47 protein-coding genes and 1 tRNA gene (2 of these 48 running past the window's edge) are annotated in these 57,671 nt (G+C 65.8%); 25 read left to right on the top strand and 23 right to left on the bottom strand.

Annotated elements, in window-relative coordinates; genetic code table 11:
- The 3 genes in view from dapD to QEG70_RS06940 are tightly spaced (at most 36 nt apart) and all read left to right on the top strand, a layout consistent with a single transcriptional unit that may run on beyond the window.
- Positions 1-793: the 3' portion of a 2,3,4,5-tetrahydropyridine-2,6-dicarboxylate N-succinyltransferase gene (gene dapD, locus QEG70_RS06950; protein ID WP_308720002.1), read on the top strand. 56 nt of this gene lie to the left of the window's left edge; only the last 793 of its 849 coding nucleotides appear in the window; the start codon falls outside the window, past its left edge; it ends in the stop codon at positions 791-793.
- Between the two features lie 36 nt (positions 794-829).
- Entirely contained in the window at positions 830-1,984 is a 1,155-nt protein-coding gene (dapE, locus tag QEG70_RS06945) for a succinyl-diaminopimelate desuccinylase (protein WP_308720218.1), read from the top strand.
- Positions 1,984-2,625, top strand: a complete 642-nt coding sequence (locus tag QEG70_RS06940; RefSeq protein ID WP_308720001.1) for a hypothetical protein — start codon at positions 1,984-1,986, stop codon at positions 2,623-2,625. Before dapE ends, QEG70_RS06940 begins: the two co-directional genes overlap by 1 nt.
- A gap of 182 nt (positions 2,626-2,807) precedes the next feature.
- Here the strand turns inward: QEG70_RS06940 and truA are convergent, their stop codons facing one another.
- The 3 genes from truA to def form a co-directional block, all read right to left on the bottom strand.
- The gene (gene truA / locus QEG70_RS06935) at positions 2,808-3,650 is read right to left on the bottom strand and encodes a tRNA pseudouridine(38-40) synthase TruA (protein WP_308720000.1); all 843 of its coding nucleotides are present in this window, start codon (positions 3,648-3,650) and stop codon (positions 2,808-2,810) included.
- A gap of 7 nt (positions 3,651-3,657) precedes the next feature.
- Positions 3,658-4,581 (bottom strand): methionyl-tRNA formyltransferase, encoded by a 924-nt coding sequence (gene fmt / locus QEG70_RS06930; protein WP_308719999.1) that lies wholly within the window; start codon positions 4,579-4,581, stop codon positions 3,658-3,660.
- An 82-nt stretch (positions 4,582-4,663) separates the two neighbouring features.
- Positions 4,664-5,206: a peptide deformylase gene (gene def / locus QEG70_RS06925; protein ID WP_308720217.1), complete on the bottom strand. Its 543-nt coding sequence runs from the start codon at positions 5,204-5,206 to the stop codon at positions 4,664-4,666.
- 216 nt (positions 5,207-5,422) lie between these two features.
- Here def and QEG70_RS06920 point away from each other — a divergent pair, with 216 nt between their 5' ends.
- Both QEG70_RS06920 and QEG70_RS06915 read left to right on the top strand, forming a co-directional pair.
- Entirely contained in the window at positions 5,423-5,905 is a 483-nt protein-coding gene (locus QEG70_RS06920; protein ID WP_308720216.1) for an Hsp20 family protein, read from the top strand.
- A 77-nt stretch (positions 5,906-5,982) separates the two neighbouring features.
- A complete protein-coding gene (locus tag QEG70_RS06915) occupies positions 5,983-6,246 on the top strand; it encodes a DUF1150 family protein (protein ID WP_308719998.1) in 264 nt (87 codons plus the stop codon).
- Positions 6,247-6,352: 106 nt separating this feature from the next.
- Here QEG70_RS06915 and hpf read toward each other — a convergent pair whose 3' ends face one another.
- On the bottom strand, positions 6,353-6,973 hold the full coding sequence (gene hpf / locus QEG70_RS06910) for a ribosome hibernation-promoting factor, HPF/YfiA family (protein WP_308719997.1): 621 nt from the start codon (positions 6,971-6,973) through the stop codon (positions 6,353-6,355).
- Positions 6,974-7,145: 172 nt separating this feature from the next.
- Between hpf and QEG70_RS06905 the strand changes: the two genes are divergently transcribed.
- A complete protein-coding gene (locus tag QEG70_RS06905; protein WP_308719996.1) occupies positions 7,146-7,355 on the top strand; it encodes a hypothetical protein in 210 nt (69 codons plus the stop codon).
- 18 nt (positions 7,356-7,373) lie between these two features.
- Here QEG70_RS06905 and lptB read toward each other — a convergent pair whose 3' ends face one another.
- The 6 genes from lptB to QEG70_RS06875 all read right to left on the bottom strand — a co-directional run bounded on the left by lptB (position 7,374) and on the right by QEG70_RS06875 (position 12,311).
- On the bottom strand, positions 7,374-8,156 hold the full coding sequence (lptB, locus tag QEG70_RS06900; protein WP_374762561.1) for an LPS export ABC transporter ATP-binding protein: 783 nt from the start codon (positions 8,154-8,156) through the stop codon (positions 7,374-7,376).
- On the bottom strand, positions 8,153-9,505 hold the full coding sequence (locus QEG70_RS06895; protein ID WP_308719995.1) for a hypothetical protein: 1,353 nt from the start codon (positions 9,503-9,505) through the stop codon (positions 8,153-8,155). Before QEG70_RS06895 ends, lptB begins: the two co-directional genes overlap by 4 nt.
- Positions 9,505-10,242: an LPS export ABC transporter periplasmic protein LptC gene (gene lptC / locus QEG70_RS06890; protein ID WP_308719994.1), complete on the bottom strand. Its 738-nt coding sequence runs from the start codon at positions 10,240-10,242 to the stop codon at positions 9,505-9,507. The genes QEG70_RS06895 and lptC overlap by 1 nt, the downstream gene beginning before the upstream one ends.
- Complete coding sequence (locus QEG70_RS06885) at positions 10,239-11,285, bottom strand: KpsF/GutQ family sugar-phosphate isomerase (protein WP_374762560.1); 1,047 nt, start codon at positions 11,283-11,285, stop codon at positions 10,239-10,241. Before QEG70_RS06885 ends, lptC begins: the two co-directional genes overlap by 4 nt.
- A gap of 52 nt (positions 11,286-11,337) precedes the next feature.
- A complete protein-coding gene (locus tag QEG70_RS06880; RefSeq protein WP_308719993.1) occupies positions 11,338-11,985 on the bottom strand; it encodes a ribonuclease D in 648 nt (215 codons plus the stop codon).
- A gap of 239 nt (positions 11,986-12,224) precedes the next feature.
- Positions 12,225-12,311: transfer RNA gene (locus QEG70_RS06875), tRNA-Leu, on the bottom strand.
- 236 nt (positions 12,312-12,547) lie between these two features.
- Here QEG70_RS06875 and QEG70_RS06870 point away from each other — a divergent pair.
- The 13 genes from QEG70_RS06870 to QEG70_RS06810 all read left to right on the top strand — a co-directional run bounded on the left by QEG70_RS06870 (position 12,548) and on the right by QEG70_RS06810 (position 31,479).
- On the top strand, positions 12,548-13,441 hold the full coding sequence (locus tag QEG70_RS06870) for a complex I NDUFA9 subunit family protein (RefSeq protein WP_308720213.1): 894 nt from the start codon (positions 12,548-12,550) through the stop codon (positions 13,439-13,441).
- A 169-nt stretch (positions 13,442-13,610) separates the two neighbouring features.
- Positions 13,611-15,065: an NAD(P)-dependent oxidoreductase gene (locus QEG70_RS06865; RefSeq protein WP_308719992.1), complete on the top strand. Its 1,455-nt coding sequence runs from the start codon at positions 13,611-13,613 to the stop codon at positions 15,063-15,065.
- A gap of 2 nt (positions 15,066-15,067) precedes the next feature.
- Positions 15,068-19,600 (top strand): glutamate synthase large subunit, encoded by a 4,533-nt coding sequence (gene gltB / locus QEG70_RS06860; protein WP_308719991.1) that lies wholly within the window; start codon positions 15,068-15,070, stop codon positions 19,598-19,600.
- A 164-nt stretch (positions 19,601-19,764) separates the two neighbouring features.
- Positions 19,765-21,618, top strand: coding sequence for a M3 family oligoendopeptidase (locus tag QEG70_RS06855; RefSeq protein ID WP_374762559.1), 1,854 nt, complete (start codon positions 19,765-19,767; stop codon positions 21,616-21,618).
- A complete protein-coding gene (locus QEG70_RS06850; protein ID WP_308719989.1) occupies positions 21,599-22,990 on the top strand; it encodes an ABC1 kinase family protein in 1,392 nt (463 codons plus the stop codon). The genes QEG70_RS06855 and QEG70_RS06850 overlap by 20 nt, the downstream gene beginning before the upstream one ends.
- A 69-nt stretch (positions 22,991-23,059) precedes the next feature.
- A complete protein-coding gene (gene uvrB / locus QEG70_RS06845; protein ID WP_308719988.1) occupies positions 23,060-25,303 on the top strand; it encodes an excinuclease ABC subunit UvrB in 2,244 nt (747 codons plus the stop codon).
- Positions 25,304-25,340: 37 nt separating this feature from the next.
- On the top strand, positions 25,341-26,234 hold the full coding sequence (locus QEG70_RS06840; RefSeq protein ID WP_308719987.1) for an aldose 1-epimerase: 894 nt from the start codon (positions 25,341-25,343) through the stop codon (positions 26,232-26,234).
- On the top strand, positions 26,228-26,758 hold the full coding sequence (gene greB / locus QEG70_RS06835; RefSeq protein ID WP_308719986.1) for a transcription elongation factor GreB: 531 nt from the start codon (positions 26,228-26,230) through the stop codon (positions 26,756-26,758). The genes QEG70_RS06840 and greB overlap by 7 nt, the downstream gene beginning before the upstream one ends.
- A 112-nt stretch (positions 26,759-26,870) precedes the next feature.
- Positions 26,871-27,878 carry a glutathione synthase gene (gshB, locus tag QEG70_RS06830; RefSeq protein ID WP_308719985.1) on the top strand — a complete coding sequence of 336 codons (1,008 nt, stop codon included), beginning with the start codon at positions 26,871-26,873 and terminating at the stop codon, positions 27,876-27,878.
- A gap of 222 nt (positions 27,879-28,100) precedes the next feature.
- Positions 28,101-28,814 (top strand): class I SAM-dependent methyltransferase, encoded by a 714-nt coding sequence (locus QEG70_RS06825; protein WP_308719984.1) that lies wholly within the window; start codon positions 28,101-28,103, stop codon positions 28,812-28,814.
- A gap of 166 nt (positions 28,815-28,980) precedes the next feature.
- The gene (locus QEG70_RS06820; protein WP_308719983.1) at positions 28,981-30,342 is read left to right on the top strand and encodes a cbb3-type cytochrome c oxidase subunit I; all 1,362 of its coding nucleotides are present in this window, start codon (positions 28,981-28,983) and stop codon (positions 30,340-30,342) included.
- A 2-nt stretch (positions 30,343-30,344) separates the two neighbouring features.
- Positions 30,345-31,298: a heme o synthase gene (locus tag QEG70_RS06815; protein ID WP_308719982.1), complete on the top strand. Its 954-nt coding sequence runs from the start codon at positions 30,345-30,347 to the stop codon at positions 31,296-31,298.
- Between the two features lie 34 nt (positions 31,299-31,332).
- Positions 31,333-31,479: a hypothetical protein gene (locus QEG70_RS06810; protein WP_308719981.1), complete on the top strand. Its 147-nt coding sequence runs from the start codon at positions 31,333-31,335 to the stop codon at positions 31,477-31,479.
- A gap of 106 nt (positions 31,480-31,585) precedes the next feature.
- Here QEG70_RS06810 and QEG70_RS06805 read toward each other — a convergent pair whose 3' ends face one another.
- The 6 genes from QEG70_RS06805 to QEG70_RS06780 form a co-directional block, all read right to left on the bottom strand.
- Positions 31,586-32,557 (bottom strand): Tim44 domain-containing protein, encoded by a 972-nt coding sequence (locus tag QEG70_RS06805; RefSeq protein ID WP_308719980.1) that lies wholly within the window; start codon positions 32,555-32,557, stop codon positions 31,586-31,588.
- 154 nt (positions 32,558-32,711) lie between these two features.
- Positions 32,712-34,052, bottom strand: a complete 1,341-nt coding sequence (locus QEG70_RS06800; RefSeq protein ID WP_308719979.1) for a TldD/PmbA family protein — start codon at positions 34,050-34,052, stop codon at positions 32,712-32,714.
- A complete protein-coding gene (locus QEG70_RS06795; protein ID WP_308719978.1) occupies positions 34,049-35,314 on the bottom strand; it encodes a M16 family metallopeptidase in 1,266 nt (421 codons plus the stop codon). Before QEG70_RS06795 ends, QEG70_RS06800 begins: the two co-directional genes overlap by 4 nt.
- Before the next feature lie 74 nt (positions 35,315-35,388).
- Positions 35,389-36,789 (bottom strand): threonine synthase, encoded by a 1,401-nt coding sequence (gene thrC / locus QEG70_RS06790; RefSeq protein WP_308720212.1) that lies wholly within the window; start codon positions 36,787-36,789, stop codon positions 35,389-35,391.
- Positions 36,790-36,865: 76 nt separating this feature from the next.
- Positions 36,866-38,008 (bottom strand): L-dopachrome tautomerase-related protein, encoded by a 1,143-nt coding sequence (locus tag QEG70_RS06785; RefSeq protein WP_308719977.1) that lies wholly within the window; start codon positions 38,006-38,008, stop codon positions 36,866-36,868.
- A gap of 190 nt (positions 38,009-38,198) precedes the next feature.
- A complete protein-coding gene (locus QEG70_RS06780) occupies positions 38,199-39,719 on the bottom strand; it encodes a carboxypeptidase M32 (RefSeq protein WP_308719976.1) in 1,521 nt (506 codons plus the stop codon).
- A 184-nt stretch (positions 39,720-39,903) separates the two neighbouring features.
- Here QEG70_RS06780 and QEG70_RS06775 point away from each other — a divergent pair, with 184 nt between their 5' ends.
- Entirely contained in the window at positions 39,904-41,889 is a 1,986-nt protein-coding gene (locus QEG70_RS06775) for a tetratricopeptide repeat protein (protein ID WP_308719975.1), read from the top strand.
- On the opposite strand, the gene QEG70_RS06770 is transcribed toward QEG70_RS06775, so the two are convergent.
- From QEG70_RS06770 to tsaD, 6 genes are all read right to left on the bottom strand, one after another.
- A complete protein-coding gene (locus QEG70_RS06770; protein WP_308719974.1) occupies positions 41,860-44,754 on the bottom strand; it encodes a [protein-PII] uridylyltransferase in 2,895 nt (964 codons plus the stop codon). The genes QEG70_RS06775 and QEG70_RS06770 overlap by 30 nt on opposite strands.
- An 85-nt stretch (positions 44,755-44,839) precedes the next feature.
- Positions 44,840-47,449, bottom strand: a complete 2,610-nt coding sequence (gene mutS / locus QEG70_RS06765) for a DNA mismatch repair protein MutS (RefSeq protein ID WP_308719973.1) — start codon at positions 47,447-47,449, stop codon at positions 44,840-44,842.
- 92 nt (positions 47,450-47,541) lie between these two features.
- Complete coding sequence (gene murJ / locus QEG70_RS06760; RefSeq protein ID WP_308719972.1) at positions 47,542-49,104, bottom strand: murein biosynthesis integral membrane protein MurJ; 1,563 nt, start codon at positions 49,102-49,104, stop codon at positions 47,542-47,544.
- Positions 49,105-49,129: 25 nt separating this feature from the next.
- A complete protein-coding gene (locus QEG70_RS06755) occupies positions 49,130-49,615 on the bottom strand; it encodes a glutathione peroxidase (protein ID WP_308719971.1) in 486 nt (161 codons plus the stop codon).
- Between the two features lie 104 nt (positions 49,616-49,719).
- Positions 49,720-50,691: an NAD(P)H-dependent glycerol-3-phosphate dehydrogenase gene (locus tag QEG70_RS06750; protein WP_308719970.1), complete on the bottom strand. Its 972-nt coding sequence runs from the start codon at positions 50,689-50,691 to the stop codon at positions 49,720-49,722.
- Between the two features lie 196 nt (positions 50,692-50,887).
- Positions 50,888-52,003 (bottom strand): tRNA (adenosine(37)-N6)-threonylcarbamoyltransferase complex transferase subunit TsaD, encoded by a 1,116-nt coding sequence (gene tsaD, locus QEG70_RS06745; protein WP_308719969.1) that lies wholly within the window; start codon positions 52,001-52,003, stop codon positions 50,888-50,890.
- Positions 52,004-52,074: 71 nt separating this feature from the next.
- Between tsaD and hemC the strand changes: the two genes are divergently transcribed.
- Both hemC and QEG70_RS06735 read left to right on the top strand, forming a co-directional pair.
- Entirely contained in the window at positions 52,075-53,157 is a 1,083-nt protein-coding gene (gene hemC / locus QEG70_RS06740; RefSeq protein WP_172158413.1) for a hydroxymethylbilane synthase, read from the top strand.
- Entirely contained in the window at positions 53,141-53,884 is a 744-nt protein-coding gene (locus tag QEG70_RS06735; RefSeq protein ID WP_308719967.1) for a uroporphyrinogen-III synthase, read from the top strand. Before hemC ends, QEG70_RS06735 begins: the two co-directional genes overlap by 17 nt.
- Before the next feature lie 245 nt (positions 53,885-54,129).
- Here the strand turns inward: QEG70_RS06735 and secB are convergent, their stop codons facing one another.
- Complete coding sequence (gene secB, locus QEG70_RS06730) at positions 54,130-54,651, bottom strand: protein-export chaperone SecB (RefSeq protein ID WP_308719966.1); 522 nt, start codon at positions 54,649-54,651, stop codon at positions 54,130-54,132.
- A gap of 206 nt (positions 54,652-54,857) precedes the next feature.
- On the opposite strand from secB, the gene QEG70_RS06725 reads away from it, so the two are divergent.
- From QEG70_RS06725 to QEG70_RS06715, 3 genes are all read left to right on the top strand, one after another.
- Positions 54,858-55,538 carry a Tim44/TimA family putative adaptor protein gene (locus QEG70_RS06725; protein ID WP_308719965.1) on the top strand — a complete coding sequence of 227 codons (681 nt, stop codon included), beginning with the start codon at positions 54,858-54,860 and terminating at the stop codon, positions 55,536-55,538.
- Positions 55,539-55,650: 112 nt separating this feature from the next.
- Positions 55,651-56,808 (top strand): murein transglycosylase A, encoded by a 1,158-nt coding sequence (gene mltA / locus QEG70_RS06720; RefSeq protein ID WP_308719964.1) that lies wholly within the window; start codon positions 55,651-55,653, stop codon positions 56,806-56,808.
- A gap of 36 nt (positions 56,809-56,844) precedes the next feature.
- Positions 56,845-57,671, top strand: partial view of a DNA-methyltransferase gene (locus tag QEG70_RS06715; protein WP_308719963.1) — the 5' portion only. The gene runs 64 nt beyond the window's last position; the window shows 827 of its 891 coding nt (coding positions 1-827); the start codon lies at positions 56,845-56,847; its stop codon lies off the right edge, out of view.

The raw sequence follows: 57,671 nt of genomic DNA, 5'->3' as shown, positions 1-57,671 counted from the left end.
GTTGTCCACCGCCACGACCGGCACCGATCGTGATGCCGTTGAAGCCGCGCTTCTGGCGCTGGATTCGGGCAAATTGCGCGTGGCCACGCCGGGCGCTGGCGGCTGGGTGGTGAATGAATGGCTCAAAAAGGCAGTGCTGCTGTCCTTCCGCCTCAACGATAACCGCCTTGTCGAAGGCGGCGGCGCAGGCGCGCCGAGCTATGACAAGGTGCCGCTGAAGTTTGCGGGCTGGGACCAGGCCGCCTTTGCCGCTGCCGGTTTCCGTGCGGTTCCCGGCTCGATCGTGCGTCGCTCCGCCTTTATCGCGCCGGGCGTGGTGCTGATGCCGAGCTTCGTCAACGCCGGTGCGTATGTCGATAGCGGCACGATGGTCGATACCTGGGTTACGATCGGTAGCTGCGCGCAGATTGGCAAGAACTGCCACATCAGCGGTGGCGTGGGCATTGGTGGCGTGCTCGAGCCGCTGCAGGCCGCCCCCGTCATCATCGAGGATGGCTGCTTCATCGGCGCGCGTTCGGAAGTGGCCGAAGGCGTTGTGGTCGAGCGTGGCAGCGTGCTGTCCATGGGCGTGTTCCTTGGTGCGTCCACCAAGATTGTTGACCGCACCACGGGCGAGGTCTTCATGGGCCGCGTCCCGGCTTACTCGGTGGTGGTGCCCGGCACCCTGCCGCCGCGCCAGGCCACATCCACCGATGGCAAGCCGCTGCCGTCGCTTGACTGTGCCGTGATCGTCAAGCGGGTGGACGAGCGCACCCGCTCCAAGACCTCGATCAACGACCTGCTGCGCGGCTGACCGGTAACGGAGATACACCTGATGGCGGATGATGGAATGGCTGGTCCGGAACAGGACCCCGGGGGCGTTGTCGCACTGGCGCGTGCGCTGATCCGCTGCCCTTCCGTCACGCCTGATGATGGTTGTGGCATCAACGCGCTGGCCGCCGTGCTCGAGGGCATCGGCTTCAGCGTGACCCTGCTGCCCTTTGGCGAGGGGGCCGCCCGCACGCCCAACCTGTTTGCCAGCCTTGGCACGGGCCAGCCGCATCTGTGCTTTGCGGGCCATACGGATGTGGTGCCGGTGGGTGATGCCGCCTGGACCCATGACCCCTTTGGCGGCGAAATACACGACGGCATCCTGTTCGGTCGTGGCGCGTGCGACATGAAGGGGGGCATTGCCGCCTTTGTCGCCGCCGTGCGCCTGTACCTGCAAAAGACGCCCCGGCTCCGGGGCACGATCAGCCTGCTGATCACCGGCGATGAGGAAGGCCCTGCCACCAACGGCACCGTGCGCGTGCTGGAATGGATGCAGGCCAATGGGCAGATCCCTGATTTCTGCCTGGTGGGCGAGCCCACCAATCCGGGCGAGATGGGCGAGGTCGTCAAGATCGGCCGGCGGGGCAGCCTCAATGCCCGCATTACCGTGCAGGGCATGCAGGGGCATGTGGCCTATCCGCACCGGGCGGATAACCCCATCCACCGGCTGCTTGCACTGCTGGGTGAACTGACGGCGGCCCCGCTGGATGCGGGTAGCGAATGGTTCGAGCCTTCAAGCCTGCAGGTGACCAGTCTTGACGTGGGCAATACGGCCAACAATGTCATACCGGCACGCGCACAGGCGCGGCTCAACATCCGCTTCAATGACCTGCATACCGGCGCGGACCTTGCGGGCTGGATCCGCACGGTGGTGGCCCGCCACGCGCCCAAGGCGGATGTGAGCATTGCCATCAGCGGGGAATCCTTCCTGACCACGCCCGATGCCCCGGTCGAGGCCCTGCGCCGGGCCGTGCATGCGGTGACGGGCCATGTGCCGAAGCTGGATACGGGGGGCGGCACGTCTGATGCCCGCTTCATCAGCCGCTACTGCCCCGTGGCCGAATTCGGCCTTGTCGGGGCCAGCATGCACAAGGCGGATGAGCATGTGGTGCTGGCCGACCTGAAGCAGCTTACGGCGATCTATTCCGGTTTTCTTGAAAAGGTAATGGGCTAATGTCCGATCGCGGCCCCTCTCCAACCCCGAACGCATCGGGGTTTGGCGTTATCCTCAAAGGCATGATGCTGCTGGGGCGGGGCCGTGCGGAAGGGATCGCCTGCTTTGGCAACACGCGCGATTCCGTGCTGGCTGCGCTGGCGCCCCGACTGGCGATGTGGCTGGTGCTGGGCGGGCTGACGCTGGGGGCGGCCCCGCAGGCCATCAGTGGCGTCAAGGTGCTGTTTGCGCTGTGCCTGATCCTGCTGCCTGCGGTCGTGACCAATGCGCTGGCCCGCCACTGGAAGCGCGAAGGGCTGTGGATGCGCTACATCACCGCGACATGGTGGACCGACTGGATCACCCTGTTTGTCGGCCTCGTGGTGGCGCTGCTCATGGCGCTGGCTTCGCCTAAGCTGCTGCAATCGGCAACGGGGGCGGGCATTCTCAACGGCGTGGAGTTTGGCTACAGCCTGTGGCTGACCTGGTACGTCGCCCGCGTGGGGCTGCTGCTGCGGCGCGGGCAGGCGGTGTTGCTGGTGCTGGCCATTCTGGGCAGCCTCGGGCTGCTCGTGGCGGCGACGGGGCTGCTTTCTCCCCACCAGCGGGCATGGCATGATTTTCTCTACCCGCTCATGGTCCAGCAGGCCCAGCCGCATTGAGGGACTGTCTGAAAATTCAGGCCCGGTCCTATCCTGGAAAGTAGAAAACACTCCTAGTGCCGCCTTTTTGCAAAAAGGCGGCGTTTTTTTGACGCTTCTTGAAAAAGCTTCACCAAAAACTTTCTTATGATTGACGGATGTTTTCTGGGCGGACTGTTCAGGCCGTCTCCTGAAACCGGGCTTTACCGGCTGAAGGGATTATCCTCATACCCCACCGCCGTCAGGCACAGCCCGTCTGGCGGGGCGGTGGGGCCTGCGGCGCGGCGGTCGCGGGCGGCAAGGGCCTCGGCCACCCGTTCCGGCTCCCAGCGGCCTTCTCCCACCATTTTCAGGGTGCCGACCATGTTGCGCACCTGATGGTGCAGGAAGGAACGGGCCGCGGTTTCAATCACCACGTATTCGCCTTCGCGGCGCACATCGAGCTTTTCGAGCGAGCGCACGGGGCTGCGCGCCTGGCAGGCGGAGGCGCGGAAAGACGTGAAATCATGCCGTCCGAGCAGGCAGCGTCCGGCGCGCTGCATGATGTCCACATCCAGCGGGGCCTTGATGTGCCACACCCGTCCTTCATCAAGGGCAGGGCGTGCTGCGCGGTTGAGAATGCGGTAGCGATAGGCGCGCGCGCAGGCGGAAAAGCGGGCATTCCAGTGCGGCAGCACCGGGCGTGCCATGAGCACGACCACCGGGTGGGGCTTCATGTAGAAATTCAGCCCGTCGCGTACCGTGGCACTCGACAGCGTGACATCGGCAGGAAAATCCAGATGCGCGACCTGTCCCGCCGCATGCACGCCCGCATCGGTGCGGCCTGCCGTGATGCTGCGCACCGTGCGGCCACCGGTCAGGTTGCGCGCGGCGCCTTCCAGCAGTCCCTGTACGGAGACGAGATCCTCCGGCGACTGGCGCTGCCAGCCCACAAGGCCCCGCCCGTCATATTCGAGCAGCACGGCCCAGCGGCAGACGGAAGGCGGGGCAATGTCATCAGGGCGGATGGTGGGAATGGCGGGGAGCGGGGGCGTGGTCTCGGTCATCGGTGGGTCACGCCACGCCCAGCCGCGTGCCAGCTTCCACGGCCTGCCCGCGCAGGAAGTCGGCGGCTTCCATCATGCCCCGGCCGGGGCGTTGCAGGCGCGTAATGCGCAGGGTCGTGCCCCCGCCACAGGCCACGCGCAGCCCGTCATCCACCACCGTGCCGGGGGTTGCCTGCGCGTTACCCTGCGCAACGCTTGCAGCCCCGATCTTGATCACCTGCCCGTCCAGCGTGGTGAACGTGCCGGGCCAGGGGGTTAGTGCGCGCACCTGCCGGTCGATTTCAGCGGCGGGACGGGTCCAGTCAATGCGCCCGTCCTCGCGGCTCAGGCGCTGCACGTAGGTGACCCCGCTTTCAGGCTGGGGGGTGCCGGGGTGGGGAGGCTGCGCCAGTACGTCCACGATCAGGCGACCGCCCATGGCGGCAAGGTCATCATGGAGCGTGGTGGCCGTGGTGTGGTCGGTCAGCGCCACATGGTCGCGCAGCAGCATGGCCCCGGTATCCAGGCCTGCATCCATCTGCATGATGGTCACGCCACTTTCACTGTCACCGGCCAGGATGGCGGCCTGGATGGGTGCCGCCCCGCGCCAGCGCGGCAGCAGGCTGGCATGGATGTTCAGGCAGCCGCGCGCGGGCGCATCGAGCATCTCGACAGGCAGGATCAGCCCATAGGCGGCCACGACGGCCGCATCGAGTTCGAGCGCGCGGAAAAACGCGTGTTCTTCCCCATTGCGGCGCAGCGACAGGGGCGTGCGCACGGGAATGCCGAGGTCTTCGGCTGCAAGATGCACCGGCGAGGGGCGCAGCTTTTTGCCACGGCCCGCAGGCCGGGGGGGCTGGCTATAGACGGTAACGATGTCATGCCCGGCCTGATGCAGGGCGCGCAGGGCGGGCACTGCAAAATCGGGCGTGCCCATGAAGGCCAGTCGCATGTCGTGTGGGTCCGTTCTGTCTGGGCCGGAACCCTTGGCGGGACAGGTCGGGTTCCGGCGGCGGCGGGTCCGCGCTCAGCACTCAGTGCTTGAGGCGCTGTTCCTTGGCCAGGCGGCGCATGATCATGTTGCGCTTGAGGGTGGAGAGATGATCGACGAACAGGATGCCCTCGAGATGGTCGATCTCGTGCTGCAGGCAGGTGGCCAGCAGGCCATTGGCCTCAAGCTCGTGCTTCTTGCCCTCCATGTCCTGGTAGCGCACGCGCACGGCCTCGGGGCGGACGACCTCGGCATACTGGTTGGGCAGCGACAGGCAGCCTTCCTCACGCACGGCCATGTCCTCGGTCTCGGCAATCACCTCGGGGTTGATCAGCACGAGCGGGTTGCGGGCCTCGCCTTTGTCGGACACGTCCACAATGGCGAAGCGCATGCCAAGCCCCACCTGGGGTGCGGCCAGCCCGATGCCGGGGGCTGCGTACATGGCGGCGAACATGCGAGGGATGGTGGTGCGCAGGTCGCCCATGTCCTCGGGGCGGACAAGACGGGTTTTTTGGCGCAGGACCGCCTGGGGCGCGACCAGGATCGGCATGGGGGTCGCCTGAGCGATGACATCATGATCAATCATAGTATCGCCATTTAGCGTTTCCGCCCGCGTGATGCCAGTAGGGATGCACGCAAAATGCACCCGCGCGGTGCGGTCTGCTCCCTTGTGCATTTCTATTATTCTCCCATATCGTAAGGGAACGGAGGGCGGATGCCGTTTCGGGTCCGTTTTTTTCCGTTTCCTGTCTCGCTCACAGCAGAGGAGGCCGATTTGTCGGGAAGAGTTTTCGGGTCGCCCATGTTCCTTGGGTTCGACCATCTGGAGCAGATGCTTGAACGGGCATCAAAGAATGCATCGGACGGGTATCCGCCCTACAACATAGAGCAGGTCAGCCCCAGCACGCTGCGCATTACGCTCGCGGTGGCGGGGTTCGTGATGGAAGACCTGCACATAACGCAGGAAGACAACCAGCTTGTCATCCGCGGCCGCCAGAGCGACGACGGGCAGGGGCGTATTTTCCTGCATCGTGGCATTGCGGCGCGGCAGTTCCAGAAGGCGTTCGTGCTCGCTGAGGGAATCGAGGTCGGCGGCGCATGGATGGATAACGGGCTGCTGCATATCGAACTCGCCCGCCCGCAGCCTGAAGTGCGCGTGCGCAAGATCGAGATTGCCCGCGCCCCGCAGGCCAGTCCGCCGTCGTCGCGTGATCGTGTTGCGCCGGTGGTTGATGTGCCCGCCGGGCGCAAGCAACGTGTTGTCAGGGTAATTGACGAAGACTGACCCCGTATGGTCAGTCCGCCCTGTTGCGATGCGGAGACGAAGGGCACGAGGCCCTTCATGATGCAGGAGATGACGCCATGAGAGTCACGACAAGCAATGGCCGGGTGCTGCTGCAAGGCGAACCGGCACAGCCCACAACCAGCCCCCACATGATCAGCACGGGCGAACTGCGCGGGCTGGGCATGGAGGCGGTAGCCTATATCCGCGCGGTGCAGGTCGAGGGCGAGGACGCCTTCGCCATCCATGCCGCCGATGGCACGCCGCTTGCGGTTGCCGAGGACCGCGATGATGCGGTCAATGCCATCGTCCAGCACGACATGATGCTGGTGCCGCTGCACTAGCACTTGGTGCATGCCCCATAAACAGATGGCCCTGCTCCCGTATCCGGGGGCAGGGCCATTTTCGTTGGAGGAGGCAGGCCCCGTAAGGGGCGCTGCCGGTCAGGGGTCAGTTGGGGCGCAGCGAGGGGTCGAGCCAGCCGATATTGCCGTCAGGGCGGCGATAGAGCACGTTGATCGCCTCGGTCGTGCTGTTGCGGAAGAGTTGGATCTGGCAGTCGGCCAGGTCCAGCCGCATGACCGCCTCGCTCACGCTCAGGGTCGGGATCTCGGTCGGGTGCTCGGCAATGATGGTGGCGTAGGGGCCGGTTGCGGGCAGCGCGCTGTCCTCATCCTCGAGCGTGGCATCGTCTTCCGTGGCGGAAAGGGTGGGCATGCCGGGGCGCAGGACATAGCCGCGCCCCACCTCGGGCACCTGCTGGCGGGCTTTCTGGTGGCCATGCTTTGTGGCCTTGCGGTGGTAGCGGCGCAGGCGGCTTGCAATATGCTCGGCGGCATCATCAAAGGCCGAATGGGCATCGGCGGCCTCGCCTTCGCCGCGCAGGGTCAGCCCGCGCGAGGCATGGAGGTTGATGTCGCATGTAAAGAACGAGCGCGCGCGGCTGAAGGTGACGCGGGCTTCCATGGCCTGTCCGAAATATTTTTCCGATATGCGGTCCAGATGGGCGCTTACCCTGTGTTTCAGGGCATCGGACAGGGCGATCTGCTTTCCGGCGACACTGATGTGCATAAGGGGCAACTCCTTACATGATCGTAACGCGGTGGCTTACGGGCAGAAGGAAGACGTGCTTTGAGCAAATGGCTATGGATTAAAAGAAACGATCCTTCCCGCAAGGCCTGCGTGACAGTGGCTGTTGCGTCGTGCCCGTGGGGCACATGACAGCGAACGGATGTATTTGGGCATGGTTGCCCCCTCGCTGTCCATGCTTTCCTTGCATGGGGGAACGGTGCTTTTTTTTGCGCCAGCCCCTTGCGCAAATCGTAACGAATACAGGGGTTGGTTTCTGGTAGGGAAGTCAGGACCAGAAGACGTTTTTGGTGAAGCTTTTTTCAAAAAGCTTCGAGAGAACACCGCCTTTTTGAAAACAGGCGGCACCCCGAAACTTTTATGATTTTATGCAAGTAGTGGGTCAGAGAGTGAATTTTTCACCCAGATAGACGCGGCGCACGTCCTCGTTGGCCACGATTTCCTCTGGCCGCCCCTCGGTCAGCACCTGCCCGCTATGCATGATGTAGGCGCGGTCGATCACTTCCAGCGTCTCGCGCACGTTATGGTCGGTAATCAGCACGCCAATGCCCCGGTCCTTGAGGTGGGCCACGAGGTCGCGGATCTCGCCCACCGCAATGGGGTCGATGCCCGCCAGCGGCTCGTCAAGCAGGATGTAATGCGGCTGGCTGGCCAGCGCGCGGGCGATTTCAAGCCGTCGCCGCTCACCACCCGAAAGGGCGAGCGAGGAGGAATGCCGCAGCCGGGTTATGCCGAATTCGCCCAGCAGCCCGTCAAGCATGGTCTGGCGGCGGTCGGGGTCGGGTTCCACGATCTCGAGGGCGGCCATGATGTTCTGTTCGACATTGAGCCCGCGAAAGATGCTCGACTCCTGCGGCAGGTAGCCAATGCCCATGCGCGCGCGGCGATACATGGGCAGTTGGGTGATGTCCGCGCCATCGAGCGTGATGGTGCCCATGTCGGGGCGCACCAGCCCCACGATCATGTAGAAGCTGGTGGTCTTGCCCGCGCCATTGGGGCCAAGCAGGGCCACGGCCTCGCCGCGCTGCACCTGCAGCGATACGTCACGCACCACCTGCCGCTTCTTGTAGCTCTTGCCGATTCCACTGGCGATCAACCCGGCCGAGGGCGCGGGAATGGGCAGTTCCGTGGTGTCGGGGCCATCGGTCGGGGGGGTCATGTTCATTTGTCTTGTACCTTGCCACCTTTGCCAGCCTGGTTGGGAATGACCAGGCCACTCACGCGCGAGCCGGGGTTGTCGGTTAGGGTCGAGATATCGGTATGCAGGTTCACGATGGCCGATGTGCCGCTGACCTGATTTTCCCCACGGGTGATATGCACGTTGCCCACCAGTCGGGCAATGCCCGTATCGGGCACGTACACGCCGCGATCCCCGGTTATGGTCTCGGTGCGCGTGCGGATGATGATGTGGCCGAAGGCATCGACATGGTCCATCGTGCCCGCGCCGGGGGAGGGCTTGTCATCCGCTGCCGCGTCCTCCGGCGAGGTGGCGTCATCAGGCAGGGGGTTCTTGCCGTTGGGGTGGGTCTGGCGCCATTCCTTGCGCTTGTTGCTGCGCTGCGTCTTGGGCTTGTCGTAGCCCACCAGCACGTCGGCGCGGATCTGGCGGCCGTCATTTGTGGTCATGGTGGCGTTGCCGCGCGCAACCGACATGTGCTCGTGCGAATGGTATTCCAGCACGTCGCGCGCGGTCAGGATATCCTGCGGGGCAGTCATCTTCAGGTGTTCGCCGGTCATGACCAGAATGGCCTGATCGACGTCATAGACCGCATGGTCGCCCCAGGCCTGGTCATTGAGGTTGAAGGCATGCACGTGGCCGATGGCTTCAAGGCGGTAAACCTCGCTCGACCCGCCGCCATCGCTTGCGCCGCCGCCTGCCGCATCACCCTGTGCCGCCCCCGGTGCTGTCCCTTGCGCCGTGCCCGCAGGCCCGCTGGCGGGGCCATTGCCGGGCGCGCCGATGGGGTCGGGCCGGTCAGGAATGGGCAGGTCCTGAGGCAGTGTGTCAGACGGGGTGGCGAGGCTCGTATCCACGTCCGGGTCGCTGGCGGAGGCCGTGGCGTCGGGCGTGCCGGCCGGTGCCGGCGTGCTCGTGGCGCCGGCGGGCGTGTCATCGACGATATGGGGCCTGCGTGTCTCGGGCGGGGGGGCGACGCCAAGATGGGCGGCAAGCGGCGCGTCGGGGCCGGGCGGCTTGCCCGCGGCCTGCGTGCCCGGCGTGGCGGGCGTGGTTGCGCCGGGGGTGGCCTGCCCTGGCGCGGGTGTCGTGGCAGCCTTCTTGCGGTAGAAGGCGATGAGTTTGTCGCCACGCACGGTCACGTCGCCCCGGATGGCCTGGGCGCGGTCATAGGCGGTGACGGTCTGCGCGTTCTGGTCCCAATCGAAGCCGCCTGCTGCGGTGACATTGATCTGCTGGCCGTGCGACATGTCGAGCCCCTGCGCCATGGCGGGGCCAGCCGCCACCAGCCCGAGCAGGACGCCGCCAAGCGGCAGGTGAGGGAAGAGGCGCGCCATCAGTTCGATCTTTCCGCTGCATTGAGGATCATGCGGCCCGGACCGCGAAACAGCATGATGCCGCCGCGTGTATCCACCATGCCGCCACGCGCGTCGAGCACGCCCACCGGGCCTTCGGCATGGACCCAGCTATCGGTTACGATGATGTTGTGGCGCATGTCGACATCGGCGGTGGGGCTGAGCATGAGGGTTCCGTCATTGCGATAGAGGGTGACGTCACGCGTCAGGTCCAGCAGTTGGGTATGCTGCATATACACGCCGTCGCGCGCGGTCACATACAGCCAGTTGCCGTTATCGGTCAGGGTATCGGCTGCGGGATTGCTCAGGTCGATGCGCTCGGGGTCGACCTGGCGGGCCTCGTCGGCGGTGATCATGTAGGGGCGGCCATGCTCGTCGAGGCCACGATAGGTGGGGTTGAGCATGCTGCCGCTTTTCACGCGCACGCGGCTCATCTGCGCCATGGTGCCGGTATGCATGATCACGGCGCGCTCGACGGCGGGCCATGCGGCAATCGAGCCGAGCAGCACGAGGGCGAACAGCGGCAGCATCCACTTGGCCGAGCGCATGATGGCCTGCCTGCGCGCCTGGTCGGCGGCGTTGGGCAGCAGGCGAATGCGCGCGCCCTGGTCGAATATGCTGCGCTGGCGCTCGATATCGGCGGCGCTGCGGGCATAATCCTCGCGCTGGATGGTGTCGGGATCGGTGTTGTCGTCCCTGTCTTCGGGGCGGTCGGTCATGCAATGCCCGCGCGCAGCAGGTCGTGAAGGTGAAGGATGCCCACCGCATGCCCTCCTTCATCAAGGGCGAAAATGCTCGAGATCGGGCGCGGGCGGTCGTTCATGACCCGCAGCGCCTCGGCGGCCAGCAGGTCGGGGCCGATGGTCTGGGGCGTGGGGTTCATGATGTCCGCGGCAAGGGTGTGGTCAAGGTCGCGGCCCAGGGCCAGGCGCAGGTCGTGGTCGGTAATCAGGCCGAGCAGGCGGCCCTGCGCATCCACCACGCCCATGCAGCCAAAGGCCTTGCGGGTCATTTCCACGATCACGCGGCGCAGTTCCATGTCAGGCGGGCCGAGCGGCATGCTCTCGCCCACATGCATCAGCTCGCGCACCCGGCGCAGCCTTGTGCCCAGCCGCCCGCCGGGGTGAAAGATGCCAAAGTCACTGGCGCTGAAGCCACGGCGCTGGAGCAGCACGATGGCCAGCGCATCGCCCAGCGCAAGCTGCATGGTGGAGCTGGTGGTCGGCGCGAGGCCGATGGGGCAGGCCTCGGGGGCATCGGGCAGCAGCAGCACGATATCGGCCGCCTGCGCCAGCGTGGAGCCCGCGCGCGCGGTCATGGCGATGAGCAGCAGCCCGAAGCGGCGGGCATGCGAGATGATGTCGGCCATTTCCGCCGTTTCGCCGGAATTGGATATGGCCAGCACCGCATCGCCCTTCTGCAGCATGCCCAGATCCCCGTGCGAGGCCTCGGCCGGATGCACGAAAATGGCGGGCGTGCCGGTCGAGGCAAGGGTGGCCTGGATCTTGCGCCCGATATGGCCCGACTTGCCCATGCCGGTCACCACCACGCGCCGGTTGTCCGACCAGATGCCCTCGACCGCCGCGATGAAGGCCGCCCCGAGCCCGCCATCGCCCGCATTGCCGTCTTCCATCGCGGCGATCATGGCCTGCAGCCCGGCGGATTCGGCGTGCAGCACGGCACGGGCCTCGCGCAGCATGCGCGCGGGCTGGCCTGCGTCATCGCCCGTGGCGGAGGGTGGGGGAAGGGGGCTGCTATTCATGCACGATCTGTATCGGTCTGAATGGGTTCCCGGTCAAACCGGGCATGGGGCATCAGGCGGCCCGATGCGCGAAAATATCAGGATCCTCGTAGCCCAGTATATCAAGCCGCGCGCGCGTGGGCAGAAAATCGTAGCAGGCCTGCGCCAGTTCACGCCGCCCCTCGCGGTGCAGCAGGGCTTCGAGCTTCGCCCACAGGGCATGCAGGTACAGCACGTCGGAGGCGGCATAGGCCAGTTGCTCGGGCCTGAGTTCTGGTGCCCCCCAGTCCGATGACTGCTGCTGCTTGCTCAGTTCCACGCCCAGCAGTTCGCGGCACAGATGGGCCAAGCCGTGGCGGTCGGTATAGGTGCGCACCAGTTTTGAGGCGATCTTGGTGCAGATGGCGGGGGCCACCGTAATGCCCAGCGTGTGCTGCAGGATGGCCACGTCAAAACGGGCGAAATGCATGAGCTTGGGCAGAGCAGGGTCAGCCAGCACGCGCACGAGGTTGGGGCAGTCGGCGGCCCTGGCGCCTTTTGGCATCTGCACCAGGTGGGCATGGCCATCCCCGCCCGAAAGCTGCACGAGGCACAGCCGGTCACGGTGCGGGTTGAGGCCCATCGTTTCCGTATCCACCGCAACACTGCCACTGAAGGTGACATGCGCGGGCAGGTCGCCACGATAGAAGTGAATGGCGTCGGGTGATGGGCTTGTGGCCATATGTAAAATGCTCCGTCACGCAATTGAATTCACGGTGGCAGGTCTGCAACGCAACCGCAAGCAGGGCAATCCGTTGTGTCGTAACGCCTGCCTGTGCCCGGGGGCCAGGGCCGTGAAGGGTGTGTTCGGGGCGGTTTACACCAATTCCGGCTGCGGAACAGGCAAAAAGATAACGGGACAGGCCCGTAATGGGCTGTCCTGATCGCCCCCGGAGGGGAATGCTATTCAGTTTTGAGAGATGGTGCCCAGAAGAAGACTCGAACTTCCACGACCTTGCGGCCACAGGTACCTGAAACCTGCGCGTCTACCAATTCCGCCATCTGGGCTCAGAGGCTCCCCAGCGGAGGCCGCCGGGGTGGTGTGAGCGCTGTTTAGTCCGGCCTGCGGGGGCGGTCAACAGGGGAAATCCATTTTTTTGAAATCAGGCGCATTTTTTTTCGTTCCGTGGTCCGGCGCGGGCTGCCCGGCATGGCTGCGCAAACGAAATGGCTGGGAAGCCGTTTGCAAAAGATGCGAGAACAAGGAGCCGGAGAACGATATGGATCACGGGCAGGAGCAGGACATGGCGCGCAAGGTGGCAACGGTGTTTGGCGGGAGCGGATTCGTGGGCCGCTCCGTGGTGGGGCGACTGGCGCGGGCCGGCTACGTGGTGCGCGTGGCAGGCCGCACGGCGGCGCATGCCACGACCCTGCGCATGCTCGGTGATGTGGGGCAGGTGGTGCCCGTTGTCGCCTCCGTTACCGATGAGGCGGCCTGCGTCGCCGCCATCGAGGGCAGCACGCTGGTCATCAACCTTGTGGGAATCCTTTCCCCGCACGGGGCGGCAACGTTCGAGGCGATCCATGTGGCGGGCGCGGCAAGGGTGGCGCGGATCAGTGCTGCCGCCGGTGTCGGGCGGCTGATCCATGTCTCGGCCATTGGCGCGGACGTGAACAGCCCATCGGCCTATGCCCGCAGCAAGGGCGAGGGGGAGGCCGCCGTCAGCCGCCACATGCCACAGGCGGTCATTGTCCGGCCCTCGCTCATTTTTGGTGTGGAAGGGGCCATTCCCGCCATGTTCGCCCGCATGGCGCGTTTCATGCCGGTGGTGCCGGTGTTTGGCCCGGCCACCCGCTTCCAGCCCGTATGGGTGGGCGATGTGGCCGAGGGCATGCTGCGCATCGCTGCGGGCGAGGGTATGGAGGGCGCCATCTTCGAGTTCGGCGGCCCCGTGGTCATGACCATGCGCCAGCTCGTGGCCTGGGCCGCGCGGTGGGGCGGTCATCCGCGCCCGCTCATCGAGGTGCCGCGCTGGCTCGCCACCCTTCAGGCCAGCGTGTTCGAGCGCCTGCCGGGCAAGCTGCTCACGCGCGATCAGGTCAGGCTGCTTTATGTCGATAACGTCGTGGCGCCCGGCGCCCGCACGCTCGAGATGCTGGGCATAACCCCCTCGCCCATGGATCTGGTGCTGGACTGATTTCGGCGCGGAAGCGGGGAATTCCGCGTATTTCTAGTCTTTTTGTACATTAAGGTCAGTACTGCTGTCTTTTCTTTGGGCCAGGTGTTGCGTAGGTCATGTGCGAACCACCGGGCGCGTACGCCGCGCCTGACGCCTTCCTTCCATTATGCAGACCAGGGGCAGACCGATGGCCGAGCGCATGCTGAAATTCGTCTCCGTGGCGCAGGAGCAGCCCGACAAACGGCCTGCCGAGGCGCGCCGCCAGGACTTCAACGAAATTTACGATGAGTTCGTGCCCGCCAAGGCCGAGGCACAGGCCTCGCGCTGCTCGCAGTGTGGCGTGCCGTTCTGCTCGGTGCACTGCCCGCTGGGCAACAACATCCCCGACTGGCTGATGATGACCGCGGCAGGGCGGATGGAGGAGGCATATGAACTGTCCTCCGCCACCAACACCTTCCCCGAAATATGTGGCCGCATCTGCCCGCAGGACCGCCTGTGCGAAGGCAACTGCGTGATCGAGGAAGGGTTCGAGAGCGTCACCATCGGCGCGGTCGAGCGCTACATTACCGATACCGCCTTCGATAATGGCTGGGTCAAGCCGGTCAGGCCGGTGGCCGAGCGCGATGAGAGCGTTGCCATCATCGGTGCTGGTCCCGGTGGCCTTGCCGCAGCCGTGCAACTGCGCGAGCAGGGCTATCAGGTCCATGTCTATGACCGCTATGACCGCATCGGCGGTCTGCTGATGTATGGCATCCCCGGCTTCAAGCTGGAGAAGGACATCGTGCTGCGCCGGCATAAGCTGCTGGTGGAATCGGGCATCCAGTTCCACCTCGGCAAGGGCATTGGCGATACGGACGGCGCGGACAGCATCGCGTTCTCCACCCTGCGCGCGCGGCATGATGGCGTGCTGATCGCAACCGGCGTGTACAAGTCGCGTGACATTGGCGGCCCCGGCGCGGGTCTGGGCGGCATCGTGCGCGCGCTTGATTACCTGACCGCCTCGAACCGCGTCTCGCTGGGCGACAGCGTGGCCGAATATGACAATGGCGCGCTGAATGCGGCAGGCAAGTCGGTCGTGGTCATTGGCGGTGGCGATACGGCCATGGACTGCGTGCGCACCGCCATCCGGCAGGGGGCAAAGTCGGTGAAGTGCCTCTACCGCCGCGACCGCGCCAACATGCCCGGTTCCGTGCGCGAGGTGAAGAACGCCGAGGAAGAGGGCGTCGAGTTCGTCTGGCTCGCAGCCCCGCAGGCGTTCGAGGGCGAGGGCAATGTGAGCGGCGTGCGCGCCAGCCGCATGAAGCTGGGCCTGCCCGATGCCTCGGGCCGCCAGTCGGTCGAGCCGGTGGAGGACAGCGCGTTCACGCTCGAGGCCGACCTCGTGGTCAAGGCGCTCGGCTTTGACCCCGAGCCGCTGCCCACGCTGTGGGGCCAGCCGGAACTTGAGGTCTCGCGCTGGGGCACGCTCATGGTGGATCGCAAGAGCTTCATGACCAGCCTGCCCGGCGTGTTTGCCGCAGGCGATATCGTGCGCGGGGCCAGCCTTGTGGTGTGGGCCATCCGCGATGGGCGCGATGCGGCAGCGCAGATGCACGCATGGCTGGAAGAAATGACGGCCGCACAGGCCGAGGTGGCGGAGTAAGCATGATGGACCAGTTCGAAAACCAGCCCACCGATTTCGTGCAGGAATGGCGCGACAATGCGCAGGCCATCTCCGGCCTGTACACCCCGGCTGACGAGCATGATGCCTGCGGCGTGGGCATGGTGGCCGCCCTTGATGGCAAGCCGCGCCGCGACGTGGTGGAAGCGGGCATCGCAGCGCTCAAGGCCGTGTGGCACCGTGGTGCGGTTGATGCCGATGGCAAGACCGGCGATGGCGCGGGCATCCATGTCGAGATCCCGCAGGATTTCTTTGCCGACGCCATTCATGCAGGCGGCGCCGAAAGTGGCGTGGACAGCCAGATCGCGGTGGGCATGATTTTCCTGCCCAAGACCGATATCGCAGCACAGGAGCGGTGCCGCCAGATCATCGAGAGCGAGATCCTGGCGTTCGGCTACAGCATCTATGGCTGGCGGCAGGTGCCCATCAACACCGACTGCATTGGCGAGAAGGCCAACGCCACCCGCCCCGAGATCGAGCAGATCCTGATCCGCAACCTGCCCGGCAGCGGGGAGGAGGAGTTCGAGCGTGACCTGTACGTGATCCGCCGCAAGATCGAAAAAAGTGCGATCGCCAATCAGGTCGACCTGTATGTGTGTTCGCTGTCATGCCGCTCGCTCATCTACAAGGGCATGTTCCTTGCCGAGCACCTGACCGAATTCTACCCCGACCTGCTCGATCCGCGCTTTGTCAGCCGTTTCGCCATCTATCACCAGCGCTACTCGACCAACACCTTCCCCACATGGAAGCTGGCCCAGCCTTTCCGCCGGCTGGCCCATAATGGCGAGATCAACACCATCTCGGGCAACGTCAACTGGATGAAAAGCCACGAGACGCGGCTGGCCGACCCCATCCTTGACCCCTACATGGATGACCTCAAGCCTGTGGTGCAGGCGCAGGGGTCGGATACCGCGTGCTTTGACAACGTGTTCGAACTGCTGACCTTCGCAGGCCGTGACGCGCCCATGGCGCGCTGCCTGATGATTCCGGCAAGCGTTGGCGGCAATTCCGCCATGCCGCAGCGCCACAAGGATATGTATTCCTACTGCAACGCGGTGATGGAACCGTGGGATGGCCCCGCCGCCCTGTGCGCAACTGACGGCCGCTGGATGGTCGCGGGCCTCGACCGCAGCGGCCTGCGCCCGCTGCGCTACACCATTACCGCAGGCGGGCTGCTGATCGTGGGCTCCGAGACCGGCATGGTGAAGGTGCCCGAGGCCGAGATCGTCAGCCGTGGCCGCCTCGGGCCGGGGCAGTCGCTGGCACTCGACCTGAAAACCGCGAAGCTCTACAGCAATGAAGAGCTGCTCGATGCGCTTTCGCAGCGGCAGGACTTCTCGGCGTGGGCCAAGCGCACGCAGGAAATCTCGAGCATTGTCCGCCCCGATGGCAGCGAGCCGGTGCTGTACGGGGCCGAGATGCTGCGCCGCCGCCAGCTTGCCGTGGGCCTGACGCTCGAGGACCTCGAGACCATCCTGCAGCCCATGGTGGAAAACGCCGCCGAGGCCATCGGCTCGATGGGCGATGACACGCCGCTTGCCGTGCTTTCCACCCGCTACCGGGGGCTTGCGCATTACTTCCGCCAGGCCTTCAGCCAGGTCACCAACCCGCCCATCGACAGCCTGCGCGAGACGCGGGTGATGAGCCTCGTGACCCGCCTTGGCAACCTTGGCAACATCCTGGAGGAAAACGAGAGCCAGTGCGACCTGCTCCAGCTTCCCTCCCCGGTGCTGACCACGGGTGAGTTCCAGGCGCTGGTCGAATTCTGTGGCAAGAATGCCTGCATCATCGACTGCACCTTCCCCGCCGCCGAGGGCGAGAGCGGGCTGCGTGCCGCCATCGCGCGCATCCGAGCCGAGGCCGAGGACCGCGTGCGGCAGGGCTGCACCCATGTGTTCCTGACCGATGAGCACCAGTCCAGCGAGCGGGCGTATATCCCCATGATCCTCGCCACGGCGGCGGTGCATACGCATCTGGTGCGCCAGTCGCTGCGCACGTTCACCTCGCTCAACGTGCGCTCGGCCGGGGCGCTTGACGTGCATGCCATTGCGGTGACCATTGGCGTGGGTGCGACGACCGTGAACCCGTACCTGGCCCAGGAAAGCATTGCCGACCGCCACCGTCGCGGCCTGTTCGGCCAGCTTTCGCTCAGCGAGTCGGTTGAGCGCTACCGCAAGGCGGTCAACAAGGGCCTGCTCAAGATCATGTCCAAGATGGGGATTTCCATCGTGGCGTCGTATCGGGGTGGCTACAATTTCGAGGCCATCGGGCTTTCACGCGCGCTGACGGCGGAGTTCTTCCCCGGCATGCCCTCGCGCATTTCCGGCATCGGCCTGACCGGCATCGCGCGCAATGTGCTCAGCTTCCACCACAAGGCGTGGAACAAACAGGTGGAAACGCTTTCCGTCGGCGGGCGCTACAAGATGCGCCGCAGCGGGGAAGTGCATGCCTTTGATGGCAACCTGATCCACATGCTGCAAACGGCGGTGGGCACCGGCAGCTTCTCCATCTACCAGCGTTATGCCGATGCGGTGCGCCGCCAGCCGCCGGTGGCGCTGCGCGACCTGCTCGACTTCCGTGGCGGGCGCACGCCCATCCCCGTGGAATCGGTCGAGAGCATCACCGAACTGCGCAAGCGCCTGATCGCGCCGGGCATTTCGCTTGGCGCACTCAGCCCCGAAGCGCACGAGACGCTGTCGATCGCCATGAACCGCATCGGCGCCAAGTCCGATTCGGGCGAGGGTGGTGAAGACCCGGCCCGCGCGAAGCCGCGCCCCAATGGGGATAACGCATCCTCCGCCATCAAGCAGATCGCCTCGGGCCGCTTTGGCGTGACCGCGCAGTACCTCAATGACTGCCGCGAGATCGAGATCAAGATGGCGCAGGGTGCGAAGCCCGGCGAGGGCGGGCAGTTGCCCGGCTTCAAGGTGACCAGCCTGATCGCGCAGCTGCGCCATGCAACCGAGGGCGTGACCCTGATCTCGCCGCCGCCGCATCACGATATCTACTCGATCGAGGATCTGGCCCAGCTCATCTACGACCTCAAGCAGATCAACCCCGAGGCCACCGTGACCGTGAAGCTGGTCGCACGTTCAGGCATCGGCACGATTGCGGCGGGCGTGGCCAAGGCCAAGGCGGATGCCATCCTGATCTCGGGCCATTCCGGTGGCACGGGGGCCAGCCCGCAGTCCTCGGTCAAATACGCGGGCATGCCGTGGGAGCTGGGGCTGGCGGAGGCGCATCAGGTGCTGATGCTCAACCGCCTGCGCCACCGCGTGAAGCTGCGCACCGATGGCGGGCTGAAAACCGGCCGCGACGTGGTGATCGCCGCCATGCTGGGTGCGGAAGAGTTCGGCATCGGCACGGCCAGCCTCGTGGCCATGGGCTGCATCATGGTGCGGCAGTGCCACTCCAACACCTGCCCCGTGGGCGTGTGCGTGCAGGATGAGGAACTGCGCAAGAAGTTCGAAGGCACGCCGGAGAAGGTGATCAACCTGTTCTCCTTCATTGCCGAGGACGTGCGCAACATCCTCGCATCGCTGGGCTTCTCCACGCTTAACGAGATCATCGGCCGCACCGACCTGCTGCACCAGGTGCTGCGCGGTGCGGACTACCTTGATGACCTCGACCTCAACTCGCTGCTGGCGCAGGCCGATCCCGGCCCCTATGGCCGCTACTGCACCCGTGAGGGGCGCAACGAGGTGCCCGAGACGCTGGATGCGCAGATGATTGCCGATGCGCGCCCGCTATTCGACCATGGCGAGAAGATGCAGTTGCAGTACAACGTGCAGAACACGCATCGCGCCATCGGCACGCGCATCTCCTCGCTCATCGTGCGCCAGTTCGGCATGACCAAGCTGGCACCGGGCCACCTGACGGCGCGGCTGCGCGGCTCGGCGGGGCAGTCGCTCGGCGCATTCGCGGTGCAGGGCCTCAAGCTCGAGGTGCTGGGCGATGCGAATGACTACGTGGGCAAGGGGCTCTCCGGGGCGACCATCGTGGTGCGGCCTTCGCCTTCCTCCAGCCTTGTGTCGAACGAGAACGCGATCGTGGGCAACACGGTGCTGTATGGCGCAACGGCGGGTGCGCTGTATGCCGCAGGGCAGGCGGGCGAGCGCTTTGCGGTGCGCAACTCGGGCGCCATTGGCGTGGTCGAGGGCTGCGGGTCGAACGGGTGCGAATACATGACCGGCGGCACGGTGGTGATCCTGGGTGAGACGGGCGACAATTTCGGCGCGGGTTTCACCGGCGGCATGGCCTTCGTGTATGACGCGAGCGGCACGTTTGCCGAGCGCGTGAACCCCGATACCGTGATGTGGTGCCGCGTGCATGACCCCAAGTGGGAGGCCGTGCTGCGCGAGCAGGTCGAGACCCATGCGCGTGAGACCGGCAGCCGCTACGCCGAACTGCTGCTGCATGACTGGGACAAGACGCTGCCGCGCTTCTGGCATGTCGTGCCCAAGGAATATGCGAAAGTGATCGGCTTCGAGGCCCCTGCGCTGGCAGTTGGCGCGTAAAGGCAACGCACGTCACATAATGGCGGGGCCGGGCAGCAATGTCCGGCCCCGCCTGCGTTGGGGCATAATATCGGGCAGTGGGGTCGCCTCACGGGGCGTGACGCACTAGATTCACACCATGGAATCGCGGGGCCTGCGCTGGTGCGCAGGCTTCGCCCGATCTGATGGTTGGTGCCCGATCTATGTTCAAAGCGAATTTTCCTGCCTTCCCCTCTGCCCCGCGCAGCGCTGATGCGCCCGCCGCCGCGACCGCGCCCGGCCTGGCCGGCCTGCCGCGATGGGACCTGTCGGACCTGTATGCCGGGCCGGATGCCCCGGAACTTGCCACCGACCTCGATCAGGCCGAGGCCGATGCGCAGGCCTTCAGCAATGCATGGCAGGGCAGGCTTGCCAGCCTGCCGGGGGCGGAACTGGCGCAGGCCATTGCCGAATACCAGCGCATTGACGAGGTGCTGGGCCGCGCAGGCTCATACGCCCAGCTCCTGTTCGCGGCCAATACGTCGGATTCCGGCGTGGCGCGGTTCGCGCAGTCGATCAATGAGCGGCTGACGACCATCTCCACGCATCTGCTGTTCTTCACGCTCGAGATCAACCGCATTGATGATGCGACGCTTTCCGCCCAGATGAGTGATGCGGCGCTGGCGCACTGGGCGCCTTTCCTGCGCGACTTGCGGGTGTTCCGGCCCTATCAGCTTTCCGATGAGGTCGAGGCGGTCCTGCACGAGAAGTCGGTCACGGGTGCTGCCGCATGGAACCGCCTGTTTGACGAGACGATGGCCGGCCTGCGCGTGCGCCTGGGTGGCGAGCAGGTCACGCTGGGCAATGCGCTTGATTCAATGTCCAGCCCCGACCGCAGGCAGCGGGCTACAGCGGCAAGTGCCATTGGCGATGAGCTGAGCCGCAACGTGAAGCTGTTCTCGCTCATTACCAACACGCTGGCCAAGGACAAGGCCATCATGGACGGGCTGCGCCACTACCCGCGCCCCACCTCGGCACGCAACTGTGCCAACATGGTGGAAGACGAGGTGGTGGACGCGCTGGTGCAGGCCGTGACCGAGGCCTATCCCCGCCTGTCGCACCGCTACTATGCGCTCAAGGCCAAGTGGCTCGGCCTTGGAAAGCTGGAATACTGGGACCGCAACGCCCCCCTGACCACGCAGGATGAACCGCTGATCCCGTGGGCGGATGCAACAAGGCAGGTGCTCGGCGCCTATGAAGGCTTCGACCCGCGCATGGGGGAAGTGGCCAAACAGTTCTTCGACCATGCATGGATCGATGCGCCGCCCGTGCCCGGCAAGGCCTCAGGCGCGTTTGCCCACCCCACGGTGCCCTCGGTTCACCCCTACCTGCTGCTCAACTATCGTGGCCGCACGCGCGATGTGATGACGCTGGCGCATGAACTCGGCCACGGCGTGCATCAGGTGCTGGCGGGCAGGCAGGGCTACCTCATGTCCAGCACGCCGCTCACCCTGGCCGAGACCGCCAGCGTGTTTGGCGAGATGCTGACCTTCCGCGCCCTGCTCGATGCCCAGACCGACCCCGCCCGGCGCAGGCTGATGCTGGCCGCCAAGGTGGAGGACATGCTCAACACCGTGGTGCGCCAGATCGCGTTCTACCGTTTCGAGACACTGGTGCATGAGGAACGCAGGCGTGGCGAACTGCTGCCCGCGCGCATTGGCGAGATCTGGCGCCAGACCCAGGCCGAGAGCCTTGGCCCGGCTTTCAACTTCACGCCAGATTATGATGTGTACTGGACATATGTTCCGCATTTCATCCATTCACCATTCTATGTGTACGCCTATGCCTTTGGCGATTGCCTGGTAAACGCGCTATACGGGGTGTTCCGGTCCGGGCACCCTGGTTTTCAGGACAAGTATCTCGACATGCTCAAGGCTGGTGGAACCCTGCGGCATCGCGAACTCCTGGCCCCCTTCGGGCTGGATGCGGCCGATCCGGGGTTCTGGCAGAAGGGGCTGGATGTGATCGCCGGATTTATAGATGAACTGGAGCGTGTCTGACGTGGCGGATGAACGGAACCTCGATAATACCGGCCTGTTTGGTGAATTCCGCCGCATGGTGCGCACCTCGGGCACGGTGGGCGGCATTGCCGCGCGCATTGCGGGGCACAAGATGGGCTTCCGCTCCAATCAGAACGTACATGCCGAGGACCTGAAAAGCGTGCTCGGCGGGCTGAAGGGCCCGTTGATGAAGGGCGCGCAGCTTCTCTCCACCATTCCCGGCGCCCTGCCCGAGGAATATGCCAAGGAACTGGCCCAGCTCCAGGCCAATGCGCCGCCAATGGGCTGGACCTTCGTGCGCCGCCGCATGGCCGCCGAACTCGGCCCGAACTGGGAGCGCAACTTCCGCTCGTTCGACCGCACGGCCGCGGCGGCAGCAAGCCTTGGGCAGGTGCATCGCGCAGTACTGCCCGACGGGCGGCAGGTGGCCTGCAAGCTGCAATACCCGGACATGAAATCGACCGTCGAGTCCGACCTGCGCCAGTTCCGCATGGCCGTGGGCCTGTTTTACCGCCTCGACAGCACCATCTGCCAAGATGACGTGCTCGAGGAACTGCAGGACCGCCTGTACGAGGAACTCGACTACCAGCGCGAGGCCGCGAACATGCGGCTGTACCGCATCATGATGGCGGACTGGCCCGACGTGACCATTCCCGAACCGATCGACAGCCTGTGCACGGGCCGCCTGCTGACCATGGAATGGGTCAATGGCCAGGGCATGCAGAAGGTGCTCGACGCCAACCCCACGCAGGAGCAGCGCAACAGCATGGCGCGCGCCCTGTTCCGCGCATGGTACGCGCCGCTGTACCGCTATGGCGTGATCCATGGCGACCCGCACATGGGCAACTTCACCATACGCGATGATTACGGCATCAACCTGCTCGACTTTGGCGCCATCCGCATTTTCCGCCCGCGTTTCGTCCAGGGCATCATCGACCTGCACAAGGCGATCGAGACGGATGACGAGGATCTGGCCATGCACGCCTACGAGGCATGGGGCTTTGCCAACCTGTCGCGCGATACGGTGCGGGTGCTCAATGACTGGGCGCGCTTCATCTACGGTCCGCTGCTCGATGACCGTGAGCGCTTCATTCAGGAAGATAACGACCCGCAATATGGCCGCGCCGTGGCCGAGAAGGTCTATAACGGCCTCAAGCGCACCGGCGGCGTGCAGCCGCCACGTGAATTCGTGCTGGTTGACCGCTCTGCCGTGGGGCTGGGCAGCGTGTTCCTGCGGCTGAAGGCCAAGGTGAACTGGCATGCGCTGTTTCAGGAGCTTGCGGGCGACTTCAGCGAGGCGGCCCTCGCCACCCGCCAGGCCGAGGCCCTGCGCGCCGCCCGCGTGCCGCCGCCGCTTGGCGCGCAGCATTAAGGGGGGCGGCGGGACGCAACCGGCCATGGCCCTTGCGGCAGGGCCGGTGACGCCCCACTTGGTGTAGCCATGGCAACAGCATCACGCAAAAAGAAGAAAACGACCGACATCGACCCCGCCGACATGCCGGTCACCTTCCAGCCCGAGCGGCAGGCGGCCAAGCCCAAGGTCAACAAATTCAGGGTCCATTCGCCCTATGAGCCTGCGGGCGACCAGCCCACGGCCATCGCCGAACTCGTGGCAGGCGTGGAGGCGGGCGAGCGCGACCAGGTTCTGCTTGGCGTGACGGGGTCGGGCAAGACCTTCACCATGGCCAAGATCATCGAGGCCACGCAGAAGCCCACCCTCGTGCTGGCGCCCAACAAGACGCTCGCCGCCCAGCTCTATGCCGAGATGAAGCAGTTCTTCCCGGACAACGCGGTCGAGTATTTCGTCAGCTACTACGATTACTACCAGCCCGAGGCCTATGTGCCCCGCTCGGACACGTATATCGAAAAAGACAGCCAGATCAACGAGCAGATCGACCGCATGCGCCATGCCGCAACCCAGGCGCTGCTCGAGCGCAACGATGTCATCATCGTGGCCTCGGTCTCGTGCATCTACGGTATCGGCTCGGTCGAGACCTATTCGCGCATGGTGGTCAAGCTCGAGGTTGGCGGCGAGATCGCGCGTGACAAGCTGATCAAGGCGCTCGTTGAACTGCAGTACCGCCGCAACGATGCCGCCTTCCAGCGCGGCACCTTCCGCGTGCGGGGCGAGACGATCGATGTCTTTCCCGTGCAGAACGAGGACCGCGCCTGGCGCATCAGCCTGTTTGGCGACGAGATTGACGAGATCAGCGAATTCGACCCGCTGACCGGCGAGAAGACCAGCGACCTCGAATCCATCAGCATCTACGCCAACAGCCATTACGTCACCCCGCGCCCCACGCTCACGCAGGCCATGACCGGCATAAAGCAGGAACTGCGCGACACGCTGGCCACCTTCACGGCGGAGGGTAAACTGCTCGAGGCCGAGCGCCTGCAGCAGCGCACCACGTTCGACCTCGAGATGATCGAGACCACCGGCGTGTGCAAGGGCATCGAGAACTATTCACGCTACCTGTCGGGCCGCGCACCGGGCGAGCCGCCGCCCACCCTGTTTGAATACCTGCCCGAGGATGCGCTGCTGATCGTGGATGAAAGCCACGTGACCGTGCCGCAGATTGGCGGCATGGAGCGCGGTGACCATGCACGCAAGTCCGTGCTGGCCGAATTCGGCTTCCGCCTGCCCTCCTGCCTCGACAACCGCCCGCTCACCTTTGCGGAATGGGACAAATTCCGCCCGCAGAGCCTGTTTGTCAGCGCCACTCCCGGCCCGTGGGAGATGCGCCGCACAGAGGGCGTGTTTGCCGAGCAGGTCATCCGCCCCACCGGGCTGATCGACCCCATCACCATTGTCCGCCCGGTCGAACACCAGGTGGATGACCTGCTGGCCGAATGCCGTGAGACCATTGCCAATGGCGGGCGCGTGCTGGTCACCACCCTGACCAAGCGCATGGCCGAGGACCTGACCGAATACATGAACGAGGCGGGCATCCGCGTGCGCTACCTGCATTCGGATGTGGATACGCTCGAGCGCATCGAGATCATCCGCGACCTGCGGCTGGGCGCGTTTGACGTGCTGATCGGCATCAACCTTCTGCGTGAGGGACTGGACATTCCCGAGTGCTCGCTCGTCGCCATCCTCGATGCCGACAAGGAAGGCTTCCTGCGCTCGCGCACCTCGCTCATCCAGACCATTGGCCGCGCCGCGCGCAACGTCGATGGCCGCGTGCTGCTCTATGCCGACAAGATGACCGACAGCCTGGCCTACGCCATCGAGGAGACCGCGCGGCGGCGCGAAAAGCAGAGCCTGTGGAACGAGGAGCACGGCATCACCCCGCAATCGGTGCGCAAGCATATCGGCGAGGCCATCTCCTCCGTGTTCGAGCAGGATTATGTCACGGTGGCCCCCACGGCGGATGGCAGCGTGCAGGAAATGGTGGGCAAGGACTACAAGGCCGCCATTGCTGACCTGGAAAAGAAGATGCGCGACGCCTCGGCGGAGCTGGAATTCGAGACCGCCGCCCGCCTGCGTGATGAAATCCGCAGGCTTGAGGCGCTCGAACTCGGCATGGAGCCACCACCGCTGCCGCAGTCGAGCGCAGGCATGCCGGGCACCAGCCCCAAGGCCATTGCCCGGCGCAACCGTGGCCCCGTGCCGCTCGGGCCGGGCGGCGGGGGGTATGACCCCGATCAGGCGAAGGGAAGGGGAAAGCGCCGTGGGCGATAGGGCCATGCCCCCATGCGCGGGGCAGCATGAACGCGAGATGTCCGCAACCCTGGAACTCCAGGCCGGCGCCGCCCGCCTTGGCCTGCTGCCCGACATGGGCGGCAGCATCGCCTTCTGGCGCAGCGGCACGATGGATTTCCTGCGCCCGGTGGCTGACCCCCACCTTGTGGCCCAGCATGGCCGGGCTGTTGCGGGGTATCCGCTCGTGCCGTTTTCCAACCGGGTGGCGGGCGACCAGTTCCGTTTTGAGGGGGGGGATTATCACCTCACCCCCAATTTTGGCGGCGAGAACTGCGCCATTCATGGCAATGGCTGGCAGCATCGCTGGCGGATCGCCATGCTGTCGGACAGTAGCGCCACGCTCTCGCTCGACTACGCCCCCCTTGGCCCACGCGGAGGGGAATGGCCGTTCAGCTACCGCGCCCAGCTGCGTTATGACCTGCGCGAGGCCGGGCTTTCGATCGGCATCCTGATCGAGAACACCGATACCCGCAGCCAGCCCGTGGGCATGGGGTTCCACCCCTATTTTCCCCGCCATGCCGGGCTCCGGGTGGGGTTTGCGGCCAGCAGCGTATGGACCAGCGCGCCCGATCACCTGCCGCTGCTGCGCATCCCGGCGGAGGGGCAGTGGTCGTTCGCCCAGATGCGTGACGTGGGGGATGTGGCCATTGACAACTGTTATGCGGGCTGGTCGGGCAGCGCCTTCCTGCGCTGGCCGCGCGAGGGTTATGCCCTCACACTCGAGGGCAGCCCCGAACTGCGCCATCTCGTGCTGTTTACGCCGCCCGGCAAGCCCTATATCGGGCTGGAGCCGGTCAGCAACATGAATGATGGCTTCAACCGCATGGCCATTGCCGATAGTGGCGTGCGCGTGCTGGCGCCCGGCCAGAAAATGGAAGGGCATATCCGCATGACGGTGGCGCGATGCTGAAAACCCGTGCCGCCACAAAGGATGGCAGGCCCGCGACCGGCGGCCTGTCCTGCTACATCACGCCCGCGGGCATCGAGGCCATGCGGCGTGAACTCAATGCCCTTTTGCGCGATGAACGGCCAAAAATCGTTGAAATCGTATCATGGGCGGCGGGCAATGGCGACCGCTCGGAAAATGGCGACTACCAGTACGGCAAGCGCCGCCTGCGCGAGATCGACCGCCGCATCCGCTTCCTCACCAAGCGCATCGATAATGCCATCATCGTCGATCCCGCCGCCCAGCCACAGCGCGACCGGGTGTTTTTTGGCGCGACCGTGACCTATGTCACTGAACGCGATGAGGAACGGACCGTTACCATCCTCGGCGTGGACGAGGCGGATATGGCCGCAGGCCAGGTCAGCCTTGTCTCGCCCGTGGCGCGCGCGCTCATGCGCGCGGGCGTGGGCGATGAGGTGAAGCTGGTCACCCCGCGCGGGGAGGAAATGATCGAGGTGCTCGCCATTGCTTATCCGCCTTTACCCTGAAAGGGGGGCTGGCCGTGGGGCAGAAGGCATATTATGACATTTGGCTGCCGGTGGTTGCCTTTCGTTACCATCGGCTCGAACCGGACCTGTTCCGCGCGGAGAAACTGATCCCATGTCACGCCCCCTGAAGGTTGCCGTCCAGATGGACCCGCTTGGCGCCATCGACATCAATGGCGATTCAACATTTGCCATGATGCTCGAGGCGCAGGCCAGGGGCTATGAGCTGTTTGTCTATCAGGTCGAGGCGCTGAGCCTGAGCGAGGGGCGGGCCAGCCCGCAGGGCCACCGCACGGATCGCGTCACCGCCCGCGCCCGCCCGGTTACGGTGCAGCGCAAGGTGGGCGGGCACGCCACCTTCGGTCCCGAGCAGGTGATCGACCTTGCGGGCATGGACGTGATCCTGATGCGCCAGGACCCGCCATTCGATATGGCCTATATTACCGCCACCCATATCCTTGAGCATATCCACGGCATTGGCCCTGACCGCGCGCTGGTGGTGAACAACCCCGCCGCCGTGCGCAACGCGCCCGAGAAGATCCTGGTCACGCATTACCCCGACCTCATGCCCCCCACGCTGGTGACATGGGATGTGAAGGCGATACTGGAATTCCGCGCGAAATGGCGCGACATCATTGTCAAGCCGCTGTTTGGCAACGGGGGAGCGGGCGTATTCCGCATCCGCGAGGATGACCCCAACCTCAACGCCCTGCTGGAAATGCACTTCGCCCGCTCGCGTGAGCCACTGATGATCCAGCGCTACGAACCCGCCGTGCGCAAGGGTGACAAGCGCATCATCCTCGTTGATGGCAAGCCCGTGGGTGCGATCGACCGCATCCCCGCCGAGGGCGAGACGCGCTCGAACATGCATGTGGGCGGCAAACCCGTGCGGGCGGAACTGACCGCACGCGACCGCGAGATCTGCAACGCCATCGGCCCGATGCTGCGCGAGCAGGGGCTGATCTTTGTGGGAATTGACGTGATCGGGGAATGGTTGACCGAGATCAATGTCACATCCCCCACCGGCCTGCAGGAAATTGACCGTTTTGACGGCATCAATACCGCTGGCCTGATATGGGATGCGATCACATCCCGTCTGGTCGCGGGCGGCGTGAACGCGTAGAGATTGAACCGGTGTTCATGGCAGGCACGGTGGTCGTGGCTGTGGCGCCCTGTGGCGTGACACCGGATAGGGATTACAGGCAGTTGCGCGGGCCGTGTGGCGCGTGGGCAGGTCAGGTGGAATTGTAATGCAGCACGATGGGACGGATTTGATCATGGCAGACGCAGCACGGAAGGGGGCTGGCCATGCCCTTTTCCACGGCCACGACAAGGGAGCAGCCCGATGAGCGATGTCCTGCCCAATGAAGCCGCCGAGACGGTTGTGGATATTCCGTCCCCCCGCGCTGCGATGGATGCAAATGCGGTCAAGGCCGCGTACCGGCGCTGGGCTGGTGTGTATGACGCGCTGTTTGGCAGCATTTCCACCTTTGGCCGCAAGCGCGCGGTCGAGGCGGTGAACACGCTGCCCGGCAGCAGGGTGCTGGAAGTGGGCGTGGGCACCGGCTTGGCCCTGCCCTATTACCGGGCTGACAAGCGCATTACCGGCATCGACCTGTCGGGTGACATGCTCGAGCGCGCCCGCCAGCGCGTTGCCCGCATGCGGCTTGCCAATGTCGATGCCCTGCTGGAAATGGATGCCGAGGCCACCGGCTTCGAGGATGGCGCATTCGATATCGCGGTAGCCATGTTCGTGGCCTCGGTGGTGCCGCACCCGCGCGCGCTGCTGGCCGAACTCAAGCGCGTGGTCAGGCCGGGCGGCCATATCCTGTTCGTCAACCACTTCCTTGCCGAAGGCGGGGTCAGGCTTGCGGTCGAGCGCGGCATGGCGCGGGCCTCGCACTCGCTGGGCTGGCATCCTGATTTTGCCATTGAATCCCTGCTGCCGCCCGCCGACCTGCGCCGCGCAACGCTGCAGCCGGTGCCGCCTGCGGGGCTGTTCACCCTCGTAACGCTCGATCGTGAGGCGGATGACTGCGCCAGCCCGATGGTGGCCTGAGCCACACCGGCACAGCCCTGCCCCAGCGGCAGGGCTGAAATGACAATTGCGCGACCACACAGGCGGCCCACAGGGTCGTTTTTGTGTATAAGTCGCGGTATATGATGAAATCATGGTAACGATTGGCCATGCCATAAGCGGCGCATGGCAGCAGGGAGTACATCGTATGCCCACAGGCACACAGTTCGGGGCGGATGCGGTGCAGGATGCGGGGACCTGTCGCTACAGGACCATCGGCATGCTGTATCTCGTCATGGCCATTGTGGCGGGCCTTGTGGGCGGATTGCTGGCGGTGGGGCTGCAGGCGGGCCTGCTGCCCCATGCCCTGGTCGATGCCTGGGCCGGGGGCGACACCCCCAGCGCCATGGAGCGTATTGCGCAGCGCCATGGCATGATGATGGTCTTCTTCTGTGCGTTGCCTGCCCTTACGGGCGGGTTTGGCAACTGGTTCGTGCCACTTTTGCTGCGTGCCCGCGCGCTGGCGCTGCCGCGCGTGGCGCTGGCGGGGTGGGGGCTGGTTGCGGCCAGTTTCGTGGCCGTGCTGGCCGGGCTTTCGCCCGCGCTGCCCGCGCAGGTTTCGCTGCTGGCGCTGCTGGGCTGGTGCCTGGGCATGCTGATGCAGGGCATCTGCATGGTGGCGACCGTGCTGAACATGGGGCCGATGGGCCAGCGCCTGCGCGACCTGCCCCTGTTCGTGTGGGCACAGGGGCTTGCGGGCATGATGGCGGTCATGGTCATGCCGGTCATGGCAGGCGGGCTGACGCGTATCTGGCTGGCCGGTGGCGATGTTTCCGCTCATATCGATGCGCTGCTGCATGCCTTTTCCGGCCCCGAGATCGCGCTGCTGCTGCTGCCTTCCATCGGCATCGTCTCGCAGGTTGTCGAGACCTTCTGCGCCCGCCCGCTGCAGATGCCGCGCCTCGTGCTGGGTGCGCTGGTGGTCATGTCGGTGGGTGGCAGTTCCGTATGGGTGCATGACCTGCTGCATGGCGGGCTTGCGCATCTGGCGGCGCCTTCGGCTGCGGTGCAGCTCGGGCTGATCGTGGTGCCGGTGCTGGTCGTGCTGGTGGCATGGGCGCAGACGGTGCGGCTGGGCCACATGCGGGCCTCCGTGCCGATGGAATGGGCGGTTGGCTTCGTGGCCCTGCTGCTGGCAGGCTCCGTCATGTCGTTGCAGCCCGGCGGCATGGCCGATGTGCATGCCGCAACGCTGTATGCCGCCGTCTTCGCGCTGTTTGCGGGCTTCTATTACTGGATTGGCAAGATGGTGGGCCATGTGGCCCCGGTGGGTGCAAGCCGCCTGCATTTCGGGCTGACGGTGGGCGGAACCGTGCTGTCGCTGATGGCGTTCCATGGGGCGCTGGGCGTGCTGGGCGCGGTGCTGATGGGCCTGTCGGTGCTGGTGTTTGCAGGCATTGTGGTGCAGGCGGGCCTGCGCCCGGGCAGCACCCTGCCGGATAATTACTGGGGGCCGGGTGCCCGCACGGCTGAATGGCAGGTAACCTCCCCCGCGCGCGAGAAGGCATGACCATGAGCGGCACCGTAACCAACCCGGCCAGCGAGGCCGCCCTTGCCTATGATTCCAGCCGTGTCGGCACGCTGGCGCGTGACTGGCTGCTGCTGCTCAAGCCACGGGTCATCTCGCTGGTGGTGTTTACGGGTGCGGCCGGCCTGGCCATGGCGCCGGGGCCGATCAATCCGCTGGTGGCCGCTGTCAGCATCCTGTGCGTATGCATGGCCTCGGGTGCCGCGGGTGCAATCAACATGTGGTATGACCGCGACATTGATGCGGTGATGAAGCGCACCGTCACCCGCCCCATCCCTGATGGGCGGATCGCACCGGATGCAGCACTTGGCTACGGCATTGGCCTGTCGGTGGCCTCGGTCATCCTGCTATGGCTTGCCACCAATGCGCTGGCGGCGGGCATCCTGGCGTTTTCCATCTTTTTCTATGCCGTCATCTACACGATGTGGCTCAAGCGCTCGACACCGCAGAACATCGTGATCGGCGGGGCTGCGGGCGCCTTTCCGCCCATGATCGGGTGGGCTGCGGCCACGGGGTCGATGGCCATCATGCCGGTGGTCATGTTCGGCATCATCTTCCTGTGGACCCCGCCGCATTTCTGGTCGCTGTCGCTTTACGCGTGCAAGGATTACGGGCGGGCGGGCATTCCCATGCTGCCCGTGGTCAAGGGCGCGCGGCACACGCGCTGGCAGATCCTGTGGTACACCCTCATTCTCACCGCCACGTCGCTGGTGCCATCTTTCATGCACCTTGCAGGCTGGCTGTACACGGTCGTGGCCAGCGTGCTTGGCGCGGGCTTCATCCTGTGCGCCATAGGCGTGCTGCGCGACAGGCAGGATGCCAACGGGGTCAGCCTGACGGGCGATGGACCGGCACGCCGTTCCTTCCGCTATTCGCTGGCCTATCTGTTTTTCCTGTTCCTTGGCCTGCTGGCTGACCACGCCTTCATCGCCCACTGAAGCGGGCTGTTTTCACATACGGGAGATCAGGTTCATGGAGCCAGCAGTTACCGCACAGGCAACCCCGCAGCAGGAAGCACAGGAGGCGCTGCGCCGGCACAGGGGGCGGATAAAGGCCGTGGCCGTTACGCTTTCGGCGCTGGCGGTAATCCTCTACGCGCTCAGCCTCGCGCCTCTCTGATAAAAGCTTCGAAAAAAGCTGGCATGCGGGGATGGGTTTGCCGTGCGCAGCACATAAAAAAGGCCTGCATCATGCGATGCAGGCCTTTTTTCAGTAGGGCTGGCCGTCAGCGGCGCGGTGTCTGCTGAATGGCCGAGAGCAGCCAAGTGCCGTGACCTGCCGCGCGCACGAAGGTCCACAGTTCCGTCACGGTGGTGCGGTTGGAGGGATCGCCCTCGATCACGCGGCCCGTCATGTCGGTAGTGATGTCGATCATGGAATACTGCATGGCCACGGTGGCGTAGTCGGCCCCGTTTTCACGCCAGCTTTCCACCAGATCCCCCCGCTCGAAGCGCAGGTCGGACACTACATTGCGCGCCCCACGGCTGGCCAGTTCGGTCAACTGGTTGTTGAAGTAGGACACCATCTCCGGCGTGGCCATGTGGCGCATGGCGTCCACGTTCTGCTGGCTCCAGGCGGTCTGGATATTGATCAGCGCCTGCTGGAAGGCTTGGTAGTCGGCTGCCGTGATGGCCACGCCCACATTCTGCTGGCCGCCCTGTTGCGGGGCGGCGGGTCCGGTGGCGCCAAAGGGGCTTGCGACGGACCCGACAGTACCACCACCCCTATTGCTAAAACGGCGGATTGCCCACCGCACCACAAAAAAGATCAGCGCAAGCTGGATCAGCAGGCCAAGGAACCCGCCGCCGCCCATGCCCGAACTGAACATGCCATGCCCGAACACCATGCCAAACAGCCCGGCACCGATCAGCCCGCCCATGAACCCGCTCATGAACGGGTGGCGGGGCCGCGCCATGGCCATGCCCGCACCGGCGCCAAACGGTGCCCGCGCGCCATAGGCGGGCTCCTGCTGGCGTGGCGTCATGGTGCGCTGGAAAGGTGTTGCGCCAAACGGGGCGGTCTGTGAGGGGGCAGGGGCGCTGTAAGTGCGCGAGCCACGGCTGCCCATTGACATGCCGCCACCGGCGCGGGCATCCGCCACGTCGGGATGCGCCACGAGGGAGAGCATGCTCAGGGCCGCGCCAGCGGCGAGGATGATGCTTTTACGCGGCATCAGGCGCGAGGAATTCTGTTTCATCTGGGTCAGGGTATCTGCAATCCTGTATCGGAACCATCATTATCCATGCAGCCTGCATGAGATCGGGCCGCCTTTCACCAGATATAAGTAAGCCCGCGCCCCCATAACAGGGGCAACGGGCTTACAGAAACATGAAATCACGGAAAGGCAACGATCAGGCCCCGGCGATCACCATGTCATCAATGCGGATGGTCGGCGCGTTGGTGGACTGGCGGAAGGTCAGGTCATTCGCGGGCACAAGGCGGGCGAACATGTCGTTGAGGTTGCCTGCCACGGTCAGTTCGGCCACCGGCTCGGCCAGCACGCCACCGCGGATCATGAAGCCTGCGGCGCCGCGGCTGTAGTCGCCGGTAATGCCGTTGATGGCCGAGCCCATCATCTCGGTAACGTAGATGCCCTCACCAATATCGGCCATCAGTTCGGTGGGCGTGAGCGTGCCGGGCTGCATGTGCATGTTGCCCAGCGAGGGCGCGGGCGGCCCGGACGTGCCCCGGCTGGCGCAGCCATTGGGGGTAAGGCCAAGCTGCCGGGCGGAGCGGGAATCGAGCGCCCAGGTTTTCAGCACGCCATTTTCCACCAGCGTGCGGGTAGCGGTCAGCATGCCCTCGCCATCAAACGGGCGCGCGCCGGGGCCACGCACCCGCCTCGGGTCGTCAATGATGGTGATGCCCGTGGGCATGATCTGCTGGCCCATCTTCTCCTTGAGGAAGGAGGTGCCACGCGCGATGGAAATGCCGTTGATCGCACCTGACAGATGCCCGAGCAGCGAGGTGGAAATGCGCGGGTCGAGCACGATGGGCAGCCGCCCCGTGCGCGGGCGCACCGGGTCGAGGCGGGCGACCGTGCGCTCGCCCGCGCGGCGGCCGATCAGGGCGGCATCCTCGAGGTCGGCCAGATGCACGGTTGAATGGTAGTCGTAATCACGCTGCATGTGCGTGCCCGACCCCGCCACCACGCTGGCCGAGACCGAATGGCTGGTGCGGGCATAGCGGCCCGAAAAACCGGCCGATGTCATGAGGATGATGTCCGACAGGCCAAAACTGGCCGAGGCCCCGTTGCTGTTCGACACGCCAGCCACAGCAAGGGCCGCTTCCTCCGCCGTGCGGGCGCGGGCCATGAGGTCGGTGGTGGTGGGGGTGGCGGGGTCGAACAGGTCGAGGCCCGCCGCATCGACAAAACCGTGCTGCGCCTGTTCGCACAGCCCGGCAAAACGGTCCTCGGGCACTACGCGGGCCATGGCTACCGCGCGGGCGGCCAGCGTGTCGAAGCGCTCGGGATCAAGTGCCGTGGCCGAGACGATGGCCGCGCGCTGGCCCACGAACACCCGTAGGCCCAGGTCGCATGTCTCGGAGCGTTCGAGGTCTTCCGTGCAGCCATTGCGCACCTGCACGCCATGGGCCACGCGGTTGACGTATATGGCATCCGCCGCATCGGCCCCCGCCGCGCGGGCGCGGGTGATGAGGGCTGCGATCAGGTCAAGGGGATTGGCGCTCATGCTGCGAGCGCTCCCGTAATGCTGTCGAGCGAGGGCAGGTGGCTGACTGGCCCGAGCGAGGCCAGGGTGGGCCTGCCACTGAAGATGCGGGTTGCGACACGCTGCACGTCTTCAATGCTCACGGCGTCGATCTTTCCCACGGTCTCGCGGGTCGGGATCAGGCGGCCAAACACCTGAAGCTGGCGGGCAAGCTGCTCGCAGCGGCTGCCCGTGCTTTCGAGCGACATGAGCAGCGAGGATTTGAGCTGGGCGCGTGCCCGCGCAAGCTCGCTGGCATTGACCGTGTGGCGCACCTTGCGCAGTTCCTCAAGCGTGACCGGAACCAGATCGGCCACCTGGGCCTCGCCCGTGCCGGCATAGATGCCGAACAGCCCGCCCTGGCGGAATGGCGCGTTGAAGGAATAGACCGAATAGACCAGCCCGCGCTTTTCACGGATCTCCTGGAACAGGCGCGAGGACATGCCACCACCGAGCAGCGTGGAGAGCAGCAGGGCGGGGTAATAATCCGGGTCGCCATACGGCATGGAGGGAAAGCCGAGCACGATATGCGCCTGATCGAGTTCACGCTCCTGCACGAACGACCCGCCTACGTAGTTCACGCCCGGCTGCGGGGGCACGGTGCCGGTGGGCAGGTCGGCGAAGTGCTTTTGCACCAGATCGACCACGCGGGCATGCTCAAGGTTGCCCGCCGCCGCCACGATGGTGTTGCCCGCCCGGTAATGGGTGCCCATGTAGTTGACCAGCGTTTCGCGCGCCATGGACTCGATGCCCGCTTCCCTGCCCAGCGTGGGGCGGCCCATCGGCTGGTCGGGGAAAGCGGTTTCCTGAAAATGGTCGAACACGATGTCATCCGGCGTGTCGTTGGCCTGGCCGATTTCCTGCAGGATCACGCCGCGTTCGCGCTCGAGTTCATCGGGTGCGAGGCTGCTATGGGTCAGGATATCGCCGATGATGTCGGCGCCCAGATCAAGGTTTTCCTTGAGCAGCTTGACGTAATAGGCCGTGTGCTCGCGCGCGGTGTAGGCGTTGATGTGGCCGCCCACATTCTCGATTTCCTCCGCAATGCCCACGGCGGTGCGGGTGCCCGTGCCCTTGAAGGCCATATGCTCGAGAAAATGGGAAACCCCGTTTTCCGCCGCGCTCTCGTTACAGGTGCCCGCGGCGACATACGCCCCGAGCGAGATGGTTTCCACCCTGTCCATCCGTTCGGTCACGATGGTCAGGCCGGAGTCCAGTCGGGTCACATTGATCAGGTCGGTCATGCTGGTCCTGCGGGCGGCGTGGCGCCTTGGCGCCAGCAACCCCTTGTTTACGTAAGATGGATGGGGGGAAAGGCTCAGGGCGCGTTGGTCAGCACCGCCGCACGCACCTTGTCCTCGATCACGCCCAGATCGGCGGGCACCACGGTGTAGCGCTCGGGCCGGTCATACAGGTCGGCAAGCGAGTCGGGCAGGGCCGGGCGGATGCCCGTGGCCTTCGCCATCGCATCGGGGAACTTGGCCGGGTGCGCGGTGGACATGGCCACCATGGGAATGCCCGGCTCACGGAAGGCGCGGCCAGCCGCAATGCCGATGGCGGTGTGCGGGTCGGCCAGGTAGTGGCTGCGCGTATTGAGCGTGCGGATTTCGGCCGCCGTCGCGTCATCATCGAGCGCCATGCCGTGGAACAGGGCATTGGCACGGTCCCATACGGGGGTTGCAACCTTCATCACGCCGGTCTTGCGGAAATCGGTCATGATGCGCGTGCAGGCTGCGGCGTCGCGGTCGAGCAGTTCGAACAGCAGGCGCTCGAAGTTGGAAGACACCTGAATATCCATCGAGGGCGACAGGCTGGGCACCACGCCGTGGATGCTCATGTCATTCTCGTTGAGGAAGCGGCTCAGGATATCGTTGCGGTTGGAGCCCACGCACAGCGCGCGGATGGGCAGGCCCATGCGGCGGGCCACCCAGGCGGCCAGCACGTTGCCGAAATTGCCGGTGGGCACCGCGAACGACACCTCGCGGTCGGGCGCGCCAAGGGCGAGGGCGGCATAGACGTAATAGGGCACCTGGGCTGCAATGCGCGCCCAGTTGATGGAGTTGACCGCCGAGAGGTTCATGTCCGTGCGGAAGGGCTGGTCGGCGAACATGGCCTTGACCAGGTCCTGGCAGTCATCAAACGTGCCCTTGACTGCAAGGTTGGTCACGTTGGGTTCCAGCACGGTGGTCATCTGCCGGCGCTGCACCTCCGATGTACGGCCCTCGGGGTGCAGGATCACCACGCGCAGGCGCTCGCGGCCCCGGCAGGCCTCGATGGCGGCCGAGCCGGTATCACCCGAGGTCGCACCCACGATGGTCACCTTCTGGTCGCGTTCGGTCAGCACGTGGTCGAACAGGCGGCCAAGCAGCTGCATGGCCATGTCCTTGAAGGCCAGCGTGGGGCCGTGGAACAGTTCCTGCACGAACAGCCCGTCTTCCACCTGTGTCAGCGGCACGATGGCGGGGTGATCGAATCGGGCATAGGCCTCGCGGCACAGCTTGAGCAGCACGTCGTGCGTAATCGAGCCTTCGGCGAAGGGGGCGATGATCCGGGCCGCAAGCTCCGGGTAGGGCAGGCCACGCAGGCTGCGCCAGTCATCGACCGAAAGCTCGGGCCAGCTTTCCGGCAGGTACAGGCCACCGTCCTCTGCCAGCCCCGCCAGCAGAACGGACGAAAAATCGCGGACGGGGGCTTGCCCCCGGGTAGAAATATAGCGCATGGCGCCATCATAATCCCAACCGCCCCCCGCGCGAAGGGGGCGCGGGACCGGCATGGGCGATTCCGCTGGCGGTGTGTCAGAATTTCGGCGGGGGCAGCTGGCCTACATTGATGCGGTAGATATGCACCGGCCACTGTATGGCATTGGTGCCGCCATTGAGCGGGGCCGTGCGGTCAAGCTGGGCGGCGGGCACGTAAAGCTGGCCGTCCTTCGTGACAAAGGAACCCCCGGGCCAGTGCAGGCGCGGGTCGGTCACGATTTTCTGGTACACCCGGTCGGGCATGAGGCGGAAGATGCTGCTGGTGGAGACATCATTGAAATACAGCGTGCCATCCGGCCCCACGGTAATGCCACCGAGCGGGGGTGTCTTGTACCACAGCGTCGGCCCTTCCTCGAGTTCGATGGGGGTGACGTCGGGGTCGACGAGCAGGTCGGTGTCGAGCTTGTAGACCGGGCCACAGAGCGGCTCGAAATACAACCACTGCCCATCGGCGCTGATATCCATCTGGCTGATATTGACAATGGCGGTGTGGCCTGCGGGGTTGGTCGCCACCTTGCCCTCCACCGTAATGGGCTGGTGGGCGGTCAGCGCAGGCGTATGCTCCATCAGGCGACGCTGGATGTTGGTGTCGAGCTGGACTACGATCATGGCCGGAACCCCGCCATCGCCTACAAAGGCATGGCCACGCGCCACCCGCATGGTGGCGGCATAGCTGCCTGGGCGCAGCATGTCGGGGTTGAGCGGCCAGGTCTGGAGCACGCGCTGGCCCTTTGTATCGAGCTTTACGATCTTGGGGCCGCCTTCGAGCGGCCTGCCAGCCGGGTCGGGCTGGCCGCTGTCAAGCACCCATAGCGTGCCATCGGGCTGGAGCTGCATGTCGGCCGGGGCCACAAAGCGCGAGGAGGCCGGGGCGGCGGGGTCGTTCCATGTGGCATCGGGGTAGGGCTGTGGGTTGCCACTGGCATCAAGCACGGCAAGCCCCGGCCCGCTATTGCCCGCCCAGCGTGGCAGTTCAACGAGCAGCCTGCCATCGGGCAGCACCACCACGCGGTCCCATGCGCTGGTGGAGGAGGATGCAACCTCCTCAAGTGCCGCGGGCGGGTTGAGCGGCGGCGCGGGCTTGGCGGCGTGGGCGGCAGGCAGCATGGCCAGCAGGCTGGCGCCGCAGGCAAGGAGAAGGCCCGCAGGGCGCAGGCGGCGGAAGGCTGTAGGGATCATGGCGTGCATCGCGCCTTATCTCGTCACGAACGGGGGCGAATGGCAAGGGCATGATGCGGCATGCCCGCCCTGACCTGATGCGTGCCGAGAAAGCCAGATAAAGTTTTTGGTGAAGCTTTTTTCAAAAAGCTTTGAAAGATGCCGCCTTTTTAAAAAAGGCGGCACCCAAAACTTTTATGCATTCAAGGGGTCAAACCTGCGCGCAGTAACGCTGCCGCAGATGGCGCAGATACGGCCCGGTATTGGGCACCGCCCCGGTGGCATCGCGCACGATCTCCTTTGTGCTCGCCCCGCTGCCACGGGCATGGATGCGCGGGCGCAGCCAGTCGAGCAGGGGCGTGAAGTCGCCTTTCGCGATGGCAGGCATGATGGCGGGGTTGTCGCGCATGGCGGCCTCGCGCAACTGCGCTGCAATGATCGCGCCCAGCGTATAGGTGGGGAAATACCCCCACGAGCCAGACGGCCAGTGAATATCCTGCAGGCAGCCCAGACGGTCATTGGGCACTTTCAGGCCCAGCAGGTCATGGATGCGGGCATTGAAGGCTTCGGGCAGGTCGGCCAGCTTCATCGTGCCCGCGATCAGCGCGGTTTCCATCTCGTAACGCACGAGGATATGGGCGGGATAGGTGACCTCATCGGCATCCACGCGGATGAAGCCGGGCCGCACGCGGGTGACAAGGCGGTGCAGGTTATCCGCCTCCCATGTCGCATCATTACCGCTGCCGCCAAAGGCGGCACGCAGGCGCGGGGCCATCCAGTCCATGAAGGGGCGGCTGCGGGCCACCTGCATTTCCATCAGCAGGGACTGGCTTTCATGCAGGCTCATGCCGCGCGCCTCGCCCACGGGCTGGGCGCGCCAGTCTTTCGGCAGGCCCTGCTCATACAGGGCATGGCCGGTTTCATGCACGATGCCCATCAGCGCATTGATGCAGTCATCAGTCTCGTAACGGGTGGTGATGCGCACGTCATCCTCCGCCCCGCCACAAAACGGGTGCAGGCTGACATCAAGCCGCCCGCGCTGCATGTCAAAGCCCAGGGCGGCCATGGTCTCGCGACCCAGTTTCTCCTGCGCGGGCACGGCGAACGGGCCGGTGGGGGCAATGGGCGCGGGCAGGCTTTTCTGGTGGTCCAGCGCGGTGGCGATCAGGTGGGGCAGTTCGCTGGCCAGTTCGGCAAAGACGGGGTCGATATCCGCCTGCCTTGTGCCTGCATCATACTGGTCAAGCAGCGCGTCATAGGGGGAAAGGTTCAGGGCCTCGGCCTTGGCGGCGGCAACGGCGCGGGTGCAGTCCAGCACGGTTTGCAGGTGGGGCAGGAGCCCGGCGAAATCGCTGTCCTGCCGCGCGGTGCGCCAGGCCATCTCGCAGCGCGAGGCCGCGCGGGATGTGGCCTCCACCAGGTCACCGGGCACGGCGGCGGCGTGCGCGTGCTGGCGGCGCATCTCGGCGAGGTTGGCCGTGGCCATGGCGTCCTTGCCGGGTTCGGCGCGGGCGAGCAGGTCGGGCATGTCGGGTGCGGTCATGAGCTCGTGCGAGAGCACGGCAAGGGTGGCGATGCTCTCGGCGCGGCTTTCGGCGGCGCCTGCGGGCATCATGGTGTCCTTGTCCCACCCCAGTATGCCGAGCGCGTTGCGGATCTGCCCCATGCGGGCAAAACGCTGGTGCAGGATGTCATAGGCCTGCTGCCCGGTGGGGCGGGACGGGATGTTCATGCGCACTCCTGCGTAAAAATCATGCCCACCAGTCTGTAAGACATAAGAAAGTTTTTGGTGAAGCTTTTTTCCAAAAGCTTTGGAAAATGCCGCCCGGCGTTCAGTTATCGCCTGCAAACCATTCCTTAACTGCCCGCCCTGTATGCAAACCAGTCCTGCCAGCAATCAAGGGAAAGCGCATGCCATGAACGCGATCACGGGCCGGGCCGGGCTGCTCGCACGCGGGCAGGTGGCGCTGCGGGCAGGCGACATGGCGGGTGCCCGCGCCTGTTTTGCCACCATGCTGGGGTTCTGGCCTGATGACCCTGACGCCCTGCATGGCCTTGCCTGTATTGCGCTGGCGCTTGGCCGGGCGGATCGCGCCATAAGCCTTGCCGGGCGGGCGCGGTTGGTCGCGCCGCCGGATCATCCCCATCTGGCCCATTATCATGAGGTGCTGGCCCGCGCATTGCTGGCCTGCGGGCACCGTGAGGCCGCGCGGGCCGCGATCCGGGCCGCCTGCCTGTGCCGCCCCGATGATGGCGCGATCACGCTGGCGCTGGCCGAGATCATGGAACGCACGGGCGATTTGGCGGCAGCGGAAGCGGCCCATGCGCGGGCGGTCATGTTGAGCAGCGTGGCAGCGCGGGTGGCGCAGGCGCGTTTCTGGTGGCGGCGCGGGCGGGGGGAGGCCGCGCTGGCGCAGATGCGCCACGTGGCGGGCAATGCCCCTCATGATGGCGTAGCGGTGCATGAACTGGTGGGCATGCTGCTCGCCCACGGCCACAGGGACGAGGCCGAAACCGTGCTGCGCCAGCGGTTGGCCCATGACGGAGGTGACGGGCAGGCGCGCGCCACCCTTGGCGCCTTGCTCTTTGCCACGGGCCGCCTGCGCCCGGCGGCCACCATGCTGCGCGCGGCCCTGCGCCATGATCCTGCGCCTGAGAGTGCAAACAATCTGGGCCTGACCCTGATGGCGCTGGGCGATATGGCGCAGGCGCGGGCCGTGCTGGCCAATGCCTGCCGCTCACAGCCGGATGATGCCCGCATTGCCCTCAACCATGCCACCGCTTTGTTTGAGTCCGGGCAGCACGCTCAGGCCCGCGCGGCCTATGAAGCCCTGCTGGCCCGTAGCCCCGCGCCCGATGCGGCAACGCTGGCCCGCGCGCGGTTCAACCTTGGCGTGACACGGTTGGCCGAAGGCGATCTGGTGCAGGGCTGGGCGCTGTGGGAATCCCGCCACCGCTTCATGCCGCCGCACCCCGCCGCGCAGCGTCTGCCACGCTGGCAGGGGCAGGCGCTGCCTTCAGGGCGCAGGCTGCTGGTCACGATGGGGCAGGGGCTGGGTGATGCGGTGCATTTCCTGCGCTATGTGCTGCCTGCGGCAAGGCGCGTGCCGGTCGTGCTTGAAGTGCCGCCCGCCCTGCACCGGCTGGCGGCAACGCTGGGGCAGGCTGCGGGTGACAGGGCATTGCACCACATTGAAATTATCACCCCTGATAAAAATGATTATCAGGGAATGGCCTGCCAGTGCGACCTGTTCAGCCTGCCCATGCTTTTGGGCGTGCATGCGGTGGCGCCGTTCCGGCCCTATCTGGGGCAGGAGGCGTGGCGGCAGAAAAACCATGTTGGTCCGTTGCGGGTCGGGCTGTGCCATGCGGGCAATGCCGCCTATCGTTTTGATTCACGGCGCTCGATCGCGGCTGAGGCACTGGCCGCGCTGGGGCAGGTTGAGGGGGTCACGTTCATTGCCCTGCGCCCAGGCCGCAACCCGGCGCTGGACCCGGCTTTCATGCAGCACGAACTGGCAGAGGACGCGGACCTGCTTGAAACATCCCGCCTGATTGCCACGCTGGATCTGGTGATCAGCGTCGATACGCTGGCCGCCCATCTGGCTGGGGCTATGGGCTGCCCGGTCTGGCTGCTCAGCCGTTTCGGGGGGGACTGGAGGTGGGCAGGGGCATTTGATGCGGATCGGGCGGCGGGCCTTTGCCCGCCGGTTTGCGGGCCCGGTGCGAGCAGCCCGGCTCCGGGCAGCCGGTGGTATGACAGCGTGCGCGTGCTACGCCAGCCCGCCCTGCAACCGCCCGAGCGGGCATGGCAACCCGTGATTGCTGGCCTCGTGACTGCCCTGCAGGGCTGGGTCAGGCAGCGCAGGCGGTTAGATGGTGATGGATTCGAGCTCGGATGAGCGGCGCTGGGCTGCGGCTTCCGCCTCCTGCAGGCCCGACAGCAGGGCGGCGCGCAGGGTGTCGAGGCGGCTCTTGTCGGTAATTTTCAGCCCGAACAGATCCTTGACGTAAAACACGTCCACCGCCCGCACGCCATAGGTGGTGATGTGGGCGGAGGCGATCTGGAGTTTCTGCTCGCTCAGCGCCGCCGTGACATCATGCAGCAGGCCGGGGCGGTCGCGCCCGTTGATCTCGACCACCGTGCAGGTGTTTGACGCGCGATTGTCGATCACCACGCGCGGCGGCACATGGATCGCGCGCATGCGCCGCCCCGATACCCTGCGCCCGCACTGCGCAATCTCGCGGTTGATGTTGATCTGCCCGGTCATCGCCTGCTCGATCAGCAGCGACAGGCGGGCGAGTTGCTGCGGTTCCTCAAAGGCCGCGCCGCCTGCATCCTGAATCCACAGCGTATCGAGCGCCATGCCGTTGGTCATGGTGTGAATGCGCGCATCCACGATCGAGGCGCCGGCAATGGCCACCGCACCCGCAATGCGCGAGAACAGGCCCGGATGGTCGGCGGCGTAGATGGTCACCTCGGTCACGCCGCGCGCGGGCAGGGGCTGGGTCTCGACCGTAAGGGGGGAGTGCAGGCGCTCGGATTCGCCAATCAGCAGGGCATGGCGGGCATGGGTGTCATGATCGAAGGACAGCCAGTAACTGCCGTAGCCCAGCCCCATGAAGTGCTGCACGTCGGTCTCGTTCATGCCGTCTTCCACCAGCCACGCGGCGGTGGCGGCCTTGGCGCGCTCCACGCGCACGTCGCGCTCGGTGGTGGCAAGGCTGCCTTCCAGCACCTCGGCCACGCGCATGTAAAGTTCGTTGAGCAGCGTCGCCTTCCATGCGTTCCACACGCGCGGGCCAACCGCGCGCATGTCCACGATGGTGAGCAGAAGCAGCAGCCGCAGCCGCTCGGGGGACTGGATGATGTCGGCGAGGTCAAGGATGGTCTTGGGGTCGTCGATATCGCGCTGGAAGGCGGTGTGGCTGAGCAGCAGGTGGTGCAGCACCAGCCACGACACGGTTTCCGTCTCCTCGCTGTCCATGCCCAGTTCGGGGCAGACATACAGCGCGATCTGCGAGCCGATTTCAGAATGGTCGCCCCCGCGCCCCTTGGCGATGTCATGCAGCATGACCGCCACGTACAGCGCCCGGCGTGAATGCAGGTTGCGCGCCAGGTCGTAGGCAATGGGAATTTCATCGGCCATGTGGCCATGCTCGACCCGGCCAAGGATGCGCAGCGCGTCGATGATGTGCTCGTCAACCGTAAACACATGGTAGGTGTCGAACTGCATCTGCCCCACCACGCGCGACCAGTCGGGCAGCAGGCGGCCCATCAGCCCGGTCTCGTTGAGGATATGCAGCCAGTAGGCATTCCCCTTGCGCCGCCCCTCATCCATCAGGTGAAAGCTGGGGATGGCCTCGTGCTTTTCCTCTTCCGCACGTGCTGCGCGCTGCGGGCGCTCGGGTGGCGTGCCACACATCAGGTCAAGGAAGATGCGCGCGGTCTCGGGGTCGCCGCGCAGGCTGGCGGCCTTGCGCTCCCAGCGGATGAGCTGGTGCATGGCCATGGGGTGGATCGGCAGCTTGCGCTTGTTGGCCCAGTCCAGCAGCCGCATCATCTGGATGGGTTCATTCTCGAACGATGTGCCACGCTGGGGCAGGATGCGGCCATCAATCACGGTAAAGCCCGCATCGCGCATCTGGCTGTCGGCTTCGGGCGCGTTGGCCACGGGGCCGAGGGCCTGGCGCAGCACGGCGGGCTCGAGCACCAGTGTCAGGCGCATGACCTCGCGCACGGTCAGGAAGTAGTGGCGCATGAAGCGCTCCACGCCCACCTGCCGTCCGTGGCGCGTATAGCCCATGCGGCCGCCCACCACGGGCTGCACGTCGAATGTCAGGCGCTCTTCCGCGCGGCCTGATACGTAATGCAGGTGAAAGCGCACCCGCCACAGGAAGTCCCACGCGCGGCGGGCGCGCTTGGCCTCGGGCTCGGTCAGCAGGCCAAGCTCGCTGAAGCCGGGTGCCAGCAGATCGGACACATGCCGCGTACCAAAGGTGTAGCGGCACATCCAGTACAGCGTCTGGAGGTCGCGCAGGCCGCCGCGGCCTTCCTTCACGTTGGGTTCGACCAGGTAGGGGCTGTCACCAAAGCGCTGGTGGCGCGCGGCGCGCTCGCGGCGCTTGTCGGTAATGAAGCGGTCGGCGCCGGATTTGACGCAGGCCACGATGTAGCGGGCCTGGAACATGGAAAACAGCGATTCGCTGCCGGTCAGGATGCGGGCATCAAGCAGGGTGGTGCGCACCGTGGTGTCGGCTTCCGCCTCGGCAATACACTCATTGATGGTGCGGGTGGCATGCCCCACCTTCAGCCCCAGATCCCACAGGAAATACAGGATGTATTCCACGCAGGCGCGCATGTCCTCGCCCTGCGCATCGGGGGTGAGGAACAAAAGGTCGATATCGCTGAACGGGGCGAGCAGTCCGCGCCCGTAGCCGCCGGTCGCCGCGATGGCGAACGGGGCCTCATGGTGCGAATCGATGCCGGTCTGCGCCATGGCGTAGGCGCCGAGCACACGAATCATGCCATCGGTATAGGCCGCGAGCAGCTTGCCCGCCTCAGCGCCCCCAAGGCGATGATGCTCGAATTCCTCGCGCACATGCGCCTGGTAGCGCGACAGGTGGCGGCGGAACAGCCTGATCGCCTCCTCACGCGGTGGCAGGGCGCGCGTGCCGTCCTGCTCCCCCGTGGGGAACAGGGCGGCATGGAGGGCGTCGGTCATCGCCTCGACGGAGGAGGCGGGAAGGGGGGCAGCGTTCGACATCGTGGGCGGATGGCGTCCTGTAAGTGGCGAGAATGATCCAGTCCGGGAGTGTGCCGCCCTTGGTGGGGTCAGGTCCAGAGCCGTATCAGGGTTTCAGCAGTTTTTTGAGTTTATAGAGCATTTCCAGCGCCGTGCGCGGGCTGAGTGCATCGGGGTCGAGGGTTTCGAGCATATCAAGGGCTGCGGGCGGCACGGCGGGTGGCGCGGGCTCGATTTCCACCACTTCGGCCTGCTGCTCGAACAGGGGCAGCGGCGGGGCCTGCCGCCCGCGTTCTTTCTCCAGCATGCCTAAAAGGCGGCCCGCGCGGCGCACCACGGGCTCGGGCACGCCGGCAAGGCGTGCCACATGCACGCCCCAGCTCCGCCGCGCCGAGCCGGGTACCACTTCATGCTGGAAGATGACCTGCCCCTTCCATTCCCGCACGCTCATGGTGTGCGGGGTGAGGCGGGGCATGGTGTTGGCGAGTTCGGCGAGTTCATGGAAGTGGGTGGCGAATATGGCGCGGCAGCGCAGGGTGGAATGCAGCGTTTCCAGCACGGCCCAGGCAATGGCCAGCCCGTCGAGCGTGGAGGTGCCGCGCCCGATCTCGTCCACCACCACAAGGGAGCGCGGGCCTGCCTGGTTGAGGATGGCCGCCGTCTCGGTCATTTCCACCATGAAGGTCGAGCGCCCGCGCGCCAGGTCATCGGCAGCACCCACGCGCGAGAACAGCCGGTCCACCACGCCAAGGTGCATGCTCGCCGCCGCTACCGGCAGCCCCGCCTGCGCGAGGATGACGGCAAGTGCCGCCTGCCGCAGGAAGGTGGACTTGCCCGCCATGTTCGGCCCCGTCAGCAGCATGATGCGGTGGTCGGGCTCGAGGTCGCAGTCATTGGGGGTGAAGCGGGTGTTGCGCGGGAGCGCCGCCTCGACCACCGGGTGGCGGCCCGCGCGGATGATGAAGGACGTATCATCGCCCACTACCGGGCAGCACCACGCGCCGCCGCCCGCCAGCACGGCGCAGGACTGCACGATGTCGATCACCGCAAGGGCGGCTGCCATGTCCGGCAGGGCGGCTTCATCAAGGATGTGGCCCACCACCTGCGTAAACAGGTGGCGCTCGCGCAGGGCGGCATTTTCGGCTGCCTGCGCAATCTGCTGGTCAAGGCTGGCCAGCCGCTCGGTGGCAAACCGGCTGGAACTGGCCGTGCCCTGCCGCATGATCAGGTCTTCACGCCCGCGCAGGCGGGGGGCTGCTGCGGCAGGCACCTCGATCACGTAGCCAAGCTGGGCATGGTGGCGGATCTTGAGGTTGGCGATGCCGAATTCCTCGGCATATTCCTTCTGGAGCGCCGCGATGATGCGCCTGCTGCCATCGCGCAGTTCGCGCTGGGCGTCGAGTTCCTTATCATAGCCCGCAGCGATCGTGCCGCCTTCATCCATGCGCGCGGGCGGGTTTTCGCTCAGCGCGCGCTCCAGCAGGGCCTGAAGGTCGTGGGCGCGGTCAAGGTGGCCAGCAGCCTGAGCCAGCAGCGGCGGCAGTTCCGCCTGCTGGTTCAGGATCTGACCAATCTCACGCGCAACGCGCAGCGCCAGCCGGATGGCCCCGGCATCACGCGGCTGCCCGCGCCCGAGCGACAGGCGGCCAAGCGCGCGGGCCATGTCGGGGGCGGTGCGCAGGTGGGTGCGCAGGTCATCGCGCACGCCCGGTCTGTCAAGCAGCCAGACCCACCCGGCCTGTCTGCGGGCAATGCGGGCGGGATCGGTCAGGGGCGCTGCAATCCAGTCGGCCAGCATGCGGCTGCCTGCCGCGGTGACGGTGCGGGCCACGGCGGCAAACAGGGTGTGCTCGGTCGTGCCATCACGCGTGCGCAGCAGGTCGAGGCTTGAGCGGGTGGCGGGGTCAAGGCCGAGTACGTCCTGGCTGTCGCTGGGGCGGGGGTGCGACAGGCGCGGCAACTGGCCCGCCTGGCTGCGGCGGATGTAGTCCAGCGCTGCGGCGGCGGCCTGCGCCTCCGTATCGCTGAAGGTGCCGAACGCATCGGGGCTGGCCACGCCAAAGGCTTCGGCCATGCGGGTGCGGGCGGCATCAGCGCCCGGCGGTGGCACGATGGGGGTGCGGCGGGGGGCGAAATCACCCAGCTCCACGTTGTCCGCGCACAGGATCTCGGCGGGGTCGAGGCGGCCAAGCAGGTCGTTCAGGTCGCGCGCGGGCACGCTTGCGGTCTCGAACAGGCCGGTGGAAATATCGATCCACGCAAGGCCGGGATTGCCCGCCTCGCGCCCGGTGGGGCAGATGATGCAGGCCAGCAGGTTCTGGCGGCCTGCCTCAAGCAGTTCATCTTCCGTCAGCGTGCCGGGCGTAATCAGGCGCACGACCTCGCGCCGCAGCGGCCCTTTTGATGCTGGTCGCCCCTTGCGCGGCTGCTCGGTCTGTTCGGCCACCGAAACACGGAAGCCCCGGCGGATCAGCCGCGCCAGATAGGCCTGCGCCGCATGCACCGGCACCCCGCACATGGCGATGGGCTGGCCCGCATGCGTGCCGCGCGCGGTGAGCGAAATATCAAGGGCCGAGGCGGCTGCCTCGGCATCATTGAAGAAGAGTTCGTAGAAATCTCCCATCCTGAAGAACAGCAGGGCGTCAGGGTGTTCGGCTTTGAGCGCAAACCACTGCGCCATGGCGGGTGTGGCGCCTTCGGGGGATGGAAATGTCATGTCTGGTGTCTACCGGTGGGGTGGGGGATTCGCCAGCAGGGAGCACAAGAAAGTTTTTGGTGAAGCTTTTATCCGCTGGTTTCAGGGTGCTTTCAGGCCTGCTGCTTGCGGCCCAGCCGCCGTCTGACCGCGCCAAGGGCCAGCCGCAGGTCGGTCACCCCCAGCAGGTGCAGGGCCGCAAGATACACGCTCACGCCAAGGCCGATCAGCACGCCCACATCCACAAGCCGCATGACCGGGCCTGCCTCCATGGCGTGGCCCAGCGGCGTATGGCCCAGCAGGGCCACGCCGCCCGCCATCAGCCCGGCACAGCCCACCATGCCCGCAAGCTGGCGCAGCAGGTCAGGGTCAGGCACAAATGCGCCGCGCCGCAGCAGGATGAAGGCCAGCACGCCTGCATTGACCATGGCGGCCAGGCTGCTGGCCAGTGGCGGGCCGATATGGGCCAGCCAGTGCATGAAGCTGATGTTGAGGATGAAGTTGAGCGCCAGCGTGCCCATGCCCACCAGCACCGGCGTGCGCGTATCGCCCCGCGCGAAGAAACCGGGCGAGAGCACCTTGACCAGCACGAAGGCGGGCAGCCCCAGCGCATAGGCCCGCAGCGACTGCGCGGCCAGCATCGCGTCATGCGCCGTGAACTGCCCGTGGCCGAACAGCGCCATCATCACCGGGGCCGCCAGCACCAGCAGGCCTGCGGCGGCGGGCAGGGTCAGGATCAGGGCATAGGAGATGGCGCGGTTCTGCACGCCATGGGCCCCCGCCTCGTCATCAGCGGCAAGGTGGCGGGTGAGCACGGGCAGCAGCGTGGTGCCCGCAGCCGCGCCGAGCACGCCCAGCGGCAGCTGGTTCACCCGGTCGGCAAAATACATGAGCGATACGCTGCCCGCGGGCAGCAGGGTGGCGATGATGGTATCGACCAGGAAGTTGATCTGGGTAATGCCGCTGCCCACCAGCCCCACGCCCATGCGGGCCAGCAGCGTGCGGATGCGCGGGGTCAGGCACGGCATGACCAGTCGCAGGCGCATGCCCGCCCGGCTTGCCGCATAGAGCAGGATGCCGAACTGCACCACGCCCGAGGCGCTGACCCCCCACGCCGCGGCATGGGCCACATCGCCCGTAAGGGGGGGCAGGAGCAATATGGCGGCAATGCCCACTACGTTGAAGCTGACATAGGCGGCGGCCGCCACGCCGAATTTGTGCATGCCGTTGAGCACGCCTGAAACGAGTGCCGCCCCGCAGATCATGAGCAGATAGGGAAACGTGATGCGACTGAGCGAGATGGCCAGCGAATCGCGCACATCCCCATGCGCAAAGCCCGGCGCGATCACGCGCAGCACGCCGGGCATGAAGATCTCGCCCAGCACCGTCAGCAGCAGGAGCCACGACAGCAGCACGCTCATGGTCTCGCTGGCGAACTGCCGCGCGGTGTCCTTGCCCTCACGCTCGAGCAGGGAGGCAAACAGCGGCACGAAGGCGGCATTGAGCGCACCCTCGCCAAACAGGCGGCGGAACATGTTGGGCAGGCGGAAGGCGATCTGATACGCATCCTGCGCCATTCCCGCGCCCAGCAGGGCTGCCAGAAGCTGGTCGCGCACCAGCCCGAGCACGCGGCTGATCATGGTCCAGCCGCTTACGGTCAGGAAGCCTTTCAGCATGCGGCGGCGCGGATCAGGCGACCCATCAGTGATCCATCACGGCACGTTCGACCGCCATGCGCACGCGGCGCGATTCGGGCGAGGTGACGCAGGTGAACCAGTTGGCCAGGTTGCCGTCGCGCCCGATCAGGTATTTGTAGAAATTCCAGCGTGGCAGCGACAGGAATCCCCCCTCGCGCGCCAGCCAGCGGAACAGCGGAATCGCCTGCTGCCCCTTCACATGGCTTTTGACCGTAAGCGGGAAGGTGACGTTGTAGTTGCGCTGGCAGAATGTGCCGATCTCGGCAGGGGTGGTGAGTTCCTGATTGCCGAAATCACCCGATGGCACGCCAATCACCATCAGGTCGTGGCTGCGCCATGTGGTCCACAGGCTCTGCAGCCCCTCATATTGCGGGGTGAACCCGCATTTCGAGGCCGTATTGGCAATCAGGATCGGCTTGCCCCGCATCGTGCCGAGGTCGATCTCGGAACCATCTAGGGCGGGGAGTTTAAAATCGTAGATCGTGGTCATGGAATGCTCGGTCTCGTATGCGCGCCGGAATGATCCGATTGCAGGCTGGTACGCCGGGGGTCAAGTTACCAGTTTGCAAATGTGCAATGTAGCCTGTGCTCCGGTCAGGCGAATTCATGCCCCACGGGCCGGGCCAGAAGCGCGGTTGCGGCCTGCGCCATGTCGATCTCGCCCGCCAGCAGGCGGGCTATCGTGGCGATGACGGGCGTGCTGACCCCGTGCGCCTGCGCCAGAAGGTGCAGGGCGGGCGCCGTGGCCATGCCCTCGGCCACGCCCTCAAGGGCTGCGGCGGCTTCATGCGCGGGCATGCCCTGCCCCACGGCCAGCCCCAGCCGGTAATTGCGCGAGGCCGCCCCCGTGCAGGTGAGCAGCAGGTCGCCGATCCCTGCCAGGCCGGACAGCGTTTCCACCTTGCCGCCCAGCGCGTGCGACAGGCGGGCGAGTTCGGCAATGGCGCGGGTGATCAGCCCCGCACGCGCGTTCTCGCCAAGCCTGGCACCCATGGTGGCGCCTGCGGCAATGGCCACCACGTTCTTGGCCGCACCGCCAAGCTGCACGCCGGTCGGGTCATCGCTGGCATACAGGCGGAAGGTGGGAGTGGTGAGCAGGTCGGCCAGCCTGCGGGCCTGCGCGCGCTCGCTGCTGGCCAGCACGGCGGCCGCAGGCAGGTTTGCTGCCACCTCATGCGCGAAATTGGGGCCGGACAGCACGCCGAGCACACTGTGGGGAAACACCTCGCCCAGTACCTGCAACGGCATGAGGCCGGTGCCCTGCTCGATGCCCTTGCAGCACGCGATCACGGGCGCGCAGGGGTGCAGCGTGCTGGCGACCGCGCGCAGGTGCTGCATGGGGCAGGCCAGCAGCATCAGCTCGGCCTGGCGCGGCAGGGTGTCGGTGACGGTAATGGTCTCGGGCAGGGCAAAGCCGGGCAGGCGCGGCATGACCCTTCCTGCCGAGAGGGCGGCGGGATTGCGCGCCCACAGCGTGACATGTGCGCCCGCGCGGGCCGCCTGCAGGGCCAGCGCCGTGCCCCAGGCGCCCGCGCCGATCACGGCGATGCGTTTGGTGTGGGTCATGATGTGGGTTCTCCGCGGTGTGTGCCGTAAACCGGCCTTCTGTCATGTGCCTAACCGCAATGCGGCGCGCGGGGTTGCCGGGCAAGGGGACGGGCGGGTCTGTATCTGATAAAGGTTTTTGGTGAAGCCTTTTTCCAAAAAGCCTCGCAAGACGTCGCCTTTTTGAAAAAAGGCGATACCCAAAAACTTTTATCTTTTAAGGCGTGGCCTCGATCGGCTCTGCGGTCATGCGCTGCGCCATCTCCGCGAGCGGCCAGCGCGGGCGGGGGCGCAGGGCGATGTCGTTGGGAATGGGCAGGCCCGCTTCACGGCGCGCGCGCATGGTCTCGATCGCAGCCCACGCCACCATCACCGCGTTATCGGTGCACAGCCTGAGCGGAGGGGCGGCGAAGGGCAGGTCGTGGCGGGCCGCAAAATCGCGCAGGCTGGCGCGTAGCACGCCATTGGCCGCCACCCCGCCCGCCACCACCAGGGTGGTGGGGCGCTCCATCATGCCCAGCGCATGACCGAGGCGGTCGATCACGATGTCACTCACCGCCTGCTGGAAGCTTGCGGCAATATCGGCGGCTTCCTGCCGGGGCAGGGCGGTGCGTACTGCCGTGGGCAGCTTCTGCGCCACGGCGGTTTTCAGACCGGAGAAAGAGAAGTCGCAGCCCGGACGCCCCATCAGCGGGCGGGGCAGGGCGACCGCGCGCGGGTCGCCCTCACGCGCAAGGGCCTCCACCGCCGGGCCGCCCGGCCAGCCAAGGCCGAGCATCTTGGCCACCTTGTCAAACGCCTCGCCCGCCGCGTCATCAATCGTGCCGCCCAGCCTGCGGTAGTGGCCCACGCCTTCCACCGCGATGCACTGGCAGTGCCCGCCTGACACGAGCAGGAGCAGGTAGGGAAACGGCGCGCCATTTTCGGCAACACCCGGCAGGCGGGCCGTGAGCGCATGGGCCTCGATGTGGTTGACGGCAATGAAGGGCTTATCAAGGGCTATGGCCATGCCCTTGCCCATGTCAGCACCCACGATCAGCCCGCCAATCAGTCCCGGCCCGCAGCTTGCGGCAATGGCGCCGAGTTCGTGGGGCTGCATGCCTGCCTTCGCCAGCGTGTCGCGCACGAGTGCGGGCAGGGCGGCAAGGTGGGCGCGGGCCGCGATTTCGGGCACGACCCCGCCAAATGGCACATGGCCGGATTGCGTTAATGTCGTTTCTGCCACGATCTGGCCGTCTGTCGCGACAATGGCACAGGCGGTGTCATCGCACGAAGATTCAATGGCCATAACGGGAGTTGGCAGATCGGGTGGGGTCTGGTCGCTGGCGTGCATGGCGTAATTTACAATCCGGATGTGTCGATTGTCATCTTTCCTTTATCGCGATGCGGTAATAGACACGCGATATGGAGTCCGCAAAGCCATCCGCCCCGTTTCCATCGTCCGCGCTACAGAAAGTCGCGGCCGAGGCTGCTGCACGCCAGCGAAAGGAAGCCACCCAGACCGAACCCCACCGGCGGCAGCTACCGCTGAAGGTCGGAACGCGGGCCTCCCCGCTGGCACTGGTGCAGACGCGCGCCTTCCTTACGGTGCTGACCCGCTTCTGCCCCGTTCTGCGCGACATGGGTGCGTTTCAGGAGCACCAGATCAGCACCACGGGCGATCAGGTGCTCAACCGCAAGCTGGCTGAAATTGGCGGCAAGGGCCTGTTCGCCAAGGAAATCCATGAAGCGCTGCTTGATGGCCGGATCGATTTTGCCGTCCATAGCCTCAAGGATCTCGAAACCACGCTGCCGCCAGGGCTGGTGCTGGCCTGCACGCTCAAGCGCGAGGATGCGCGCGATGTGCTGATCCTCGGCCCCGGCTGCGGCGAGCCTGACCCGGCAGACCCGTATGCCGTGCTGCCGCAGGGTGCGCTGGTGGGCTGTGCCTCGGTGCGGCGGCAGGCGCAGATGCTGCATGTGCGCCCTGACCTGAAATTCGGCCTGCTGCGCGGCAATGTGCAGACACGGCTCGACAAGCTGGCCGCGCGCCAGTGCGATGCCACCCTGCTGGCCTATGCGGGCCTGCGCCGCCTTGGCATGGAAGACCGCGCCGACGTGATCCTTGACCCCACCATCATGGTGCCGGCGGCGGGGCAGGGCATTGTGGGTGTGACCGTGCGCGAAAGCGATGTGGAACTGCGCGAGCTGCTTTCCGCCATCGAGGATTACGAGGCCCGCGCCGTGGCCACCGCCGAGCGCGCGCTGCTGGCAGAGCTTGATGGCTCGTGCCGCACCCCCATTGGCGGGTACGCACGGCTGATCCCGGTCGTGGCCGGTGGCGCGCCGGAACTGCACCTGACCGGGCTTGTGGCGCGTGAAGACGGTTCCTTCCTGCTCAAGCGCTCGATCAGCGGCGCACCGTCCGATGCAGCCCGTCTGGGTCGTGACCTTGGCCGCAGCCTGCGCGCCGACAGCCCGGCTGACATCTTTGCCGAGAGCGCCTGACCAGCACAACGCCCCCGCCATGCAGAACGGGGTCATCATTACCCGCCCCCCGCCGGGCCTCGCCCCCACCATGGCGGCGGTGGCCGGGCTGGGGTGGCGGCCCATCGCGGCTTCCATGCTGCATGTCGAACAGCTTTCCCTTGCCCCGGCCACGCCCCGGCCGGACGCCATCGTGCTGACCAGCGGGCAGGCCATTGCCGCTATCAATCGCCCCGCATGGCACGATGTACCCTGCTACGTGGTAGGTGAGGCCACGGGCGCGCGGGCGCGCGTGGCCGGTTTTACACATGTCGTCCCGGCGGGTGGCACGGCGGATGATCTCGGCGGCCTGTTGCGTGCGGCCCTGCCCGCGCGTGGCCTGCTGTTGCTGGCCGTGGGGCGTGGCTATGGGCGTGACATGGCGCAGGCGCTGCGGGCGGAGGGGTTTCGCGTCATGCGGCGCTGCGTCTATGCGGTCAGCCCTGAACAGCGTCTGCCCGCGCAGGCAGCGCAGGCGCTGGTGGCAGGGCAGGTGGCGGCGATCCTGTTCTATTCCACCCGCACGGCGCAGGCTTTTCTGGCCGCGCTGAATGCGGCGCAGACCGCGATGCTGCGGCATGTGGTGGCGGTGGCTATGTCAGCGGGCGTGGCGAACGCCTTGGCGGCAGGGCCTGCATGGCGCAACATATGCGTGGCGGCCCGACCGGATCAGGCCGCCATGCTTGCCTGCCTTGGCGAAGCCCGCTGAACGGCAATTCCAGACAGACTATGTGAAAAGTCAGCCTGGAAAACATCCAGAAATCATAAGGCTGTTTTTGGTGAAGCTTTTTGAAAAAAGCGGCACCCGGAAATTTTTATGTTTTTTATCAATGAGTTGTTTTTAAACAGTGTCTGGCAAAATAACAGCCTTGGCGCATGAATTGCACGACCCATGAAAAAAGCCGGGAGCACATGCCCCCGGCCTTTTGCCTGTAACCGTAATGGCCAGAAGGATCAGGCGTGACCCGGCGTCTGGTCAAACGAGTTACGCTTGGCCTGCCACAGCGCCACGAAGTCGATCGGCTGTAGCACCACGGGCGGGAACCCGCCATCACGCGTGACCTCGCTGAGGATGTTGCGCACATAGGGGAAGATCAGGCGCGGCACTTCAACGAGCAGGATCGGCTCGACAAGCTCGGCGGGCGGGTTGGTCAGGGTCACGATGCAGGCATAGGCCAGCTCGGCAATGAACACCGGACGCCCCTGCGGGCCACCTTCCTTCTGCGGCGGCTCGCTGGCTTCGGTCTTTACGGCCAGGATCACCTCAAACACCATCTGGTCGGGTTCCAGACGGTTGGCCTGCACGTCAATGTTGACCGAAATCTGCGGGTTGGTGCGCAGCGTTGCGAAGATTTCCGCCCCGGCGGGCACTTCGAACGAAAGATCCTTGATGTATTGCAGGTTGATCGCCAGCGGCTGGGCCGGGGGGGCGGTCTGGTCGTTTTCAGGGGTGGGCGGCTTGGTCGTGTCGGACATGCTTGTCTGTATTCCCCACAAGAGAGACGCAAAAGGATTTAAGGGTACCGTATTCTCTGGCCGTAGCATGGGTATGCAGGTGATGCCATACCAGCCGCCGGAATTTTAACGGCCGTGGCGCATTGTGCTGGCTCCGGGCGTTGCCTATGTTGTGACGTAGGGTAATCTTTGGCAGGTCGGCCCGCCTGCGGTAATGGACGCGCGGCATGAATTTTTCTTTTGGTCATTTTCCGCTGGATCTGATTGTTCTGGGGCTGGTGGCTGTTTTTCTCGTGCTGCGGCTGCGCAGTATCCTCGGTCGCCGCGTTGGCGCCGAGCCGGCACCCCGTCCCGTGGCGCCACCGCCCATGGCCCCCACGGTGGTGGAAACGGCGCCCGAACCGCCACCCCCCGCCGTAACCTATGACATTCCCACGCCCGATACGCGCGTAGGCGGCGTGCTGGCCCGCATCGCGGCGCTCCAGCCCGATTTTACGCCAGACGGGTTTGCCAAGGGCACGGAGGCGGCCTTCCGCCAGATCGTGACCGCCTATGCGGCGGGCGACCTGAACACGCTGCGTACGCTGCTCACGGCGGCCACCTTCACGGCGTTCGAGGCCGCGATCACCTCGCGCCAGCAGGCGGGCGAGACGCTGCGCAGCGAAATCCGTGATATTACCGATATTGCCATCATTGGCGCGGATATCGACGAGACGACAGGCCCCAACCCTGTCGCCCATATCGAGGTGCGCATCGTGTCCGACCAGATCAGCGTCACGCTCGATGGTAACGGCCAGCCCGTTGCGGGCGTGGATGCGGTAACCGAGTTCTCCGACCTGTGGGTATTCGAGCGTATTCTTGGCGTTAATGGTGATGGCTGGCGGCTTGGGGCAAGCCGCAGCGCGTAAGGTGAATGAACGGCCTTACTTTCACCAATAAAGTCATGATAAATACATCTTTATGAAAGTGTTTAAGCGTATCGCGCCGTTGTGCGCCGCAGTCGCCCTGTGTGGGTGCCACATGGAGTCTCCCACGCTGGGAGCGAAGGCACCATCGCCCCATGCCCGCGCACTCTCCTTCAGCAGGCTGCCCGGATGGCAGGACGATGCGCTTGAAGAGGCGCTTCCCGTCTTTCTGGCTGAATGCCACAAGATCGAGAGCCTGCCGCCTGAAAGCGGGCTGGGGGGCGATGTTTCCGCGCATGCGGGCCATCAGGTGGGTGACTGGCAGGCCGCCTGCACGGCAGCCCGCGCGGTGCCGACCGGCGACCGGGCTGCGGCGCGGGCATTTTTCGAGCAATGGTTCGTGCCGACCCGCGTGGCCGCAGGCAAGCGCGCGGGTGGCATGCTGTTCACCGGCTATTATGAGCCCGAGATCCGCGGCTCCCTGCGCCGTGGCGGCATTTACCAGACCCCCGTCTATCGCAGGCCGTCTGACCTGCTGCGCCAGCGTGACGCGCAGGGCAATGTCGTGACCGGGCGCCTGCATGACGGGCAGATCGTGCCCTACTGGACCCGCGCGCAGATTGATGAGGGCGCGCTTGCCCATCAAAAGCTCGAACTGCTGTGGCTGGCCGACCCGGTTGACCTGTTCTTCCTGCAGATTCAGGGTTCAGGCCGCGTACGCCTGCCCAATGACGAGATCGTCCGCCTTGGCTTTGATGGCCTCAATGGCCAGCCTTACGTGCCGCTGGGCCGGGCCATGGTGGCGCAGGGCCTGATTGGCAGCGATGATGTCAACATGGCCTCCATCCGGGGCTGGCTGGAAGCGAATCCGGGCAAGGCGCGGGCGGTGATGGAGCAGAACCCCAATTACGTCTTCTTCCGCGAACTGCCATCCGACAGCCCGCTGGCCGGTGCGCCGGGCGCGCTGGGCGTGCCGCTGACACCGGGGCGCTCCATGGCGGTCGACCGCTCTTACATTCCGTTGGGAAGCCCGGTATGGGTGCAGACGCAGGTCCCGGTTGCAGGCCACCTTGCTGCGTGGAACCGGCTTGATTTCGCGCAGGATCTGGGCACCGACATCAAGGGACCGGAACGCGCCGACCTGTATATGGGCTGGGGGCCGGAAGCCGCGCAGGCAGCGGGAAACCTGCATTCACCCGGCCAGATGATCCTGCTGGTGCCCCGCAGCGAACCGGGGCGGGAAAAGAAGCACAGGCATAAACACAAACACTAGGTCCGCCCCGGGCGGAGTTAAGAGCGTAGCAGCATCATGACAGGGCGACCCCGCGCGGGGCAGGTTTCCGCATCCACACCCCGCCTGCCGCGGACTGTCCGTTACACCGAGGGGCCGCACCTGCTCGTGCGCGGCGACTGCCTGCGCGCGCTGCGCCGCATGGAAGCCGATAGCGTGGATGTGGTCGTGACCTCGCCGCCCTATAATATCGGCCTGAAATACCGTACCTATCGCGACCGGCTGGAAGAGGACGGCTATCTGGACTGGATGGTCGAGATCGCGCGCGAGGTGCGGCGCGTGATGCGGCCTGACGGGTCGTTCTTCCTCAACGTGGCCGGGTCATCGGCGCAGCCGTGGCTGCCGTTCGAGCTCATGGTGCGGCTGCGCGAGCTGTTCGTGCTGCAAAACCATATTGCCTGGGTCAAGTCGATCTCGGTCGGAACTGACACGCATGGCCACTTCAAGCCGGTCAACAGCCACCGTTACCTCAACCGCAACCACGAGCACCTGTTCCACCTGACCCGCACGGGCGATGTCGGGCTGAACCGGCTCGATATTGGCGTGCCCTACATGGACAAGTCCAACATCGTGCGCCGTGGCCACCGCCAGGATCGGCGCTGCCGGGGTGATACGTGGTTCATCCCGTATGAGACGGTGCAGGGCAAGGCGCAGAAATTCCATCATCCCGGCACGTTTCCCGTCATGCTGCCGCAGATGTGCATCCGCCTGCATGGCAAGAGCGCGCCGGTGGTGCTCGACCCCTTCATGGGCACGGGCACCACGCTTGTCGCCGCCGTGCGCGAAGGGGGGCGGGGCATCGGAATTGATCTCGATACCATCTATGTCAATGTGGCCCGCCAGCG

The sequence above is a fragment of the Komagataeibacter xylinus genome, assembly GCF_031081985.1.
GTDB classification, from domain to species: Bacteria; Pseudomonadota; Alphaproteobacteria; order Acetobacterales; family Acetobacteraceae; genus Komagataeibacter; species Komagataeibacter xylinus_E.
Note: the sequence above shows the minus strand (reverse complement) of the source record. Positions and strands in the feature narration are given on the sequence as shown.

Bases quoted from the DNA above. Each gene is read 5' to 3' on its own strand.
- dapE (WP_308720218.1), top strand. From the start codon at position 830: ATGGCTGGTCCGGAACAGGACCCCGGGGGCGTTGTCGCACTGGCGCGT.
- QEG70_RS06940 (WP_308720001.1), top strand. From the start codon at position 1,984: ATGTCCGATCGCGGCCCCTCTCCAACCCCGAACGCATCGGGGTTTGGC.
- truA (WP_308720000.1), bottom strand. From the start codon at position 3,650: ATGACCGAGACCACGCCCCCGCTCCCCGCCATTCCCACCATCCGCCCT.
- fmt (WP_308719999.1), bottom strand. From the start codon at position 4,581: ATGCGACTGGCCTTCATGGGCACGCCCGATTTTGCAGTGCCCGCCCTG.
- def (WP_308720217.1), bottom strand. From the start codon at position 5,206: ATGATTGATCATGATGTCATCGCTCAGGCGACCCCCATGCCGATCCTG.
- QEG70_RS06920 (WP_308720216.1), top strand. From the start codon at position 5,423: ATGTTCCTTGGGTTCGACCATCTGGAGCAGATGCTTGAACGGGCATCA.
- QEG70_RS06915 (WP_308719998.1), top strand. From the start codon at position 5,983: ATGAGAGTCACGACAAGCAATGGCCGGGTGCTGCTGCAAGGCGAACCG.
- hpf (WP_308719997.1), bottom strand. From the start codon at position 6,973: ATGCACATCAGTGTCGCCGGAAAGCAGATCGCCCTGTCCGATGCCCTG.
- QEG70_RS06905 (WP_308719996.1), top strand. From the start codon at position 7,146: ATGGTTGCCCCCTCGCTGTCCATGCTTTCCTTGCATGGGGGAACGGTG.
- lptB (WP_374762561.1), bottom strand. From the start codon at position 8,156: ATGAACATGACCCCCCCGACCGATGGCCCCGACACCACGGAACTGCCC.
- QEG70_RS06895 (WP_308719995.1), bottom strand. From the start codon at position 9,505: ATGGCGCGCCTCTTCCCTCACCTGCCGCTTGGCGGCGTCCTGCTCGGG.
- lptC (WP_308719994.1), bottom strand. From the start codon at position 10,242: ATGACCGACCGCCCCGAAGACAGGGACGACAACACCGATCCCGACACC.
- QEG70_RS06885 (WP_374762560.1), bottom strand. From the start codon at position 11,285: ATGAATAGCAGCCCCCTTCCCCCACCCTCCGCCACGGGCGATGACGCA.
- QEG70_RS06880 (WP_308719993.1), bottom strand. From the start codon at position 11,985: ATGGCCACAAGCCCATCACCCGACGCCATTCACTTCTATCGTGGCGAC.
- QEG70_RS06870 (WP_308720213.1), top strand. From the start codon at position 12,548: ATGGCGCGCAAGGTGGCAACGGTGTTTGGCGGGAGCGGATTCGTGGGC.
- QEG70_RS06865 (WP_308719992.1), top strand. From the start codon at position 13,611: ATGGCCGAGCGCATGCTGAAATTCGTCTCCGTGGCGCAGGAGCAGCCC.
- gltB (WP_308719991.1), top strand. From the start codon at position 15,068: ATGATGGACCAGTTCGAAAACCAGCCCACCGATTTCGTGCAGGAATGG.
- QEG70_RS06855 (WP_374762559.1), top strand. From the start codon at position 19,765: ATGGTTGGTGCCCGATCTATGTTCAAAGCGAATTTTCCTGCCTTCCCC.
- QEG70_RS06850 (WP_308719989.1), top strand. From the start codon at position 21,599: ATGAACTGGAGCGTGTCTGACGTGGCGGATGAACGGAACCTCGATAAT.
- uvrB (WP_308719988.1), top strand. From the start codon at position 23,060: ATGGCAACAGCATCACGCAAAAAGAAGAAAACGACCGACATCGACCCC.
- QEG70_RS06840 (WP_308719987.1), top strand. From the start codon at position 25,341: ATGTCCGCAACCCTGGAACTCCAGGCCGGCGCCGCCCGCCTTGGCCTG.
- greB (WP_308719986.1), top strand. From the start codon at position 26,228: ATGCTGAAAACCCGTGCCGCCACAAAGGATGGCAGGCCCGCGACCGGC.
- gshB (WP_308719985.1), top strand. From the start codon at position 26,871: ATGTCACGCCCCCTGAAGGTTGCCGTCCAGATGGACCCGCTTGGCGCC.
- QEG70_RS06825 (WP_308719984.1), top strand. From the start codon at position 28,101: ATGAGCGATGTCCTGCCCAATGAAGCCGCCGAGACGGTTGTGGATATT.
- QEG70_RS06820 (WP_308719983.1), top strand. From the start codon at position 28,981: ATGCCCACAGGCACACAGTTCGGGGCGGATGCGGTGCAGGATGCGGGG.
- QEG70_RS06815 (WP_308719982.1), top strand. From the start codon at position 30,345: ATGAGCGGCACCGTAACCAACCCGGCCAGCGAGGCCGCCCTTGCCTAT.
- QEG70_RS06810 (WP_308719981.1), top strand. From the start codon at position 31,333: ATGGAGCCAGCAGTTACCGCACAGGCAACCCCGCAGCAGGAAGCACAG.
- QEG70_RS06805 (WP_308719980.1), bottom strand. From the start codon at position 32,557: ATGAAACAGAATTCCTCGCGCCTGATGCCGCGTAAAAGCATCATCCTC.
- QEG70_RS06800 (WP_308719979.1), bottom strand. From the start codon at position 34,052: ATGAGCGCCAATCCCCTTGACCTGATCGCAGCCCTCATCACCCGCGCC.
- QEG70_RS06795 (WP_308719978.1), bottom strand. From the start codon at position 35,314: ATGACCGACCTGATCAATGTGACCCGACTGGACTCCGGCCTGACCATC.
- thrC (WP_308720212.1), bottom strand. From the start codon at position 36,789: ATGCGCTATATTTCTACCCGGGGGCAAGCCCCCGTCCGCGATTTTTCG.
- QEG70_RS06785 (WP_308719977.1), bottom strand. From the start codon at position 38,008: ATGATCCCTACAGCCTTCCGCCGCCTGCGCCCTGCGGGCCTTCTCCTT.
- QEG70_RS06780 (WP_308719976.1), bottom strand. From the start codon at position 39,719: ATGAACATCCCGTCCCGCCCCACCGGGCAGCAGGCCTATGACATCCTG.
- QEG70_RS06775 (WP_308719975.1), top strand. From the start codon at position 39,904: ATGAACGCGATCACGGGCCGGGCCGGGCTGCTCGCACGCGGGCAGGTG.
- QEG70_RS06770 (WP_308719974.1), bottom strand. From the start codon at position 44,754: ATGTCGAACGCTGCCCCCCTTCCCGCCTCCTCCGTCGAGGCGATGACC.
- mutS (WP_308719973.1), bottom strand. From the start codon at position 47,449: ATGACATTTCCATCCCCCGAAGGCGCCACACCCGCCATGGCGCAGTGG.
- murJ (WP_308719972.1), bottom strand. From the start codon at position 49,104: ATGCTGAAAGGCTTCCTGACCGTAAGCGGCTGGACCATGATCAGCCGC.
- QEG70_RS06755 (WP_308719971.1), bottom strand. From the start codon at position 49,615: ATGACCACGATCTACGATTTTAAACTCCCCGCCCTAGATGGTTCCGAG.
- QEG70_RS06750 (WP_308719970.1), bottom strand. From the start codon at position 50,691: ATGACCCACACCAAACGCATCGCCGTGATCGGCGCGGGCGCCTGGGGC.
- tsaD (WP_308719969.1), bottom strand. From the start codon at position 52,003: ATGCACGCCAGCGACCAGACCCCACCCGATCTGCCAACTCCCGTTATG.
- hemC (WP_172158413.1), top strand. From the start codon at position 52,075: ATGGAGTCCGCAAAGCCATCCGCCCCGTTTCCATCGTCCGCGCTACAG.
- secB (WP_308719966.1), bottom strand. From the start codon at position 54,651: ATGTCCGACACGACCAAGCCGCCCACCCCTGAAAACGACCAGACCGCC.
- QEG70_RS06725 (WP_308719965.1), top strand. From the start codon at position 54,858: ATGAATTTTTCTTTTGGTCATTTTCCGCTGGATCTGATTGTTCTGGGG.
- mltA (WP_308719964.1), top strand. From the start codon at position 55,651: ATGGAGTCTCCCACGCTGGGAGCGAAGGCACCATCGCCCCATGCCCGC.